57 protein-coding genes are annotated in these 53,848 nt (G+C 59.8%); 30 read left to right on the top strand and 27 right to left on the bottom strand.

The window, feature by feature from the left end; genetic code table 11:
* Positions 1-245: 245 nt before the first annotated feature.
* The gene (locus D8U61_RS02820; RefSeq protein WP_039763140.1) at positions 246-608 is read left to right on the top strand and encodes a DUF427 domain-containing protein; all 363 of its coding nucleotides are present in this window, start codon (positions 246-248) and stop codon (positions 606-608) included.
* A gap of 52 nt (positions 609-660) precedes the next feature.
* Here the strand turns inward: D8U61_RS02820 and D8U61_RS02815 are convergent, their stop codons facing one another.
* The gene (locus tag D8U61_RS02815) at positions 661-2,283 is read right to left on the bottom strand and encodes an MFS transporter (protein WP_130888777.1); all 1,623 of its coding nucleotides are present in this window, start codon (positions 2,281-2,283) and stop codon (positions 661-663) included.
* A gap of 132 nt (positions 2,284-2,415) precedes the next feature.
* On the bottom strand, positions 2,416-4,077 hold the full coding sequence (locus D8U61_RS02810; protein ID WP_130926385.1) for a GMC family oxidoreductase N-terminal domain-containing protein: 1,662 nt from the start codon (positions 4,075-4,077) through the stop codon (positions 2,416-2,418).
* Between the two features lie 133 nt (positions 4,078-4,210).
* On the opposite strand from D8U61_RS02810, the gene D8U61_RS02805 reads away from it, so the two are divergent.
* From D8U61_RS02805 to D8U61_RS02775, 6 genes are all read left to right on the top strand, one after another.
* A complete protein-coding gene (locus D8U61_RS02805; protein ID WP_041480826.1) occupies positions 4,211-5,095 on the top strand; it encodes a LysR family transcriptional regulator in 885 nt (294 codons plus the stop codon).
* Between the two features lie 198 nt (positions 5,096-5,293).
* Positions 5,294-5,641: a metalloregulator ArsR/SmtB family transcription factor gene (locus tag D8U61_RS02795; protein ID WP_130926383.1), complete on the top strand. Its 348-nt coding sequence runs from the start codon at positions 5,294-5,296 to the stop codon at positions 5,639-5,641.
* A 27-nt stretch (positions 5,642-5,668) separates the two neighbouring features.
* The gene (locus D8U61_RS02790) at positions 5,669-6,139 is read left to right on the top strand and encodes an arsenate reductase ArsC (RefSeq protein WP_130901909.1); all 471 of its coding nucleotides are present in this window, start codon (positions 5,669-5,671) and stop codon (positions 6,137-6,139) included.
* Positions 6,140-6,148: 9 nt separating this feature from the next.
* Positions 6,149-6,847, top strand: coding sequence for an arsenical resistance protein ArsH (gene arsH / locus D8U61_RS02785; protein ID WP_125918553.1), 699 nt, complete (start codon positions 6,149-6,151; stop codon positions 6,845-6,847).
* 148 nt (positions 6,848-6,995) lie between these two features.
* Positions 6,996-8,537 carry a DUF2235 domain-containing protein gene (locus D8U61_RS02780; protein WP_130926382.1) on the top strand — a complete coding sequence of 514 codons (1,542 nt, stop codon included), beginning with the start codon at positions 6,996-6,998 and terminating at the stop codon, positions 8,535-8,537.
* A complete protein-coding gene (locus D8U61_RS02775) occupies positions 8,537-9,193 on the top strand; it encodes a DUF2931 family protein (RefSeq protein ID WP_110601045.1) in 657 nt (218 codons plus the stop codon). Before D8U61_RS02780 ends, D8U61_RS02775 begins: the two co-directional genes overlap by 1 nt.
* Positions 9,194-9,299: 106 nt before the next feature.
* On the opposite strand, the gene D8U61_RS02770 is transcribed toward D8U61_RS02775, so the two are convergent.
* From D8U61_RS02770 to D8U61_RS02760, 3 genes are all read right to left on the bottom strand, one after another.
* Positions 9,300-10,403, bottom strand: a complete 1,104-nt coding sequence (locus D8U61_RS02770) for a DNA alkylation repair protein (RefSeq protein ID WP_130926381.1) — start codon at positions 10,401-10,403, stop codon at positions 9,300-9,302.
* A 2-nt stretch (positions 10,404-10,405) separates the two neighbouring features.
* A complete protein-coding gene (locus tag D8U61_RS02765) occupies positions 10,406-11,011 on the bottom strand; it encodes a glutathione S-transferase (RefSeq protein ID WP_130926380.1) in 606 nt (201 codons plus the stop codon).
* Positions 11,012-11,072: 61 nt separating this feature from the next.
* Complete coding sequence (locus tag D8U61_RS02760; RefSeq protein ID WP_130888770.1) at positions 11,073-11,981, bottom strand: MurR/RpiR family transcriptional regulator; 909 nt, start codon at positions 11,979-11,981, stop codon at positions 11,073-11,075.
* Positions 11,982-12,386: 405 nt separating this feature from the next.
* Between D8U61_RS02760 and D8U61_RS02755 the strand changes: the two genes are divergently transcribed.
* The 3 genes from D8U61_RS02755 to D8U61_RS02745 all read left to right on the top strand — a co-directional run bounded on the left by D8U61_RS02755 (position 12,387) and on the right by D8U61_RS02745 (position 14,937).
* Entirely contained in the window at positions 12,387-12,791 is a 405-nt protein-coding gene (locus tag D8U61_RS02755; protein WP_016775095.1) for a TraR/DksA family transcriptional regulator, read from the top strand.
* A gap of 228 nt (positions 12,792-13,019) precedes the next feature.
* Positions 13,020-14,624 carry a methyl-accepting chemotaxis protein gene (locus D8U61_RS02750; RefSeq protein ID WP_130926379.1) on the top strand — a complete coding sequence of 535 codons (1,605 nt, stop codon included), beginning with the start codon at positions 13,020-13,022 and terminating at the stop codon, positions 14,622-14,624.
* Positions 14,625-14,733: 109 nt separating this feature from the next.
* Entirely contained in the window at positions 14,734-14,937 is a 204-nt protein-coding gene (locus tag D8U61_RS02745; protein WP_016775093.1) for a hypothetical protein, read from the top strand.
* Between the two features lie 6 nt (positions 14,938-14,943).
* Here the strand turns inward: D8U61_RS02745 and D8U61_RS02740 are convergent, their stop codons facing one another.
* Both D8U61_RS02740 and D8U61_RS02735 read right to left on the bottom strand, forming a co-directional pair.
* Positions 14,944-15,183: a DUF2789 family protein gene (locus tag D8U61_RS02740; RefSeq protein WP_016775092.1), complete on the bottom strand. Its 240-nt coding sequence runs from the start codon at positions 15,181-15,183 to the stop codon at positions 14,944-14,946.
* 50 nt (positions 15,184-15,233) lie between these two features.
* The gene (locus tag D8U61_RS02735) at positions 15,234-15,506 is read right to left on the bottom strand and encodes a hypothetical protein (protein ID WP_125926954.1); all 273 of its coding nucleotides are present in this window, start codon (positions 15,504-15,506) and stop codon (positions 15,234-15,236) included.
* Positions 15,507-15,904: 398 nt separating this feature from the next.
* Here D8U61_RS02735 and D8U61_RS02730 point away from each other — a divergent pair, with 398 nt between their 5' ends.
* From D8U61_RS02730 to D8U61_RS02715, 4 genes are all read left to right on the top strand, one after another.
* Positions 15,905-16,375, top strand: coding sequence for a hypothetical protein (locus D8U61_RS02730; protein WP_125926955.1), 471 nt, complete (start codon positions 15,905-15,907; stop codon positions 16,373-16,375).
* Entirely contained in the window at positions 16,372-16,569 is a 198-nt protein-coding gene (locus D8U61_RS02725) for a hypothetical protein (protein WP_016775089.1), read from the top strand. Before D8U61_RS02730 ends, D8U61_RS02725 begins: the two co-directional genes overlap by 4 nt.
* 125 nt (positions 16,570-16,694) lie before the next feature.
* A complete protein-coding gene (locus D8U61_RS02720; protein WP_024013250.1) occupies positions 16,695-17,711 on the top strand; it encodes an ABC transporter substrate-binding protein in 1,017 nt (338 codons plus the stop codon).
* 92 nt (positions 17,712-17,803) lie between these two features.
* Positions 17,804-18,244, top strand: coding sequence for a DUF3995 domain-containing protein (locus tag D8U61_RS02715; RefSeq protein ID WP_122507960.1), 441 nt, complete (start codon positions 17,804-17,806; stop codon positions 18,242-18,244).
* A gap of 114 nt (positions 18,245-18,358) precedes the next feature.
* Here D8U61_RS02715 and D8U61_RS02710 read toward each other — a convergent pair whose 3' ends face one another.
* From D8U61_RS02710 to D8U61_RS02680, 7 genes are all read right to left on the bottom strand, one after another.
* Positions 18,359-18,721 (bottom strand): Na+/H+ antiporter subunit G, encoded by a 363-nt coding sequence (locus D8U61_RS02710; RefSeq protein ID WP_071172758.1) that lies wholly within the window; start codon positions 18,719-18,721, stop codon positions 18,359-18,361.
* Positions 18,718-18,996, bottom strand: a complete 279-nt coding sequence (locus D8U61_RS02705) for a K+/H+ antiporter subunit F (RefSeq protein ID WP_130926378.1) — start codon at positions 18,994-18,996, stop codon at positions 18,718-18,720. The genes D8U61_RS02710 and D8U61_RS02705 overlap by 4 nt, the downstream gene beginning before the upstream one ends.
* Entirely contained in the window at positions 18,993-19,481 is a 489-nt protein-coding gene (locus D8U61_RS02700) for a Na+/H+ antiporter subunit E (protein ID WP_130926377.1), read from the bottom strand. The genes D8U61_RS02705 and D8U61_RS02700 overlap by 4 nt, the downstream gene beginning before the upstream one ends.
* The gene (locus D8U61_RS02695) at positions 19,478-21,157 is read right to left on the bottom strand and encodes a monovalent cation/H+ antiporter subunit D (RefSeq protein WP_122612510.1); all 1,680 of its coding nucleotides are present in this window, start codon (positions 21,155-21,157) and stop codon (positions 19,478-19,480) included. Before D8U61_RS02695 ends, D8U61_RS02700 begins: the two co-directional genes overlap by 4 nt.
* Positions 21,154-21,498 carry a Na+/H+ antiporter subunit C gene (locus tag D8U61_RS02690; protein ID WP_016775082.1) on the bottom strand — a complete coding sequence of 115 codons (345 nt, stop codon included), beginning with the start codon at positions 21,496-21,498 and terminating at the stop codon, positions 21,154-21,156. The genes D8U61_RS02695 and D8U61_RS02690 overlap by 4 nt, the downstream gene beginning before the upstream one ends.
* Positions 21,498-24,416 carry a monovalent cation/H+ antiporter subunit A gene (locus D8U61_RS02685; protein WP_130926376.1) on the bottom strand — a complete coding sequence of 973 codons (2,919 nt, stop codon included), beginning with the start codon at positions 24,414-24,416 and terminating at the stop codon, positions 21,498-21,500. Before D8U61_RS02685 ends, D8U61_RS02690 begins: the two co-directional genes overlap by 1 nt.
* A gap of 170 nt (positions 24,417-24,586) precedes the next feature.
* Positions 24,587-25,522 carry a DMT family transporter gene (locus D8U61_RS02680; RefSeq protein WP_130926375.1) on the bottom strand — a complete coding sequence of 312 codons (936 nt, stop codon included), beginning with the start codon at positions 25,520-25,522 and terminating at the stop codon, positions 24,587-24,589.
* A gap of 85 nt (positions 25,523-25,607) precedes the next feature.
* On the opposite strand from D8U61_RS02680, the gene D8U61_RS02675 reads away from it, so the two are divergent.
* Together D8U61_RS02675 and D8U61_RS02670 are read left to right on the top strand one after the other, a co-directional pair.
* The gene (locus D8U61_RS02675; protein WP_024013243.1) at positions 25,608-26,171 is read left to right on the top strand and encodes an XRE family transcriptional regulator; all 564 of its coding nucleotides are present in this window, start codon (positions 25,608-25,610) and stop codon (positions 26,169-26,171) included.
* Complete coding sequence (locus tag D8U61_RS02670) at positions 26,172-27,575, top strand: FAD/NAD(P)-binding protein (RefSeq protein ID WP_130926374.1); 1,404 nt, start codon at positions 26,172-26,174, stop codon at positions 27,573-27,575.
* A gap of 200 nt (positions 27,576-27,775) precedes the next feature.
* Here D8U61_RS02670 and ppnN read toward each other — a convergent pair whose 3' ends face one another.
* Entirely contained in the window at positions 27,776-29,149 is a 1,374-nt protein-coding gene (gene ppnN, locus D8U61_RS02665) for a nucleotide 5'-monophosphate nucleosidase PpnN (protein WP_125918542.1), read from the bottom strand.
* A gap of 223 nt (positions 29,150-29,372) precedes the next feature.
* Here ppnN and D8U61_RS02660 point away from each other — a divergent pair, with 223 nt between their 5' ends.
* Entirely contained in the window at positions 29,373-29,900 is a 528-nt protein-coding gene (locus D8U61_RS02660; RefSeq protein WP_038860192.1) for a DUF3087 domain-containing protein, read from the top strand.
* On the opposite strand, the gene D8U61_RS02655 is transcribed toward D8U61_RS02660, so the two are convergent.
* Complete coding sequence (locus D8U61_RS02655) at positions 29,897-30,283, bottom strand: DUF2784 domain-containing protein (RefSeq protein WP_041480792.1); 387 nt, start codon at positions 30,281-30,283, stop codon at positions 29,897-29,899. The genes D8U61_RS02660 and D8U61_RS02655 overlap by 4 nt on opposite strands.
* Before the next feature lie 129 nt (positions 30,284-30,412).
* Here D8U61_RS02655 and D8U61_RS27740 point away from each other — a divergent pair, with 129 nt between their 5' ends.
* Positions 30,413-30,556: a hypothetical protein gene (locus tag D8U61_RS27740; RefSeq protein WP_164488351.1), complete on the top strand. Its 144-nt coding sequence runs from the start codon at positions 30,413-30,415 to the stop codon at positions 30,554-30,556.
* 44 nt (positions 30,557-30,600) lie between these two features.
* On the opposite strand, the gene D8U61_RS02650 is transcribed toward D8U61_RS27740, so the two are convergent.
* Positions 30,601-30,873 (bottom strand): hypothetical protein, encoded by a 273-nt coding sequence (locus D8U61_RS02650; protein WP_016775076.1) that lies wholly within the window; start codon positions 30,871-30,873, stop codon positions 30,601-30,603.
* Between the two features lie 263 nt (positions 30,874-31,136).
* Positions 31,137-31,817: an SOS response-associated peptidase family protein gene (locus D8U61_RS02645; protein WP_125918541.1), complete on the bottom strand. Its 681-nt coding sequence runs from the start codon at positions 31,815-31,817 to the stop codon at positions 31,137-31,139.
* 197 nt (positions 31,818-32,014) lie between these two features.
* Between D8U61_RS02645 and D8U61_RS02640 the strand changes: the two genes are divergently transcribed.
* A complete protein-coding gene (locus D8U61_RS02640) occupies positions 32,015-32,914 on the top strand; it encodes a polysaccharide deacetylase family protein (RefSeq protein ID WP_130926387.1) in 900 nt (299 codons plus the stop codon).
* Positions 32,915-33,019: 105 nt separating this feature from the next.
* Positions 33,020-33,262, top strand: coding sequence for a DUF1652 domain-containing protein (locus tag D8U61_RS02635; protein ID WP_016775073.1), 243 nt, complete (start codon positions 33,020-33,022; stop codon positions 33,260-33,262).
* Positions 33,263-33,265: 3 nt separating this feature from the next.
* Here the strand turns inward: D8U61_RS02635 and D8U61_RS02630 are convergent, their stop codons facing one another.
* Positions 33,266-33,628 (bottom strand): NUDIX hydrolase, encoded by a 363-nt coding sequence (locus D8U61_RS02630; protein WP_051600742.1) that lies wholly within the window; start codon positions 33,626-33,628, stop codon positions 33,266-33,268.
* A 218-nt stretch (positions 33,629-33,846) separates the two neighbouring features.
* Here D8U61_RS02630 and D8U61_RS02625 point away from each other — a divergent pair, with 218 nt between their 5' ends.
* Positions 33,847-34,044: a hypothetical protein gene (locus tag D8U61_RS02625; protein ID WP_016775071.1), complete on the top strand. Its 198-nt coding sequence runs from the start codon at positions 33,847-33,849 to the stop codon at positions 34,042-34,044.
* Positions 34,045-34,099: 55 nt separating this feature from the next.
* Here the strand turns inward: D8U61_RS02625 and D8U61_RS02620 are convergent, their stop codons facing one another.
* Positions 34,100-34,339, bottom strand: a complete 240-nt coding sequence (locus D8U61_RS02620; protein WP_130926373.1) for a hypothetical protein — start codon at positions 34,337-34,339, stop codon at positions 34,100-34,102.
* A 183-nt stretch (positions 34,340-34,522) separates the two neighbouring features.
* Here D8U61_RS02620 and D8U61_RS02615 point away from each other — a divergent pair, with 183 nt between their 5' ends.
* Together D8U61_RS02615 and D8U61_RS02610 are read left to right on the top strand one after the other, a co-directional pair.
* Complete coding sequence (locus tag D8U61_RS02615; RefSeq protein WP_024013232.1) at positions 34,523-34,858, top strand: hypothetical protein; 336 nt, start codon at positions 34,523-34,525, stop codon at positions 34,856-34,858.
* A 189-nt stretch (positions 34,859-35,047) separates the two neighbouring features.
* Entirely contained in the window at positions 35,048-35,653 is a 606-nt protein-coding gene (locus tag D8U61_RS02610; protein ID WP_130926372.1) for a DUF6338 family protein, read from the top strand.
* 140 nt (positions 35,654-35,793) lie between these two features.
* Here the strand turns inward: D8U61_RS02610 and D8U61_RS02605 are convergent, their stop codons facing one another.
* On the bottom strand, positions 35,794-36,693 hold the full coding sequence (locus D8U61_RS02605) for a LysR family transcriptional regulator (protein WP_130926371.1): 900 nt from the start codon (positions 36,691-36,693) through the stop codon (positions 35,794-35,796).
* Positions 36,694-36,812: 119 nt separating this feature from the next.
* On the opposite strand from D8U61_RS02605, the gene D8U61_RS02600 reads away from it, so the two are divergent.
* Entirely contained in the window at positions 36,813-38,180 is a 1,368-nt protein-coding gene (locus D8U61_RS02600) for an MFS transporter (RefSeq protein ID WP_130926370.1), read from the top strand.
* Positions 38,181-38,210: 30 nt separating this feature from the next.
* On the top strand, positions 38,211-39,485 hold the full coding sequence (locus D8U61_RS02595) for a glucarate dehydratase family protein (RefSeq protein WP_130926369.1): 1,275 nt from the start codon (positions 38,211-38,213) through the stop codon (positions 39,483-39,485).
* A gap of 102 nt (positions 39,486-39,587) precedes the next feature.
* Here D8U61_RS02595 and D8U61_RS02590 read toward each other — a convergent pair whose 3' ends face one another.
* A complete protein-coding gene (locus tag D8U61_RS02590; RefSeq protein ID WP_130926368.1) occupies positions 39,588-40,472 on the bottom strand; it encodes a LysR substrate-binding domain-containing protein in 885 nt (294 codons plus the stop codon).
* A 157-nt stretch (positions 40,473-40,629) separates the two neighbouring features.
* On the opposite strand from D8U61_RS02590, the gene D8U61_RS02585 reads away from it, so the two are divergent.
* Positions 40,630-43,656 (top strand): FAD-binding and (Fe-S)-binding domain-containing protein, encoded by a 3,027-nt coding sequence (locus D8U61_RS02585; protein ID WP_130926386.1) that lies wholly within the window; start codon positions 40,630-40,632, stop codon positions 43,654-43,656.
* On the opposite strand, the gene D8U61_RS02580 is transcribed toward D8U61_RS02585, so the two are convergent.
* Both D8U61_RS02580 and D8U61_RS02575 read right to left on the bottom strand, forming a co-directional pair.
* Entirely contained in the window at positions 43,589-44,275 is a 687-nt protein-coding gene (locus tag D8U61_RS02580; protein WP_130926367.1) for a paraquat-inducible protein A, read from the bottom strand. The two genes, D8U61_RS02585 and D8U61_RS02580, sit on opposite strands and share 68 nt — an antisense overlap.
* The gene (locus D8U61_RS02575; protein WP_016775060.1) at positions 44,272-44,868 is read right to left on the bottom strand and encodes a paraquat-inducible protein A; all 597 of its coding nucleotides are present in this window, start codon (positions 44,866-44,868) and stop codon (positions 44,272-44,274) included. The genes D8U61_RS02580 and D8U61_RS02575 overlap by 4 nt, the downstream gene beginning before the upstream one ends.
* 170 nt (positions 44,869-45,038) lie before the next feature.
* On the opposite strand from D8U61_RS02575, the gene D8U61_RS02570 reads away from it, so the two are divergent.
* Positions 45,039-46,208, top strand: coding sequence for a DUF1624 domain-containing protein (locus D8U61_RS02570; protein WP_130926366.1), 1,170 nt, complete (start codon positions 45,039-45,041; stop codon positions 46,206-46,208).
* Positions 46,209-46,369: 161 nt separating this feature from the next.
* On the opposite strand, the gene D8U61_RS02565 is transcribed toward D8U61_RS02570, so the two are convergent.
* Complete coding sequence (locus D8U61_RS02565) at positions 46,370-47,761, bottom strand: aldehyde dehydrogenase family protein (RefSeq protein ID WP_130901923.1); 1,392 nt, start codon at positions 47,759-47,761, stop codon at positions 46,370-46,372.
* Positions 47,762-47,864: 103 nt separating this feature from the next.
* On the opposite strand from D8U61_RS02565, the gene D8U61_RS02560 reads away from it, so the two are divergent.
* Entirely contained in the window at positions 47,865-48,743 is an 879-nt protein-coding gene (locus D8U61_RS02560) for a LysR family transcriptional regulator (RefSeq protein WP_038862196.1), read from the top strand.
* A 12-nt stretch (positions 48,744-48,755) separates the two neighbouring features.
* On the opposite strand, the gene D8U61_RS02555 is transcribed toward D8U61_RS02560, so the two are convergent.
* On the bottom strand, positions 48,756-49,379 hold the full coding sequence (locus tag D8U61_RS02555; protein WP_130887844.1) for a glutathione S-transferase: 624 nt from the start codon (positions 49,377-49,379) through the stop codon (positions 48,756-48,758).
* Between the two features lie 115 nt (positions 49,380-49,494).
* Positions 49,495-50,313, bottom strand: a complete 819-nt coding sequence (locus D8U61_RS02550; protein ID WP_024013222.1) for an alpha/beta hydrolase — start codon at positions 50,311-50,313, stop codon at positions 49,495-49,497.
* Positions 50,314-50,536: 223 nt separating this feature from the next.
* Here D8U61_RS02550 and D8U61_RS02545 point away from each other — a divergent pair, with 223 nt between their 5' ends.
* Together D8U61_RS02545 and D8U61_RS02540 are read left to right on the top strand one after the other, a co-directional pair.
* Positions 50,537-52,243 (top strand): ShlB/FhaC/HecB family hemolysin secretion/activation protein, encoded by a 1,707-nt coding sequence (locus D8U61_RS02545; protein WP_130926365.1) that lies wholly within the window; start codon positions 50,537-50,539, stop codon positions 52,241-52,243.
* A gap of 25 nt (positions 52,244-52,268) precedes the next feature.
* A partial coding sequence (locus D8U61_RS02540; protein WP_130926364.1) for a filamentous hemagglutinin N-terminal domain-containing protein occupies positions 52,269-53,848 on the top strand: 1,580 nt, incomplete at its 3' end.

Here is a 53,848-nt window from a genome sequence, read left to right as displayed (position 1 = left end):
CACGGCCGCAATGTCTTTGGCCTGGGAAGGTTTTTCACAGAGGTACAGCCGCATAGCTACCATCGCTGGTTGGTTTGTGGGAGCGCACAGGATGGCTGGAGTCTGCGACGCGAGCAACTTTTATCTGTATGGATATACAGATAAAAGCGTTGCAGGAGGTTTAGCCGTTCGGCCGTAATCCAGTCGAGCTGCGCAACCATCAGCTATACCTGAACCGGTCTCTTCGCCGTCTTCAGGAGAACCCCATGAAAAGCCCCAGCCCCGTGATCAGCGTTGAACAACTCAGCGGCTGCCTGCTGGTGAAATTCCACGGCATCCAGGTCGCCGCGTCCTCCCACGCGCTGATCCTCAATGAGGCCAACTATCCGCCGGTGTACTACATCCCGCGCGAAGACATCGACGAAAAATACTTCGCCCGCACCGACCACACCAGCTATTGCCCGTACAAGGGCGACGCCAACTATTTCAGCCTGCAAGTGCCCGGACATGAGGGTGCCAACGCGGTGTGGACGTACGAAAACCCGAAGGTCTCCGTCGCACCGATCCGCGACTACGTGGCGTTTTATCCGGACCAGGTGAAATTCGAAGTGATCAAGGCGGACGCCTGAGCAAAAAAATGGCGAGAGAATCGCTTCCCTCGCCATTGTGTCAGCGGGTTTTTCAGTTCTTGTCGAGATCGATATTCTTCGTCTCACGCAGACAGATCATCCCCACCACCAGGCTCACCCCGGTGATCAGCACCGGATACCACAGCCCGTAGAAAATATCCCCGGTGTACACCACCAGCGCGAACGACACCGTCGGCAGGAATCCGCCGAACCAGCCGTTGCCGATGTGGTAGGGCAGCGACATCGAGGTGTAGCGAATGCGCGTCGGGAACAGTTCGACCATCAACGCGGCCAGCGGGCCGTAGCACATGGCGGAGATGATGATCAGGGCGACGATCAGGGCGACGATCATCGGTTTGTTGATCTGCTGCATATCGGCTTGTTGCGGGTAGCCGGCGAGGGTGATCGCGCCGCGCAGTGCCGCCTCATCAAAACCATCCAGCTTCACGTCACCGACACTCACTTGCACGGCGCTGCCCGCAGGTGCTGCGACGCTGGAGTAGGGCAGGCCTTGTTTGACCAGGAAGGTCTTGACCTTGTCGCAGGGGCTGTCGAATTTGGCCTTGCCCACCGGATCGAACTGGAAGGTGCAAGTGGCGGGGTCGGCGAGGACGGTGATCGGCGCCTGACGGCTGGCCTGATCGATTGCCGGGTTGGCGTAATGGGCCAGGGATTTGAAGATCGGGAAGTACAGCGCGGTGGCCAGCAGCAGGCCGAGCATCAGCACGGGTTTGCGTCCGACCTTGTCCGACAGCCAGCCGAAAAAGATAAAGAACGGCGCGCCGATCACCACGCTGATGATCAGCAGACTGTTGGCCACCGCCGGGTCCATTTTCAGGAACTGGGTGAGGAAGAACAGCACATAGAACTGCGCAGCGTAAAAGGTCACCGCTTGCCCGGCGTTGATGCTGAACAGCGCGATCAGCACTACTTTGAGGTTTTCCCATTTGCCGAATGATTCGCGGATCGGTGCCTTCGAGGTTTTGCCTTCTTCCTTCATTTTCAGATAGGCCGGCGACTCGTGCAGGCTCAGGCGAATCCAGGTGGAAATACCCAGCAGCACGATCGACAGCAGGAACGGAATGCGCCAGCCCCACACCTCAAACTGGTCGCCGGTGAAGTAGCGGCAACCGAGCACTACCAGCAGCGAGAGCAGCAGGCCGAGGGTCGCGGTCGATTGAATCCAACTGGTGTGGAAGCCGCGTTTGCCGATGGGCGCGTGCTCGGCCACGTAGGTCGCCGCACCACCGTATTCGCCACCGAGCGCCAGGCCCTGAAGCATGCGCAGCACCACCAGAATGATCGGCGCGGCGATGCCGATGCTGGCGTAGGTCGGCAGCAGGCCGACGCAGAACGTCGCCACGCCCATCAGAATGATCGTCGCCAGAAAGGTGTATTTGCGTCCGATCATGTCACCCAGACGGCCGAATACCAGCGCACCGAACGGCCGAACGATGAAGCCGGCGGCGAATGCCATCAGCGCGAAGATGAACGCGGTGGTGTCATTGACCCCGGCAAAAAACTGCTTGCTGATCACTGCTGCTAGGGCGCCGTAGAGGAAGAAGTCATACCACTCGAACACCGTCCCGAGTGACGAGGCGAAGATGACTTTCTGCGTGGCGTTGCTGGTCTCGGCGCTGCCCGCAGCGTCCAGCGGCTGAACTTGTTCTGACATATCGGTATCCCTCACAGTGATTGTTTTTGTTGTTCCACTGGTGTTGCGTGTCCGGTAATGCGCGATGCCTGAGTCTGGTGGTAATTCCTGTGGGAGCGAGCCTGCTCGCGAAAGCTTTTTGCCAGTCAACTCCTAGGCTGAGTGAGCTACCGCATTCGCGAGCAGGCTCGCTCCCACAGGGGAAATATCTACAGGTCTGGACAAAATCAGTTGTGCCGCCTTCTCGGCAATCATCAGCGTAGGCGAACAGGTATTGCCCGAGGTAATTCTCGGCATGATCGACGCATCGGCAACGCGCAGACCCGGCACGCCATGCACGCGCAATTGCGCATCGACCACTGCGTCACCGTCGTTGCCCATGCGGCAGGTGCCGACCGGATGGAAAATCGTCGTGCCGATTTTCGCCGCCGCTTCATGCAATTGTTCTTCGCTTTGCAAGCTGTCGCCGGGCAGGTATTCGACCGGTTTGAACGCTTGCAGGGCAGGGGCGCTGACGATGCGCCGAGTCAGGCGAATCGCATCGGCGGCGACGCGCAGATCTTCTGGATGGCTGAGGTAATTGGGCTGGATCAGCGGCGCCGCTTGCGGATCGGCGGAGCGAATCTCGATGCGGCCCCGGCTCTGCGGGCGCAGGTCACACACCGAGGCGGTGAACGCCGGGAAGCTGTGCAGCGGCTCGCCAAAGCGCTCCAGCGACAGCGGTTGCACGTGATATTGCAGGTTCGCCGAGGTTTGCTCGGGGCCGGAGCGGGCGAATGCGCCCAACTGACTCGGCGCCATCGACAGCGGCCCGCTGCGGTCGTACAGATAACGCAGGCCCATGCCCATCTTGCCCCACACGCTGCCGGCGATCTGGTTCAGGGTACGGGCGTTTTCCAGCTTGTAGATCAGGCGCAGTTGCAGGTGATCCTGCAGGTTGCCGCCGACCCCCGGCAGCTCATGAATCACGCCTATCCCTAAGCGTTCGAGCAGCGGCCGCGGACCGATCCCGGAGCGCTGCAGAATGCTCGGCGAGCCGACTGAGCCGGCGCACAAGACAATCTCCTTGCGCGCCTTGAACTGTCTGGTCTGGCCTTCATGCTGCGCGCTGACTTTCGCCGCGCGGCCGTCCTCCAGCAACACACGATCAACCTCGACGCCGGTCAGCACGGTCAGGTTCGCCCGGCTGCGCAGCGGTTTCAAAAAGGCCTTGGCCGCGTTCCAGCGCACCCCGGCTTTCTGGTTGACCTGAAAGTAGCCGCAGCCCTCGTTGTCGCCCTGGTTGAAGTCATTGATGCTGGCGATGCCGCTTTGCTCGGCAGCGCTGCGAAAGGCATCCAGAATCGGCCACGACAGGCGCTGCTGCTCGACCCGCCATTCACCCTGATCGCCATGAAATTCAGCGCCGCCGGCAAAGTGGTTTTCGCTCTGTTTGAACAGCGGCAGCACGTCTTTCCAGGCCCAGCCCGGATTGCCCGCCGCCGCCCAGCCGTCATAGTCGCCGGCCTGGCCGCGCATGTAGATCATGCCGTTGATCGACGAACAGCCGCCCAGCACCTTGCCGCGCGGATAACTCAGCGCGCGGCCATTGAGGCCCGGTTGTTGTTCGGTTTTAAAGCACCAGTCGGTGCGCGGGTTTCCGATGCAGAACAGGTAACCCACAGGAATGTGAATCCAGGCGTAGTTGTCGCGTCCGCCGGCTTCGAGCAGCAACACCCGTTGCTGTGGATCCGCTGAGAGCCGGTTGGCCAGCAAGCACCCGGCGGGGCCGGCGCCGACCACGATGTAGTCGAATTCATCCAGGGACGTCTGCATGCCCTGACCTCGCTTTTTGTTTTTATTGTCGGACACTCTAGTTGTTAGCTTTCGTTAAAAGAATGTTAGTTTTTGCGCAGCCGCTGTGCGTTTTCAAACAGCCCGAAGTGACGATAGCTGACAAGGACCTGCCATGTTCGACTGGAACGACCTGCGCTTTTTTCTCGAGCTGCAACGCAGCGGCCGCCTGCTCACCGCCGCGCGCCGGCTCAACACCACCCACGCGACGGTGGCGCGGCATATTGAATCGATCGAGAAAAGCCTCGGCACGGCGCTGTTCGTCCAGCACGCCCAAGGCTATGAAATGACCCCGGCGGGAGAGGCCCTGCTCAAGCACGCCGAGGCGATGGAAAACGTCGCGCTGCTGGCGCAGGAAGAAATCACCCAGTCCACCGCGCCGCTGGGCAAGATCCGTGTCGGCGTCACCGAAGGACTTGGCATCAAATTCCTCGCCAGTCGCATGATCGGCTTGTTCGAGCGCTATCCCGGGCTGGAAGTGGAACTGGTTGCCGTACCGCGCTTTGTCAGCATCCTCAACCGCGAAGCGGAAATCAGCATCCACCTCGAACGGCCATCCGCCGACATGCTGGTCACGCGCAAGCTGACTGACTATCGACTCGCGTTGTATGCCAGCCAAACCTACCTCGACAAGGCACCGCCGCTGCACAGCCGTGAAGACCTGGGCCGGCATGCGTGGATCGGTTACGTTGACGACCTGCTGTTCAGTCAGGAACTGATGTTCCTCAACAGCTTCTGCCGCAGCCCGCGCGTGGTGTTTCACAGCACCAGCGTCATTGCCCAACAGGAAGCGGCGCGCTCGGGGTTGGGCATCGCCGTGCTGCCGTGTTACATGGCCGCGTCCGACCCGGATCTGGTGGCACTGTTGCCGGATGAAAGCATCGAGCGCAGCTACTGGATCAGCACCCGCCGGGAGCTGCACAAATCCGTGCGGCTGCGGGTGGTCTGGGATTATGTGGTGGGGTTGTGTGAGGCCGAGCAGGGGCTTTTACGCGGTTAAACCTGGCGCATCCAAATCCCCCTGTGGGAGCGAGCCTGCTCGCGAAAGCGGTGTATCTGATACGCAAACCTCGCCTGACCCACCGCCTTCGCGAGCAGGCTCGCTCCCACAGGGTTATTCGCCGTGGCTGCTTTCGCGGGTTGATAAATATATGGATATCCGTATATTCGATTTCCCGCATATGGCGAGCCGATCACCATGATCACCCCCACCGAAGTCTTCAAAAGCCTCGCCGACGAAACCCGCGTCCGCGCCATCCTGCTCATCGCCGAGCAAGGTGAACTCTGCGTTTGCGAGTTGATGTGTGCGCTCGACGACAGCCAGCCGAAAATCAGCCGTCATCTCGCGCAACTGCGCAGTAACGGTTTGCTGCTCGACCGCCGTCAGGGCCAGTGGGTGTATTACCGCCTCAATCCGAAACTGCCGGCATGGATCGGCGAAATCCTTCAGCTGACATCCAAGGCCAATGCCGATTGGCTCAAGGACAACGCCGCGCGCCTGCAAAACATGGATGGCCGACCCGTGCGCGAACGCGCCTGCTGCTGAATCTTCCACTTTCTACGGAGCGCATCGATGCGAGTCCTGTTCATGTGCACGGCCAATAGCTGCCGCAGCATTCTTTCCGAAGCCATGTTCAATCACCTGGCTCCCGCTGGTTTCCAAGCGGTGAGTGCCGGCAGTTTTCCCAAAGGCCAGGTCCTGCCGCGCAGCCTGTCGACGTTGCAAAAGCACGGTATCGCCATCGACGGGTTGCACAGTAAAGGCAACGATGCCTTCGCAAAAAAAACGCCAGCTATCGTCATCACTGTTTGCGACAAAGCCGCCGGCGAAACCTGCCCGGTGTATTTCGGTCCCGCACTGAAAACGCATTGGGGACTGGAAGATCCGTCCGAAGTGCAGGGCGACGAAGCGGCAATCGACGCTGCATTCCAAGCCACTCTGATGCGCATCGGTGAACGCTGCCAAGCCTTCTTCGATCTGCCGTTTCACTCGCTCAGTCGTGAGCAACTGAAAGCCGAACTCGATCGCATCGGCACGCTGTAAGGAGGCTTCATGACAAATCATTTGCCCAACCTCGACGCAAGCCTGATCGACGCTGTTAAGCCATCGAATGTCGGCGAACACAAACCGCGCATCCTTCTTCTCTACGGCTCGACCCGCGAGCGCTCGTTCAGCCGTTTGCTGGTCGAGGAGGCCGCGCGCCTGCTCGAACACTTTGGCGCCGAAACGCGGATCTTCAACCCATCCGGTTTGCCATTGCCCGACGACGTCCCGGTCGACCATCCCAAGGTGCAGGAATTGCGCGATCTGGTGTTGTGGTCGGAAGGCCAGGTCTGGTGCTCGCCAGAACGCCACGGCGCGATGTCCGCCGTGTTCAAAGCACAGATCGACTGGATCCCACTCGAACTCGGCGCTGTGCGCCCGACCCAAGGCAAAACCCTGGCGGTGATGCAAGTCTGCGGCGGCTCGCAGTCGTTCAACGTGGTCAACCAACTACGCGTCCTCGGCCGCTGGATGCGCATGTTCACCATCCCCAACCAATCCTCGGTGCCGAAGGCCTATATGGAGTTCGACGAAGCAGGGCGAATGAAACCCTCGCCGTTTTACGATCGTGTGGTGGATGTGATGGAAGAACTGGTCAAGTTCACCGTGCTGCTGCGTGGGCAGCAGGCGCACCTGGTGGACCGCTATTCCGAGCGCAAGGAAAGTGCTGAACAGTTGATGGCGCGGGTGAATCAGCGGTCGATTTGACCCGCCATCCCCAGCCAGGCTCATTCCTTTTTGGGAGTGAGCCTGCTCGCACTGACGCTCCATGGCTGGCACACCGCCACGGCTTGCACCGCCCCCTCCCGGCTGTCACCCTTCTGGCCGTTCTTCAAGGATCAGAAGGAATCAAGGATTGAGTGGCTACGTTCCAAACCCGCCGAAAAACTATCGCTACGAAGAAGCCAAACCCGTCGACATACACGCCCAGCATTGGGCCGAGTATGAGAAGCATGGGAAAGAGCCTGCGCGCGCGCCTGAGAAAATCGGAATTGCGTTGAGGATCGGGGTTTTCTTCGATGGCACGGGCAACAATGCGAACAACTCTACTGCGGGGTTGTTGTGTGGTGCTCAGCATCCAATTGCGCCTGAGGATATCGATGCCAGTTGCAAGCCCTATATGCGCAATCCAGATAGTAGCTATGCCAATGAAACAACCAACGTGTACAAACTGAGCGAACTGTACGTCGCACCTCAGAAAGCCGAAGGAGACGGCTCGCACAAGCGGGCGTTTCGCAGGGTGTACATAGAGGGGATTGGCACTCAATCGGGAGAAGAGGACAGTACATTCGGAGCGGGCACCGGCCGCGGAGACACGGGTATAGCGGGTCGTGTCCAACAATCATTTAGCGAGATCAAATCGCGTATTGAAGATGTAATTAACGAAAATCCAAACAGTGAAATTACTTCGCTGACTTTCGATACGTTCGGATTTAGTCGAGGCGCAGCTGCCGCGAGGCATTTTGCCAATGCAGTCGTCCGCGGAAAACAAGGGCCACTCGGAGATGTATTGCGCAACAATGCGAGCGACTTTAGTCGCACCTTCATCGATCAGTACCAAGGCAGCATCAACATGGGATTCATCGGGCTGTTCGACACTGTGCCGTCGGTTGCTGGCTGGTCGAATCTTGGCAACGTTAAAAGTCCTGTGGCCACGGGTATCAAGCTATACCTCGACCGGCGGTTTTTTACTGACGTCGTTCAGCTGTCGGCGCGGGACGAATATCGCGCTAATTTCGCATTGAGTCGCGTTAAAGCCGACCACTTGGAAGTCATTCTTCCAGGGGTGCATTCCGACATCGGCGGCGGTTACCGCGATGACATTGAAGAGTGTGTACTGGTCAGTCCAATGCAAACGCTTGAGGTCTCGAAGTTTACCGATGTATCTACTACGTCGATCTACCGCGATGCCATGGTCATTAAAAATGAGTGGATCTCAAGGGGGTGGCCCGAAGATCTGCTGGAAATTGTTACGCCGGACGCGCTTCTCCTGCCCGTGGATCAACAGGACCGGCTCAGTCCCCGTAGAAAGCGCGTTTATGCAGCTCTGCAACTCAAACGTCCCGTAAGCGGGTTGTTGTCGAGGGTATATCTTCGGGTGATGCATAGCTTGGCAAAAGAGAAGGGGGTTCGCTTCGATGATATTCCAGCCACGGCTGCTTTGGCGGTCCCGTCAGAGCTTCAGGCGTTGTGCGACCGATTTGTCGCAGGTGACTACACCACAACTCAGCAAGAGGAGAACCTGCTGAAGTTGAAATACATTCACATGTCCGCAAATTGGAATCACCCTCTTGGAAGAAGAGACGGCAGCGGAGTCCGCGCCGTCTATATCAATGCGCCCACCGCAGACGCGATTCGCGTGCAGCATCCTCACGTACCTGACTGGACTCTTTGGTAATGAAATTATTTGTCGCCCTGCTACTTGGCGTATGCATAACGGGTTGCCAGTCTTCTGATCTGCTCTCAGCCAAGAGCGATCCAAAGTCGAAATGGTGGGAGCTGGCTTTCACTGAGCCCGATTACATGAAGGTATGGGTGGAGGACAGTTCGGTGCAGGACATAACCGGCAAAGTTTTCTTTAGAACCGGTGGAGGGACTGCTGCGGGCGGAGAGCCTGAAAACGGTACTGACTCTGCTCGCGGCTGGACAGGGGTGGGGGGCAGCGGTAAAAGAGTGGTGGGGGCCGATCTACCCATTCGTATCTATGTTCGCTGGCAATCAATCGTTGAACAGAAAACGTGGCAAGCGTGGGTGGATATTCCAGAGAATGCCAGACAGATAATGGTGACTTCTACCAGTCAACGGTGCCCCGAGAGACCTGACAGGACAGCACGCTTCATGGCCTCTGTTTACTTGGGACTTGCTCCGGGCGGTGTTGTTCAGGTGTGGGTGAGAGACTCATGTCATCGACCGATAAAGGTTGCTCGAGCGCAAGGCGAGATTGAGCCGCTAGGGCCGGAGCTTGGAAAAAACGGTGGACGCTACGCCTATCCCGTCAGCGAAAAGTCCAAGCGCTATATCGAGAAATTCGGCATCCCGTACGGAAGTTGGTAAGCGCTGAAGCCGTGAGTCGTCCACTGTGCCGCCGCGCGCAATGTCGATTCACGGCTGCCAGTGCACTGATCCGCTACCGGCTCTTTTGGTGAATAAACAACTCACCTCAAATCAAAACCTCAAACGCCGCACTCCCCAGCACCTCTCCATTAACCATCACCTGCACCCCATGTCGCCCGGCAAAATGCTTGCGCGTCGTAAAATCCTTGATGACTTGATTCCGTCGCACTACCTCAGTCCCGAAACCCGCTAATCCCAGAGTCTTCAACTTGAAAACCTTCCTCGAAACCCCGCCATTCGCCTTCACATACTCAATCGCATAATCAATCACCAGCCTTTGCTCGTGCGCCACCATGGACTTCACCGTAAACGACAAAGTAATCGCTTCCCCCAACCTCACCACCGCCGGCTCGACCCGCACATCCAACAACTCAACCTCAGCCTTCGCCCCTGCGCCAATCACCGTCAGCGCGCGCACGTCGCCCTGTTTGATCAAACTGCGCAGCGCATGCTTGGCAATCCAGGCCGTATGCTTGTTGTCCAGCGACCAACCTTCAATCGTGTCCAGCACCCACTCCGGATGCACCTTCGTCACGTCATTCAAATGATTCGCCACCGACTTGCGGACGTACAAGCTCTCGTCCGCCTTCAACCGATCCAGTATCCCGGCGGCCAGCCGCGGATCAGCCTGCACCGCTTCCAGGCGAAATGACCATGGCAGGCGAGGGCGGCTGCCTTCGCTGGCTAGGCGTCGAACGTGGTGGTTTTCGTCTCGGGTCCAGTCGTGCATTCGTTCCAGCGAGCGCTCGAGGTCGCTGCGCAAAAAGTAGCGGATGGCGAATTCGGAGGAGCCGAAGGTGGTGAAGTACTTCAGCGCGTCCATTGAGGTGTCGAACGCATGGGCGCCATAGCTCGCGACGTAGTGTGGGAGGCACATGCTGACGAATCCGCTGTTCAGCCGTGGCGCGAGTTCGAACAGCACTTCGAGGGAATCTTCGTAGTCCAGCGGCAGCACGGCATGCAGGCTTTCGCTGACACGCGCCATGCGCTGCATCACTGATAGTTCAGCGAGTCCGTCCTGGGCATGTTTGAGAAACGTCCTGGCCTTGAACGCCGGGTACACCGCGCTCATTTCGTCAGCGATGTGCTGCAAGCGCTCGGCGTTGAAGATTTCCTTTAACGCCGGGGCGGCGGTGTCGGTGGAGCTCATGATCAGTTCATCGGTGTGTTGATGAACGCATCGGTGCCTTCTGCGTAGGCGGTGTACTCGGCGATACGCGCAAAGCGTGTTGCGTCGATCTGATCGGGTACGACGAGTTCGGTGAAGCTCCAGGCAACCGCCAGGCTGATGCCGGCCTGGGCGAGGGAGCCGTCGACAGGCAAGTCACTGTGTTCAAGTTCTTTTTCCAGCGCGGTAAATGCGGCGGCGAGCTGGCCTTCGACGCGTTCGACCCACGGCTGATATTGAATGTCGGCCGGGCGCAGGTTGCGTTCGTAGTAAAGCTGCACGGCTTTTTCGCAGGCGGCGAGGCTCAGGCCGATCAGGCGCAGGGCCTTAGCGCGTTGTTTGAGATCGCTTGGCAGCAGGCTTTTGCCGCAGCTGGCTTCGAGGTAATCGAGGATGAGGGTCGAGTCCATCAGGACCACGCCGTCGTCGAGGATCAATGTGGGCGCCTTGACCACAGGGTTGATCTGCTGGAATCGTTCGAAGTGGCGGAACACCGAGACCGACTCGTGTTCGAGGTCGATCCCCAAGCATTTGGCGGATACCGCTACGCGGCGCACGTAGGGGGAGTCGAGCATGCCGATCAGTTTCATGACGCGTTCCTTCAAGTCGAACCGGTGGGAACGCATAACCTAGCCGAGCGAGAGGCAATTGTCAGTCGTCGAATCCGGGTTGTTCGTGAATCTCATCGACATTCAGTTCCAGCCGATAGGCCACCGCCACAAACAGCGCCTGGCACAAACACAGCGTCGCACTCAGCGAACGAAAGGCCAGCGCACTGCCTTCATTGACCAGCAACACGCTGTTGGCAAGTTTTGCCAGTGGCGACAGAGGGCTGTCGGTGATGATCAGGGCATTGGCGTTCTGCTGCTGTGCGAAGCGCAGGCAGTGTTGGGTTTCCTTGGCGTAGGGCACAAAACTGATGGCGATGACCAGGTCGTTGGCGCGCACGCTGCGCATTTGTTCGCGATAGCTGCCGCCGATGCCGGAAACCAGATGAATGCGCTTCTGCGTGTGCTGCAGGTTGTAAACCAGATAATCGGCGACGGCGAACGAACGGCGGACCCCGACAACGTAAATGTCGTCGGCATTGACGATGAGATCGACGGCCGTATCGAACGTCACCTCGTCCAGTTCGCGGCCCAAGCGTTCGATGCCCGAGAGCGTTGCGTCGATGCATTCGCGGGCCAGGTCGCCGCTGTTGGCGGTCTGCGAGTTGTTGGCGATCAGGCTGCGGATGCGTTGCTGATAGTTTTGCGCTGGCGTGGTTTTGTGCGTCCAGGCCTTGCGGAACAGCGCCTGCATCTCGCTGAAGCCGCTGAACCCGAAACGTTGCGAGAAACGCACAATGGCTGACGGATGCACTTCGCACTCGCGGGCGATATCGCTGATGCGCTCGACCATGATTCGCTCGCTCTGCTGGCTGATGTAGCTGGCGACGCGTTTGAGCTGGCGCGGCAGGGCGTCGTACTCTTCGCTGATCATTTGCAGCAGGCGCTCGGCGTTGACCGGCGGGCTGGCGAAGGAAATTTCGTCTGTGGCCGGCAGAGCGGGGCGGGGCATGGGCAGCATCCTTCAGGCGAGTTGAGCACGCAGTGGGCCTGATAATAGAAGGGCTGCGTAAGCTCTGCCGGGCTGAAACGATGCACCTTGCGAGAATAATCCCGGCTGTCGCTGGCGGGTTGGTTAGCCGTTTGTCTTCTATATACAGCCGCTGGACTGAATTTCTTGCTATAAACGCACTCCGATGGCCGTGTGAAGCCTGTGTCAGAGCAGTTTCCAGGTCCTGTCGGACAAATTCCCTGTATTTACAGTTGCTGAGGTCTTGATCGGGCCTTAGACTGCCGCCCCTCGTAAATTGAGTGCCGGGTGGCGTTTGCAATAAAACGATGCCTTTTCGACGGCCGACACGGTTCGCCGAAACGCTCCCTTATTCGCCTTAATGCACGTTTTTTTATAGAGATATCAATGACAAAGGACAAGTTGCTGGCTATGCCGGCAGATGACTACATGAATGCAGAGCAACACGCTTTCTTCACTGAGCTGTTGCAGAACATGAAAGTCGAAACCCACGAGCGCATTGAGCAAAATCGTATCGCCATCGAAAGCCTGGATACCCCGGCTGACCCGGCGGACGCGGCTTCGGTTGAAGAAGAGCGCACTTGGCTGGTCAACGCGATCGATCGCGACCAGCGCATGCTGCCGCAACTGGAACAAGCCCTTGAGCGCATCAAGGACGACAGCTTTGGCTGGTGCGACGACAGCGGCGAGGCCATCGGCCTGAAGCGCCTGCTGATCAGCCCGACCACCAAGTACTGCATCGAAGCTCAAGAGCGTCACGAGCAGATCGACAAGCACCAGCGTCAGGCCTGATTCCATGGCGGCCCCTGAATAGGGGGGCGCCTGCAAGAGATCGCAGCCTTCGGCAGCTTCTACATGGAGTTGCGGGAGGCTGCGATCTTTGTTTTTGCTCGTCTGCGCTATTTCCCCCGTTGTTCCATTGACCTGCCACAGACCCCACGACTAACGGACCATGGATAATGGCTTTGTAGTGGCGTTTAATGCAGTCACAACAATGAGAACAAACGTGGGGTGATCAAGATGACGAGAGATGGATCTCTGGTTGCGGCGCTGCCTGCACCAGTGCTTTTGCCGAAAAACCGCTGGATCGCGCCGACCCTGCAAAGCATCGCCCTGATGCTGTTGCTGGCCGGCATGGCCATGGCCGAGTGGTCGCTCTACCTCGGCATGCCGCTGGCGGTGCTGATTGTCTGGCTGCCGCGCCTGCGTTCGCGCAACGTTCCAGCTGCTGTCCCGGTCGATAGTGCGAGCGCATTGTCCGCACTGACTCGCGATCTTTCCTACACCACCAGTCACAACGCACTGTCAGCCGCCGGCGTGGCGTTCTCGGTCAAGGCGCTGGCGAACAAACTCGAATCGCAACTCGACGCGGCGGCGCAGATCGTCAGCAACGCCGAGGTGATGATCGCCACCGAACAGGCGACTTCACAGCTCAGTCGCGACGCGCTGGATGCCGCCAGCCAAGCGCATCACAGCAGCGCGGCGGGGCGCAGCGAACTGCTCGACTCGATTTCGCGCATGCAGCAACTCAGTCAGCGCGCCAACGCCAGCCGCGAATTGATCGAGGCCCTGAGTGTGCGCAGCGACGACATTCAGCGGGTGACGCTGGTGATCCAGTCGATTGCCAGCCAGACCAACCTGTTGGCGTTGAACGCTGCGATTGAAGCAGCCCGGGCCGGTGAGCATGGTCGCGGTTTCGCTGTGGTCGCCGACGAGGTGCGCGGACTGGCCGCGCGTACGGCGGCGGCCACGGGTGAGGTCGGTGAGATGGTTGCAGACATTCAGCAACGCACCGCGCAAGTGGTGGCGCAGATTCGCGAGTTGTCGAGCAATCTGCACACCGGCGTCGAACAGGTCGAGCATACCGGTCAGCATCTGGAAAACATCGCGCGACTTGCCGCCGGAGTGGAAACCCAGGTCAGCGAAATCGCCCGGGGCGCGCAAACCAATCGCGAGCAGCTTGACGCGCTGTTCATCGCCATCGAGCAAATGCGCAGCGATCTGGCAATCAGCGATCAGCAGACCCGCCGCCTCGCCGAGGCCGCTGTGCAGATGGAAGGACAGGCGGAAACCATCAGCGAACGCCTGGCCGAGGTCGGCCTGGATGACTATCACCAGCGCATTTATGACTTGGCGCGCGAAGGTGCGAGCCAGATCGCGGCGCGCTTCGAGGCGGATGTCGAGCAGGGGCGGATCAGCCTGGATGACCTGTTCGATCGCAGCTACCAGCTGATTTCGGGCACCGAACCAGCCAAATTTCAAACCCGCTTTGATCGATACACCGATCAGGTCTTGCCGGCGATTCAAGAACCTTTATTGGCGCGTCATGAAGGGCTGATTTTTGCGATTGCATGCACGCAGCAGGGTTATGTACCGACGCACAACCAGGCATTCAGCCAGCCATTGACCGGCGATGTGCAGGTCGACACGGTAAATAATCGCACCAAACGCAAATTCGCTGACCGCACCGGTATCCGCTGCGGCAGCCATCAGCAACCGGTGCTGTTGCAGACTTACACGCGCGATACGGGTGAGCTGATGCATGATTTATCGGTGCCGATCATGATCAAGGGCCGACACTGGGGCGGGTTGCGTCTGGGCTATAAACCTGAGAATCCGCGCTGAGATTATTACCGGTGACGCAATGAATCTGTGCACGGCGGTTGCTGTTTCCTCTCGACGGAAAGCATTAATCTGACGACTTAGTTAGGTAGCTAATTATTTCGGAGGGCACATGCAGTGCAGGGTAGACGTGGCAGTGATGATCGGCAGCGGTGTTCCGGCCGGCTTACGTGCGATGGGGCGCAGTGTTTGCTGGGTAGTTTTGCTCAACGGGGAGCGACGCGGCACAGCCTTCGCCAGTCGCGATGAAGCGGAGGAGTGCAAGGCTGCCTGGCTCGAACAATTGAACATCGAGCCCGGCGACAGCCTGCACTGATCGTACTTACTTGCCGCGATGCAAACGTACGTTCAGCTCATCGACGATCGGCGCTTCTTCGCCATCGGCCCGCAGCCATTCCTTGAGTAATTGCGCCTGCTGGGGTGACCAGAAGTCGGCATCGATGAGTTTAGTGTCCGGATCCAGCGGATGTGCTTCGACAAAATCATTGATCGACGCCTCATCCGAGGGCAGGCCCAGCTGTTCGAAAAGGGTGGTCAGGTTAAGCTCGGTTGGCAGTTCCATCATCTACTCCTGGGTCGGTGCCGGTGCGGCTTGTTCGTTCACTCCCCTTATCAGAGGCAGGCGCTGGCGTGGAGTTCGATTTTTGATTCAAGCGAGCGGGCGAGAGCGCAGGCTTCGTTGTGATTGCCGCGGAAACCTCTGACACGTCCGGTAGATATCTCCTTGATGTGAAAGAACGCAATACCCGCCGGCACCACTTGAAAGTGCGGGGGTCGATGATTGTTAGAAGATGTCGGAAGGTTGTCGAGGTCGGCAACCTTCATCGTCAGAGGTGTGTTGATTCGCGCGTCGGCCGACGTGGCAAAATGAGTCAAAGTGCACATATGAAGTCCTTTTCATCAGTCGGCCGGGATTTAACGGCCGTTGCGGGTAGTCGTAAGGAGCATCGCTGCTCTAGAATCGCCAGTACCTGTTGACGACCGGGCTTATCTAAAGCAATTTTTCGCCAGCGATATGTCGGAAAAGTGCTTTTTTTCGTGAGAAATTTCCCTGAAGTTCGTAGTCAGATCTTGCTCTAGTCGCACTTGAGTCTTTTTCCTTCAAGCTTTGCCGATTTCGGAGCGGGTTCCGCTAATGACAATCCAGTAGTCTACGAACCTTGCGATCAAGAGCGCTTCGCTCGCTTCGGGTTTTTGAGTGATTTTGCAGTTTTCATCGGCATTGCCGTTTTTTGCCGTGCGTGTTTTCCGCTGCACGGTTTTTCAAATGTGGGGATGTTTCTTTGGCAGTCAGTAACCTCGATATGCATGCTTTGTTCGTGCTGGGTGATTTGCGTGCAAAGCTGGTCAAGCAATTCCAATCACGTTTTGTTTACATCACCGAGCAAAACGCCGAAGGCATTTACATTGCCGAAATCGACACCGAAAGTGCATTGGTGGTCGATGACAAACCGGGGCTCAAGCTCAAGGTCGGCGACCATTTCATCGCGTCAGTGTTGCCCAGCCGTGAAGGCGGCAAGATGGACATTCGTTTTCGCGACATCAAACTCACGGTTTACGGCTTGGGCGACTACGCATTTGTCAGTACGGCCGACGGTCACGCGATTCTGTTCAAGGAAGGTCATAGCGTCGTCACGGTGTTCGCCGCCAGTGAACAATTGCAGGAAGGCCTGACCAAAACCTTGAAAGCCGTCACCGCCAAGGCTGCCAAATGGCGCAAAGGTGAACTGATTTCCTTCAAGGCCAGCGAGTGAGCCGCGCGCACTTCCATTCGCAAAATCTCGACAGCGCACGCGAAGACGCTCAGCGCCTGTTCGCCCGCAAGGCCGAACTGCAAGGTGCCTGGCTGAGTTGGGTGGCGTCGCAGCTCTACGCATTGCAACCGGCGGCTTACGCCAGCATGGTCAGACGTGAGCTGCAAAGCCTGCAGGAAAAGTCTGAAACGTAACCTCGCGCACGGTAGACCCCGGAAAAAGCAGGAACCTCGGCTAAAGTCAGTTGACTGAGTCATTCAGAGGCTTGCGTTTCTGTCAGGCCAACTGCCATTGCTGTGAACAGCACGAGGTGTGATGCATGAACGGATTTCGACGGTTACTGGCCGCCAGCGTGGCCACCTTTGGTTTGCTGACGTCAGCGCAATCGCTGCAGGCGGCACAGGCGCCGATCCACTTTGCCGACCTGAACTGGGAAAGCGGCAGCCTGATCACCGAGGTGCTGCGGGTGATCGTCGAGAAAGGCTATGGCTTGCCGACCGATACCTTGCCGGGTACCACTATTACTCTTGAGACCGCGCTGGCCAACAATGACATCCAGGTGATTGGCGAGGAGTGGGCCGGGCGCAGTCCGGTCTGGGTCAAGGCCGAAGCCGAGGGCAAGGTCGTCGGTCTGGGCGATACGGTAAAGGGTGCCACTGAAGGCTGGTGGGTGCCGGAATACGTAATCAAGGGCGATCCGGCCAAAGGCATCAAGCCACTGGCGCCGGATCTGCGCAGTGTCACTGATCTGAAGAAATACAAGGACGTGTTCAAGGACCCGGAAAGCCCGGGCAAAGGGCGTTTCCTCAACAGCCCGATCGGCTGGACGTCGGAAGTGGTCAACAAGCAGAAGCTCACGGCGTATGGCTTGCAGGACGACTACACCAACTTCCGCAGCGGTTCCGGCGCTGCGCTGGATGCCGAGATCAGCTCTTCGATTCGTCGCGGCAAACCAGTGCTGTTCTATTACTGGTCGCCGACGCCACTGCTTGGCAAATTCAAACTGGTGCAACTGGAAGAGCCGCCGTTCGATGCCGAGGCGTGGAAGACGCTGACAGACGCCGATAATCCCAATCCGAAACCAACCCGCTCGCTGGCATCGAAACTGTCGATTGGCGTGTCTACGCCGTTTCAAAAGCAGAACCCGCAAATTGCCGAGTTCTTCAGCAAGGTCGATTTTCCCATCGAGCCGCTGAACAAGGCACTGGCGGATATGAGTGACAAGCACACCGCGCCTCGTGAGGCGGCGGTCGCGTTCATGAAGACGCATCCGGATGTGTGGCAGGCGTGGCTGCCCAAGGATGTGGCCGACAAGGTGACGGCTGATCTGAAATAACGCGGTCAATGCCGTGCACCGCCGACCGGTCGTGCACGGCCAAAAAATCCGACTACGATGGTTTGTTCAAATCCCTTTGAAGGATTTCAACCATGACCTTTGTGTTGGCTCAATGGCTGGTGACTGTGTTCGCGGCAATCGGCCTGATGCATGTGTATTGGGCGTTGGGTGGGCAATGGGCGGCTGCGGTGGTGGTGCCGCAGGTGCCGGTGTCGGGCTTCGTGGACACGGTACGCCCGGCCTTCAAGCCCTCAGGCTGGCTGACGCTGGCAGTGGCGGCTGTGCTGCTGATAATTGCAGCGCTGGTTTGTATGCGGGTCGGTTGGGGCGTGCCGGCGGTGCAGCACAAGGCACTGCAATGGGTGATCAGCGCGATCGCGTTGCTGATGTTCGCTCGGGCGATCGGTGATTCGAATCTGGTCGGGTTCTTCAAGGAGGTGAAGGATTCGCGATTTGCGCGGCTGGATACCTGGGTGTATTCGCCGTTGTGTGCGCTGCTGGGGGCGGGGTTGTTGGCAGTAGCGTGGGTTTGAGCCGATCCGGAATTGGCGACGCCCCGACTGGCCTCTTCGCGAGCAGGCTCGCTCCCACAATCGAGGGCGCGTTCCTACTGTAGCGATGGCGCCATCACCGGCGCCACAAAATCATCAGTTACCACTTTCAGTCTGACGACTGCTCACCTCGGCCGGCACATCATCCCCGGCCATACGTTTGCGGAACAACGCCGCCCGCGCCAGCAGCAGGGTGGTCACCGGCACGGTGATCGCCAACAGGACCGGAATCAACCAGGCATGCACCACTGGTGCGGATTTCAATGCCGAAAAGCAGATGATCGACGCCAGTGCCACACACCAGGCACCGAGTGTCGAGGCCAGCGCCGGAGGGTGCATGCGCTGGAAGTAATCCTTCATGCGCAGCAATCCGGTTGCGCCCAGCAGGGTAAACACGCCGCTGAGCACCAGCAGCACCGCCACCGGAATCTCGACCCATAAAGACAATTCGGCATTCATTCGATCACCTCGCCACGCAGCAGGAATTTCGCCAGGGCAAAGGAGCCGACGAAGCCGAACAGCGCGATCAGCAGCGCCGCTTCGAAGTAGGTATCACTGGCGTAACGAATGCCCAGGGTCAGCATCATCAGCATGGCGACGATATACAGGTAATCCAGCGCCAGTACCCGATCCTGAGCTGACGGGCCTTTGAACAGGCGCACCAGGGTCATCGCCATCGCCACGCAGTACAGAAACAGCGTCAGCAGAATCGCATTCGACAGCAATGGGCTCATTCGAAAATCTCCATCAACGGTCGCTCGTAGGTGCTTTTGAAGTGCTCGATAAACTGCGCCTCGTCGTGCAGGTCCCAGACGTGCAGCAACAGAACGCTGCGGTCCAGCGCCAGCTCCGACCATACCGTCCCGGGCACCACGGTGCAGATCATCGCCAGTGCCGCCAGACCATGAGCATCGCGCAGATCCAGCGGCACCTTGATAAAGCATGAGTTGGGCGGACGACGTCCGGCGTTGACTACGCCCCAGGCGACGATCAGGTTGGACATGATGACGTCGCGGCCGACCAGGAGGAACAGACGCAGGATGGCGATGGGATTGCGGATGCGCGCACGTTTCGGCCGCAATTTGCGCATCATCAGCGGCGCAGCGAAACCCAGCGCGGCACCGAGCAGCAGATTGCCCGGGCTGACGGACAGGTTCAGGGTCAGCCACAGAATCCACAGGGCCAGCGATAACCACGGAGCCGGGAACAGTCGATTCATGGCTGCACCTCGAGCATGTCGGCTCTGGCTTGCGGGCTCGGCACCGCCCGAGTGCCTAGAACTGCGAACACATATTGCTGCGGATTGTTCAGCGCATCGGCCGTGGCCTGGGTGTAGCGCAGCAGCGGTTCAGCCTTGAACGTAAGGGCAATGCTCAGCCCGAGCAGCAGGAAAATCGGCGCGCATTCGAGTTTGCGCAGCAATGGTGACGGGCGCTCTTCCGGCGTCCAGAAGCGCTGGATACCCAGGCGAGAGAAGGCCATGAGGGAAGCCAGACCGGTCAGGATCAACAGGGCCAGCAATCCCCATGCGCCGGGAGACAGCGGCGCCGCAGTGCCAAGTCCCAACGGGTTGAGCAATGCCCCGATCAGGCTGAGCTTGCCGATGAACCCGGACAGCGGTGGCATGCCGATGATCAACAGCGCGCAGGCAATGAAGCTCAAACCAAGAAAGGCCATGGTCCACGGGATGACTTGGCCGACCACGGCTTTCTGCTCGTCGTCGAGGTTGATGCCCTTGGGCGGTTGCAGGGATTCCTGTGGACGCGGCAGCAGTTCGCTTTCGTCCTCGAGGGGAATCTCGTTGGCCGAGCGCGAGCGCTCGATCAGTTCGGCAAGCATGAACAATGCGCTCAGCGCCAGGGTCGAGCTGACCAGATAGAACAGCGCAGCGCCGATCAGGTTCGGCTGGGCGAAACCGATCGCCGAGAGCAGGATCCCCGCCGACACCAGAATGCTCAGGCTGGCCATGCGCTCCAGGCGTTGCGCGGCGATAATCGCCAGCCCTGCGCAAGCCATGGTCGCCATGCCGCCGTAAATCAGCCAGTCGCCGCCGAAGAATGCCGAGGCGCCGGCCTGGCCGGAAAACAACAGGGTCCACAAGCGCAGCAGGGTGTAGACGCCGACCTTGGTCATGATCGCAAACATCGCCGCCACCGGCGCGCTGGCCGAGGAATAGGCCGGCACCAGCCAGAAATTCAGCGGCCACATGCCAGCCTTGGCCAGAAACGCTACCGCTAGAATCCCTGCCCCAGCGTGCAGCAAGCCACGGTCGGCTTCCGGCACCAGCGGGATCTTCATCGCCAGATCGGCCATGTTCAGCGTGCCGGTCACCCCGTAGATCAACGCAGCGCCGATCAAAAACAGTGACGATGCCAGCAGGTTGATCGAAATGTAATGCAACCCCGACGATACCCGCGCCCGGCCAGAGCCGTGCAGCAATAAACCGTAGGACGCGGCGAGCAACACTTCGAAGAACACGAACAGGTTGAACAGATCCGCGGTCAGGAACGCGCCATACAGGCCCATCAGCTGGATCTGAAACAGAGCGTGAAAGCTTGAGCCGGCGCCGTCCCAGCGGGCCATGGCAAACAGCAACGCGCTGACGCCGATAACGCCGGTCAGCACCAGCATCAGTGCCGACAGGCGATCAACCACCAGAACGATGCCGAACGGTGCCTGCCAGTTGCCCGGCAGGTACACGCCGATGGAACCGGGCACCCCGGTGGTCTGCGTCCATTGCAGCAGCATCACTGAAATGAACAGGCCGAGGAGGCTGGAGAACAGATTGATTTTCGCCTTCAGCGGCCGATGCTTTTCGCCGAGCATCAGCATGATCGCCGCGGTCAGCAGCGGCAGCAGGATCGGTGCGGCGATCAGGTGAGTCATCGCCATCATTCTTTAGGCTCCCGGCCGTCGACGTGGTCGGTGCCGGTCAGGCCGCGCGAGGCGAGCAATACGACGAGGAACAGTGCGGTCATGGCGAAGCTGATGACGATCGCCGTCAGTACCAGCGCCTGGGGCAGCGGGTCGGTGTAATGCAGCAAGTCCTGGGTCACGCCGTCCTTGATCACCGGTTCCTTGCCGATGAACAAGCTGCCCATGCTGAAAATGAACAGGTTCACTGCATACGACAACAGACACAGGCCCATGACCACCTGAAAGGTTCGCGGGCGCAGGATCAGCCAGACCCCGGACGCGGCAAGAATGCCGATGGCGATTGCGATGACTTCTTCCATCAGACGGCTCCTTTGCTGGCGACGGACTTGGGCAGCGAGGCCGTCTTGTGGCCGCGCACCGATTGGTGGGCGAGGGCGGTGAGGATCAACAACGTCGATCCGACCACCACGGCGTACACGCCGACGTCGAAGAACAGCGCACTGGCAATATGGATATCACCGAGCAACGGCACGCTGATGTGCCAAGTGTGAGTGGTCAGGAACGGATAACCGGCGACTAGCGCACCGAGACCGGTGGCAGTGGCGAACAGCAGCCCGGTGCCCATCCAGCGCAATGGCCGCAGGCTCATTTGTGCTTCGACCCACTGCGTGCCGGCAACCATGTATTGCAGGATAAAGGCCACCGACATCACCAGCCCGGCGACAAAACCGCCGCCCGGCTGATTGTGCCCGCGCATGAACAGATAAAACGAGACCACCAGGGCGACAGGCAGCAGCAGGCGCACCAGTACCGCCGGCACCATCATGAAGCCGAGCGCGGTGTCGCTGGCCGAACGCGGGTTGACCAGATCGGTGACCACGTCCGGTGCCAGCAGACGTTGCTGGGCCGGCAACTGCAAGCTTTCCTTCGGCGGACGGAAGCGCCGCAGCAGGGCGAACACGGTGAGCGCCACGGCGGCCAGCACGGTGATTTCGCCGAGGGTATCGAAACCTCGGAAGTCCACCAGCATCACGTTGACCACGTTGCTGCCGCCGCCTTCGGGCAGGGCGCGACTGAGGTAGAACGAGGAAATATGGTTCGGCGTCTGCCGGGTGAGCATGGCGTAGGACAGCAGGGCCATGCCGGCGCCGACGGCAATCGACAGCAGTAAATCGCGCAGACGACGAATACGCGCCTTGCGCAGGCTGCTCGGCAATGGTGAGACTTCTTCGATGCGTCGCGGCAACCAGCGCAGGCCAAGCAGGATCAACACCGTGGTCACCACTTCGACTGCCAGTTGCGTCAGCGCCAGATCCGGCGCCGAGAACCAGACGAAGGTCACGCAGGTCATCAAGCCACAGACGCTGACCATGGTCAGCGCGGCGAGACGGTGATATTTCGCCTGCCATGCGGCGCCAAGCGCACAGGCAATCGCCAGCAGCCACAGGGTCACGAAGACAATGGATCCGGGGATTTTCGGCCGGTCGCCCCAAGTCAGCGTGCTGTGCAGCATCGGGATCAGACCGGCGAGCACGGCGGCCGAAACCATCAGGAACAACTGCATCTGCAAACGCTTGGTGCCCAGGCGCCGCTCGACGCGCCGGGCAATGCGCATCATTACGACCAGACTGCGTTCGAACAAACGCTTGCCGTTGAAGCGGCCCACCAACGGCGGGTACTTGAAACGGCCCAGCTTGAACTGCTTGCGCAGCAGCAGATAGAGGAGGATGCCGCCGGACATGGCGATCAGGCTCATGATCATCGGCGCGTTCAAGCCGTGCCAGATGGCCAGGCTGTATTCCGGCAACTCCCCGCCAACTACAGGCAGCGCTGCAGCGGCGAGCAGTGGCCCGACGATTTGCGCCGGGAAAATCCCCACCAGCAGGCAAGTGAAGACCAGCAACTCGACGGGTGCGCGCATCCAGCGTGGCGGCTCGTGCGGCGTGTGCGGCAGGTCAGTGGCGGTGGGGCCGAAGAACACGTCGACGGTGAAACGCAGGGAGTAGGCCACGCTGAACATGCCGGCGATGGTCGCGACGATCGGCAGAGTGGTTTCGACCCACGCGGTGGCGTTGATGAACACGGTTTCGGCGAAGAACATTTCTTTCGACAGGAAACCGTTGAGCAACGGCACGCCGGCCATTGAGGCGCTGGCGACCATGGCCAGTGTTGCCGTATAGGGAATCAGCTTGATCAGACCGCTGAGTTTGCGAATGTCACGGGTACCGCTTTCGTGGTCAATGATGCCGGCGGCCATGAACAGCGAAGCTTTGAACGTCGCGTGATTGAGAATGTGAAAAACCGCTGCGACCGCGGCCAGTGAACTGTTCAGGCCCAAAAGCAGAGTGATCAGGCCAAGATGGCTGATGGTCGAGTAGGCCAGCAAACCTTTGAGATCGTTCTGGAACATCGCGCAGTACGCGCCAAGCAACAGCGTACAGGCGCCGGCTCCGCTGACGATGTAGAACCATTCCTCACTGCCGGACAGCGACGGCCACAGACGTGCCAAAAGGAAAACCCCGGCCTTGACCATGGTCGCCGAGTGCAGATAGGCCGAGACGGGCGTCGGTGCCGCCATCGCGTGGGGCAGCCAGAAGTGAAACGGGAATTGCGCGCTTTTGCTCAGCGCGCCGATCAGGATGAGTGGCAGAAGAGCGGGGTAGAGGGCATGTGCGCGAATCAGATCGCCGGCGGCCAGGACCTTGTCGAGGTCATAGCTGCCGACGACATGGCCGAGAATCATGACCCCGGCCAGCAGACATAACCCGCCAGCACCGGTGACCATCAGCGCCATATAAGCACCGCGCCGCGCATCGGCGCGGTGGTGCCAGTAGCCGATCAGCAGAAACGAGAAGAGGCTGGTCAATTCCCAGAAGAACACGATCTGAATCAGGTTGCCGGAGATCACCAGCCCGAGCATGGCGCCCATGAACGCCAGGAAAAATGCGAAAAAGCGCGGCACCGGGTCGTCCGGCGACATGTAATAACGGGCATATAAAGAGACAAGTGTACCGATGCCGAGCACCAGCATCGAGAACAGCCAGGCGAAGCCGTCCATGCGCAGAATGAAGTTCAGCCCCAGACTCGGCAACCACATGAATTCTTCGCGGATCACGCCGCCGTGAGCGATCTGCGGGTACAGCAACGCGACCTGAACGGTGCCGACCAAAGCGACCAGGCCCGCCAGCAGGGATTCGGCATTACGCGCATTGTGCGGCAGTACCGCTGCCAGACAGCTGCCAATGAACGGCAGAAGCAGTAGAACTATCAGGGACATAGGCTTCTAATCTGCGGAAGTTTGTGAAGCATCATACGTGCCAGCTCCCTGATCACCAAACGCGAGGATGTCTCAGAATCCTACAAAGTAGTCTGGAAATTTGTGTTTGGCGCTGTTTCAGGGGCAACGATGGTGCGGCGCTTTCGCGAGCAGCCAGAAGAGATTGCGGGTCACCCCTGCGTTTCCCGCTCCAGCTCAGCTCCTGCCTCGGTAGACCTTCCCTTGGTCTTCAGCTCACTGATAATCACCGCCGCAACAATCAACCCGGCCCCAACCAGCGCAATTGCCGGCAAGCGCTCCCCGGCAATCCGTCCGACAATCCCGGCCCACACCGGTTCACCGGCATAGATCAACGTCGCCCGAGTCGGCGAAACACTCTTCTGTGCCCAGTTCATCGCTACCTGAATCGCCGCACTCGCCGCGCCCAGGCCCAAAGCCGTCGCCAGCAACAACCAGGAAAACTCCGGAATCACTTCACCGGTCGGCACCACCAGCAAGAATGACAACACCGCCGTCACCGCCAGTTGCACCACCGTCACTCGCCGCACATCCACCTGCCCGGCGAAAGTGCTGATCAAAATGATTTCAGCAGCAATCGCAACGGCGCTGATCAATGTCGCAATTTCTCCGGGACTGAAATTCAGCGCCGCCCCTGAGGGACCCGACAACAACATCAAACCGGTAAACGCCAGCATGATCCCGATACTTGGCATCAACCCCGGACGCCGTCCCAGCACCAGCCATTGCAGCAGCGGCACAAACGGCACGTACAGCGCGGTAATGAACGCCGACTGACTGCTCGGAATGCTTTGCAGCCCGACCGTCTGCAAGCCATAACCAAGCATGATCGCTACACCGATGAACGACCCTGCCTTGACTTCGAACAAGGTCAACTCGCGCAAGTGCCGCCAGGAAAACATCGCCACGATGGCCGCCGCTGCGGCGAAGCGCAGGCCGACGAAAAACATCGGGCCGCTGACCGTCATGGCATGTTGCACAATCAGAAACGTACCGCCCCAGATCATGGTAATCAGCACCAGCACGCACTCGGCTTTGCTGAAGCGGGAGAAGCGGGTTCGGGACGCAGAATTGTTTGGCGACATCATGACCTTGCGCACATTAAAAGGGAGGCCGCACAATGCCGCCAATGTTGCGCAGTATACTGCCCAACCTCACCGAGTGAGCAATATAGTGCACAAAGATTTGACTCAGCGAGCCTCCGTTCTGCAACACGTCAGCCAGAACGTTCGACGCTTGCGCCATGCTGCGGATATGAGCCAGACCGCACTGGCGGAAAAATCCGGGGTGAGCCGACGGATGCTGGTAGCAATCGAGGCAGGCGAAAAGAATGTCAGCCTGACCACGCTTGATCGCGTTGCCGAAGCGCTCGACGTTGCCTTCAGTGATCTGATCCAAGCGCACGATGCGCGCGACCCGAGCCGGATCAATGAGGTTGCCTGGGCGGGCACGATTCCCGGCAGCAGAGCCGTGCTACTGTCCAAAGCCACCGCGAGCCGCGAAGTCGAACAATGGGAATGGTGTCTGCAACCGGGCGAGGTCTACCCGTCGCAACCGGACGCCGATGGCTGGAGCGAGCAGATTTACGTATTTGAAGGATGCCTGACACTGATGCTCGGCGATCAGGCGCAGCACATCAATAAAGGAGAGTTTTTCATGTTCGCCAGCAATCAACCGCATGCCTACCGCAACGATGGCGATGTGGCTGCGCGGTTCGTGCGTAATGTGGTGATCTGAATGGAGCAGCCTGCGGACATCCTGATCATCGGCGGCGGCCTCAGTGGCACCATGCTGGCGGTGCAATTGTTACGCCTGCCTGGGCAACGAAGAATTGCGATTATCGAGCCGCGTGCTGAACTGGGACGTGGTGAGGCTTACAGCGCAGTCGAGTTGGGACATACGCTGAACGGCAACGCGGCGCGGATGAGCGTCGACCCGGATAATCCTGATGATCTGACGCAGTGGCTGACCGCGCATATTGCCGGCGGCGGCTGGCCGGAATCGGCTGAGCAGGACGTGCCGGTCAGTGAGCTGTTTCCGCCGCGTGGCCTGTTCGGGGTCTATGTGCAACAGCGTCTGGCCGAAGCCAGGGCAGCGGGTAACCTGCAAGGCTCGACCGTTGAACATTTCTGTGCCGAGGTCGTCGACCTGCATGTTGATGCTGGTTCAGTGCAGCTCACCTTGAGCGATGGCCAGATTTTGCGTGGATCGCAGGCAGTGCTGGCCACCGGCATGTATCCTGCCGCTCGCACGCCGCAGACGCAATCCAGTGGCCTTAACGCCGCCGCGCTCGATCCTTGGGATGTGGCGGCCATGCGTGAACTCGACCCGCAGTCCACCGTGCTGATCATCGGCTCCGGTCTGACCATGGTTGATGCCGTGGTGTCGCTCGAGCAGGCCGGGCATCGCGGGCCGATCGAGGTGTTCTCCCGGCATGGCCTGCTGCCGCACGTGCGCCGTCAACCGCCGGCCTGGGTGGATTTTCTGGCAGCAGATCACAGCATCCGTACGCCCCGCCAGTTGTTGCGCGAATTGCGCCGACATTGTCGCGACGCAATCGCCCAAGGCATCGACTGGCAGGCGCCGCTGGATACGGTTCGCGCGCATATCGCGCGGTTGTGGAGTCAGGCGACTGACGTGCAGCGTCGACAATTCGTACGGCATGTACGGCCATGGTGGGAGAGTCATCACCATCGTTCGCCGCCACTGAGTGCCGAGTTGATCGAACGGCTGCACCAGGAAGGGCGCTTGCGCATTCATGCAGCGTCTTTCAAGGGCATTGAGCCCGGCGCGGGCGATGCTGTGACCATTCGCATCCGTCCGCGGGGTGAGACTGAAACATCTACAGTGAGCGGTGCGGCGCTGATCAACTCCAGCGGTATCGAATACGACTGGCGGCGAGTCGCACGACCGTTGCCGCAGCAATTGCTGGCGCGGGGACTGGTGCAGCCGGGGCCGCTGGCGCTGGGGATCACAGCAAAGGACGGCGCAGTGGTGGATGCCGAAGGGCAGGTGAGCGCTCGGTTGTTCGCCATGGGCCCGCCGTTGCGCGGGATGTGGTGGGAGAGTACGGCGGTGACGGACGTCGCTGCGCAGGCCAAAGCGTTGGCTCGGCGGTTGGTGGATAGCCCGAAAGATTGATGTGTTTTTTCGGGCTTCTTCGCGAGCAGGCTCGCTCCCACAGGGGGAATTTAGGTTGTGACTACAATTTGCGCCACACCATAAATCCTGTGGGAGCGAGCTTGCTCGCGAAAGCGTCATCTGATTCAACGTCTCTGTGAATGAAAGACCGCTATCGCTGGCAAGCCAGCTCCCACATTGGGTTTTGTGACGGCTTGAGACTATGCGACGACCTGGTAGCAAGGCACATACGCCGCGCCGCCCGGCAACTTCATCCGGTGCTGGGCGACGAAGGCTTTGAGCAGCGCATCAAGCGGCTGCATGATCGCCGCATCACCGCGGATCTGATATGGCCCGTGTTCTTCGATCAGGCGAATGCCCTTGTCCTTGACGTTACCAGCGACAATTCCGGAAAACGCCCGACGCAGGTTGGCGGCCAATTCGTGGGCCGGCTGGTCGCGATGCAGTTTCAGGTTGGCCATGTTTTCGTGGGTCGGATCGAACGGGCGCTGGAAGCCCTCGTCGATCTTCAGCAGCCAGTTGAAGTGGAACGCGTCGTTACGCTCGCGGCGGAACTGCTTCACCGCTTTCAAGCCTTGAGTCATCTGCCGCGCCACTTCGGCCGGGTCGTCGATGATGATCTCGTAATGCTGCTTCGCCGCTTCGCCAAGGGTTGCAATGACGAACGCATCCAGCTGTTCGAGATACGGCGCAGCGTTCTTCGGCCCGGTGAGGATCACCGGGAACGGCAGACCTTCATTGCCCGGGTGCATCAGGATGCCGAGCAGGTACAGGAACTCTTCGGCCGTACCGGCGCCGCCCGGGAAAATGATGATGCCGTGGCCTACACGGACGAAGGCTTCCAGACGCTTTTCGATGTCCGGCAGGATCACCAGCTCATTGACGATCGGGTTAGGCGCTTCGGCGGCGATGATGCCTGGCTCGGTCAGGCCGAGGTAGCGACCGCCGTGAATGCGCTGCTTGGCATGGGCGATGGTTGCGCCCTTCATTGGGCCTTTCATCACGCCCGGACCGCAACCGGTGCAGATGTCGAGGCTGCGCAAGCCCAGTTCATGGCCGACTTTCTTGGTGTATTTGTATTCTTCGGTGTTGATCGAGTGGCCGCCCCAGCACACCACGATCTTCGGTTCGACGCCCGGGCGCAGGGTGCGCGCGTTGCGCAGCAGGTGGAACACGTAGTCGCTGATGCCCTGGGAATTGCTCAGGTCGATGCGCTGGCTGTCGAGTTCGTTTTCGGTGTAGACGATGTCGCGCAGGGCGCTGAAGAGCATTTCGCGGGTGCTGGCGATCATCTCGCCATCGACGAACGCGTCGGCCGGAGCGTTCAGCAGCTCCAGGCGCACACCGCGATCCTGTTGGTGAATGCGGATCTCGAAGTCCTTGTAGGCTTCGAGGATGGTCTTGGCATTGTCGACATGTGCGCCAGTGTTGAGGATGGCCAGGGCGCACTGGCGGAAGAGGGTATAGGTGCTGCCGGATCCGGCTTCGCTCAGTTGCTGAACTTCACGTTGAGAAAGGGTTTCCAGGCTGCCTTTCGGGCTGACCGAGGCATTGATTACGTGTCGTTGGGTCATGCAGTGATCCTTAAAACGATGTCATCCACAACGCAGCGGATGGCATCCGAATAGTGTGTATCCATGAATGAAGATGGCACGATCTGCGCTGTACCGCCATGTCCCCGTTGGACGCTGAAAAGATGAAAAGGAGCCCCAGCATAGCTAAAACCCGGTGCGATGCGATAATGCGCCGGCGAGTTTTTTCCGTTGCGCCTTTTGTCACTCAGGGAAGTCATTTTCGATGTTCGAGATTCAGCCGATGGACCCCGCTACCTTTCGTCAGCAGACCCGCCGCAGCACGATCATCATCGCCGTGCTGTTTCTGCTGCTGGCCATGCTGTTTTCGTCGGTTGCGGTGGCAGTGTTCGGTGAACCCGACGGGGATAACCTGCGTTTCAATGTCGGCGGCGTATTCGTGGCGTTTCTGCTGACGGCGGCGCTGTTGCGCGGGCGTTTCTGGCATCAGACCTGGATGGCCCCGGCGGTGTACAGCTGGCGCCTCAAGCGCAATCTGATGAGCATCACCAATGTCATGCATCAGGTGACAGCCGCGGTGCAGAACAACGATCCGACGGCGATGAAGGTGTTGCGTTTCTATCACCTCGGATTGCTGCAAATGCATGAGCTGGACGGCAACTCCAGCGATCATGGACAACTGCGTGACGAAGTCGAACAGCACAAGGCGCGGATGCAGGCGCAGGGACTTGATTCTGACCAGCCACGCTTCGATCCGCAGTGGCTGGAAACGTTGAAACCGGCCTCGCGTTAAAACGGAATGCGCCGGGCCCGGCGCAGTTTCCACGAGCGCAGCAGTCGTGCGTACACCAACAGGTTGACCGCCAGTACCACGCTGCCGAGGGCCAGTTGAATCTGCGGCGTCAGACCGGCCGGGTAGATGATCGGCCAGATGTAATGCTCAATGAAGCCGCCGGCGTATTCGGTCTGCCCGGCCGCGTGGCGCATGAGGTTTTCCCAGTAGGTCAATGGACAGGTCAGGTGCAATACCTCGACCGCCACGCCCCATGCGGCCGCCGGCAAGTGCAGCCACATCAAACGTGGCCAGCGCAGCACCAGCAGCCCGCCGAACAGCACGAACAAGATGAAACACAAGTGAAACAGCACCAGCCCGTCGGCGGCGATTCGGTAGAGCATGGCGTCTTCCTGACGTAAGGGTGGATGGCGCTATGGTACGCCGCGCGGGATAAAATTCCTTGGTGAATTCGGGCGCGCAAAAGTGTTCTACCCTTTAACGATCATCAACTGTTCTGAGGTGAGGTGCACATGGCAACTGAGCAAACGCGTGCGGAAGATGATGAGCCAACAGAAGAAGAAATCGAGCAGCAGAAGAGGCAGGAAAAAACCTGGAAGCACGATGACAGCCGCGAGCTGTCGGACCGCGATCAGGAGCGTCCGCTGAAACCTTGAACAACGCATACGAAGAGCCCCGCAGCAGCGGGGCTCTTCGCGTTTCAGAGGTCTGCCAACTGCGTGAAATCCGGGTAGGTCGCGCGATACCCCAACGTTCGATCGATCCACGCATTGAGCTCATTGACCATCACCGGCGGATGGCCGGGATAACCCTCGAGGGTGCTGCGCAGGGTGCGTTCGATATCGGGCACGCTGTGCAGGTTTCGGGTCTTGATGTAATGGCCGATAAAACAGTCGAGTTCCAGGCGTTCTGTCTTGGACAGATGGACACACTTCAGGCCGCTGACCTGTTTGATTGCAAAATCGTCGCTCACTTATTTCTCTGCAAGGCTTGAAAGTTGTTGATGGATTCCTGATTTCTTTGACTCTTTGGTCAACTGGTATACCAATCGGAAAGGCGGCGCGCATGCTATCCGCAGCGCGGGAAAATGTATGTATGACTGTCGAAATGTCTGACAGGCGGTTGATTCGCTCAAACGGCTGTTTTACGGGCGTTGTATCGCGGTTGAAACACTTTTTGTAACGCAGGGGACTCAGTGGCGGCGTTGCTTGATTAACGCAAGGATGGACGGATTATTTAGTCGACTCGTTCTATCAATTGCGCACCTTGATTACGCGTATTGCCGACCGCTTTGCCGACTTTGTACCATTCGAAGGCGTCACTGGGCTCGCCTTCAAACAGCAGCATCTGCTCGGCGCGCTCCACTGGCGTAGCCGGATCAAGCCATTCCCGAGCTCGCGCCGAATCGAAGACCACCGGGCGGCGGTCGTGAATATCGAGCAGGCCGCCCAGGCTGTCAGCGGTGATGATGACGAACCCGTCGTCCTCCCTCGGCGCAACCCCCGGTGCCGGAAATTGGCCGATACCGGCACAGAAGACCGGAGCCTGATCCGCCCGACGAATCAACCAGGGCTGTCGGGATTTTTCCCCGCTATCAACCCATTCAAACCAATTGTCGACCGGTACGATCAGCCGCTGCCGCCAGATCGCCCGGAAGAACGCGCCGTGGGCGACTTTCTCCACCCGAGCGTTGATAGGTGGGGCGCGATCCTTGGCCCAATGGGGGCGCCAGCCCCAGCGCAGATTGTCGGCATGAATGGCCTGCTCGTGCTGATGCAGAACCGCCAGCGCAGTGGTGGGCGCTGCGTTGTAGCGATCCAGTGGCGCGTCGCCGACGTGATTGATCAACGCATCGGGGATGCTCAGCACTGCGACGAAATCGTGAATCCCACGGTACTGCGTGAGTCTTCCGCACATGGCTGAAATCTCCTTGAGGAAATTTGAGTCTAGTCGGACCTGCCAATGTGCCGGCCGATGACGCACTGAAAGCAGCACCGGAACCAAACCCTGTGTACCTTATCCAACCTGCGCTCGCGGATAGCCGCGCAGGGATGGACAAAGGCGATGGAGGTTTGCCATTCGACAACACGACGGCCGCGGCCTCAGGGCAAGACATGACATCCGGATGCAAACTTCTTTGTGCTGCGCTCATCGCGCTCGGTCTGGCCGGCTGCATCGCCGCGCCGATTGAAATGACCACGCAAACCGAAACGCGCCTGATGGCCCAGGCCCCCGTACGTTTTCTCCTGACGTCCGACGATGGCCCCAGCGCTTCAGGGTTGTGGAATCCCACGGCGACGGTGCTCGACAGCCTCAAAAGCAATCCGCTGCAGGCAAATATCAAAGCCGTGTTTTTCGTGCAGACCCGAGCACCCAGGGCAGGCAACAGCGAGATCGGTCGCAGCCTGATGCGGCGTGAACACGGCGAGGGACATATTCTCGCTTTCCACACCGCGACTCATTGGCACACCAACCATCGCTCGCTCGATCCGCAGGAACTGGAGCAGTCGCTGACCGATGGCAGCGCTGACATCGCCGCTATCACCGGGGCGCAGCCCAAGCTGTTGCGCCCACCGTTCTGGAACTACGACAAGCGCACATTTGCGGCCTATCAAAAACACGGCTTGCATATCTTGCTCACGGACATGAGTGCCAACGACGGCAAGATCTGGGGCTTCAACGCCAGCCCTCGGCGTCGGGCGAATATGCTGCGGCAGTTATCGGAAGTGCGCGAGCGCATCGCCGTTGGTCAATTGCCGACCGTGGATGGCGTGATCCCGGTCGTGGTGACGTTCCATGACCTCAATCGCTACACCGCGCGCCACACTCGCGAATATCTGCAGATTCTGCTCGATAGCGCGGCGGCGACCGGGGTCAGACTGGCGGACAAGCCGTTCTACGACAATCAGGCCGCACTGGAAAAAGCTGCGTTGGCGCGTACGGTTCAGCAAAGCGCTGAGCCGGTGAATCTGCCCGGTATGTGGAACTGGATCTGGGATCACGACGCGCATTGAATGGCATGAGTGAGTTGTGATCGGCTTGGCATTCTCTAGCGGGCAATAAACACACCGTGGGTCTATGCTCGATGGATCGATTCTTCGCCTGCGAGGCGCCCGTCCATGCTTGCCATTGCCGATATCTGCCGGATCGTCGAGTCAGGCTTCCCCACGTTCAAGTGTGATTGCACACCGACCGGACAAGGTCTGTTGCGGATCAAGGTGTATGAGCCGGGCAGTGGGCGTGTCGAGTTGTTGCTTGACGGCGTTTCTCCCGAGCATCTGGTGACGATTCGCGATATTTCCAATTTCATCGGTGAGTTGCGAACGGAAATCAGCGCCGGTCGCCGGGCGTTCGCCGGCTGATTGTCATAAACGGCGCTGAAAGGCCTGCACGATGCGCCGTGTCGCGTCATTGGTTTCAAGATTGTGCACGGCATCGAGCGGGTACCAGATGCAATCGACGATTTCGTTCTGCGGGCGCACATCGTCGAGGTTGACCACCGAAGCCTCGTACACATGATGCCGCGTACTGCCCGCCTGAAAATCCATCAGGTACAGGACGTCCTCCGCATTGAGCCCGGTTTCCTCCTGCAACTCGCGCACGGCTGCCGCCGCACGGGTTTCCCCGGGTTCGACTTTGCCCCCGGGTAATGACCAGTGATGGCGGGGTTTGCGTACCAGGAGGATATGGCGATCCTGTTCGCAAATGACGGTGGCGCGTACTTTCATGATTGCCCTGTTGATGCGTGTCATAAATCTGTAATCAATCTGCAATATTCGAGCCGCAAGCGGATTTGAAGGTTCCCTCTTGATTCGGAGCCATTTGCGTAGCAAAAAGTGCCAGTGAATTGACATGTGCCAGGGCGAATCCGGTTTACACCGCAGCGGGGAGCGGGTGTAAGGTAAGCCCGTACACCGAAAACACCGTTGACGAAATGGAGGTGCTCATGAGCATTCCAATGCTGAACAAGCTGCACATGAACGGTTATGACGTGCTCAGCGTGAACAACGGCCCATGGCGGGTTTGCACTCAGGGCGACCGGTTGGCGTCATTCACCAGCAGGGAGGAAGCGATGGCCTATGCGGCGGCGCTTCCTGGTTACAAGCAACGCGCCAAGCGGGTGCAAAGCCAGAACGTGAATTGACGCGTTATAACGAAAGAGCCCCGGTTCGACCGGGGCTTCTTGTTTGGATCAGGAGTCAGTGCACCTTGATTCGGCTGATGGTCCGGGCTTTTACCTCCTTGGCATAGATCTGCAATCTCTCCTCGTCGTGTTGCAGGATTGTGCAAGACCGCAACACAGTCTGGGCGTCTGCCTCGTTACCTGATTTGCGCAATTGTTCGGCAATGCGCTTGAGGTCGACCGCCGACCATCTCAGGTCCGACGCCACGCTTTGCAAATCCCGTTGAAGTTCGTGTTCGTATTCATTGAGCCGCATGATCACCTCCAGAACATTCTCGGTAGAAAAGAGTAGTCGCATTTTTCCACCTGGGGCCAGGCCATCTGACGCCCGGCTGAACCGATGTAAAAAATTGTCCAAACCCCGGTAACGGCGGGGTGCCACGATGGATGTGCACGCCGTTAAACGGTACATTCACGTTTTTCGGAACAGGTAAACAGCATGCGCGTATGGATCGGCACTTTGGCACTGGCCCTGTTGACGGGTTGCTCGTTACCAGCATCGCTGGTGCCGGGCGAGCCAAACCTGAGCAAGACCAGTGACAAACCTCCCAAGGAATATGCCGCGTGCTTGTTACCGTTGTGGCAGAAGGACGTGGCCAAGACTTCGCAGACGTCGATTTCCAACGGCTACCGGATTACCGCGCCGAGCATTATCACGGCGGATGAGATTCTCGATATCGTCAAATACAAGGACGGCAGCAAAGTGTCGCTCTATCAGGGGCCGCCTTGGGCCAAGTCCGGATCGCTGCGCCAATCGGTGCGTGACTGCCTGTAACCGGGCGCCCGGATCTCAAAAAAGGCAGACACCGAAGTTCGGTGTCTGCCTTTTTTCATTGGATGGAGACTCCAGCCAAACGCTCGCAATGAGCTGTGACAGTTGCCCGCGAGGCGCAGCAGGATCCTTGACTAGGCTTTGAATGTCGGCCCGTGACGGGATCGGCATGACTGAAAGGAGTCTCGGATCATGGATGATCTGGTCAAGGACATCATTCCGCTGTTGCAGTACCTCATCCCGGGTTTTCTATCGACCTGGATCTTCTATTCACTTACGGCATTCAAGCGACCGGATACGTTCGGCCAGATCGTGCAGGCGCTGATATTCACATTTGTGATTCAGGGCGCGGTGTTGGCGGTGGGCAACCTCTGTTTGTGGATTGGCTCGAAGGGTTTTTCATTAGGAGACTGGGATGATCGGGCGCAAACGCTCTGGGCATTTATGTTTTCGCTGATGCTGGGATTGTTTGCCTGTTACCTGGCTACGAGTGACAAATTGCACGGCTGGTTACGTAAGCGAAACGTCACGAAACAATCTTCTTTCCCCAGTGAATGGTTCTGCGCTTTCGCCCAGTTCGACCGGTTCATAACCCTGCATTTACATGACGAGAGGCGCGTGTTTGGCTGGCCTGTCGAGTGGCCGTCCGAATCCAGTTGTGGGCAATTCGTGATGCAGAATCCACGTTGGGTTAATGACGATGGCAAGTCGACGCCTTTTGGTGCCGAAATTTTGCTGATAGATTCCGCGCAAGTTAAGTGGGTTGAATTCAGCCCGGTATCAGAGGGTTCATCATGACGACTGCAAGAGCACCGCGACCAATGCCAAAGCAATACGAACGCCTGTTCACTGGGCCTGACGGCAAGCCGCTGGAGGAGCCGTTGATCAAAGCCCCGAGCGCTCCGCCTCCGCTCAAATACAGGTTGCCACAATAATTTTCAGCCCCAACCCTGCACCACCGCCCGGCGAATCGCCTCCAGCAGCATCGCGAACGCCGGGTTGTCATTGTTCTCACGCCAGATCAGATGCAGCTCGCTCTGCACCCCTTCGCCCAGATCGATCTCGCGAAACACCACATTCCTGAACACCACGCTGGTCGCGCAACGCGGTACCAGCGCCAGACCCATGCCAGCGTTGACCAGCGCCAGAATCGTCAGCGACGAGCCCAGCCACTGCACGTAATCCGGCGCCACCCGCGCTGAGCGCAGCGTGCCGGTCAACAGTTCGTTGAACGGCGGATAGGCTTCATGGGAGTACATCAGGAACGGTTGTTTATCCAGATCAGCCACTGATACCTCAGATGCATTGGCCAACCGATGCCCGCTCGGCACTGCCAGCACAAATGGTTCGCGCACCAGGCATTCGGTGGCATAGCCCGGTTCCTGCAATGGCGCCCGGGCGATGCCCAGGTCGATACGACGAGCGCGCAAGGCCTCGTGCTGCTGATAGGTATTCATCTCTGCCAGATCGATTTTCACCTGAGGCTGTTTGAGTCGCGCTTCGGCGATCACCTTGGGCAGAAATTCATATACCGCGCTGCCGACGAACGCGATGTTCACCGAGCCAATGTCGCCCTCGGCAAACCGGCGTGCGGTGATCGCCGCTTGCTGGGCGCGCTCCAGAAGATTCTGCGCCTCAACGAAAAAAGCCCGGCCCGCCGCCGTCAGCGCGACGCTTCGGGTGCTGCGGGTAAACAATTCGACGCCAAGGTGATGCTCCAGCAGCTGAATCTGCCGACTCAGTGGCGGCTGGGTCATGTTCAGGCGCTCGGCGGCGCGGCGAAAGTTGAGTTCGGTGGCGACCGTAGTAAAGCAGCGCAGCTGGGTAAGTTCGAACATTGATCTAATCCGGGTATCAATCGAATGCCTGTTTAGATTAGACGGGATCAATGCGCGACGTCCATGATCGGCTCATCGCTTCAAGTCATCCCTAAAAAAACAAGATCGGGAGTCGCCCCTTGAAAACCCTCCAGAGTCCGACGGACATCACGGTGCTCGCCCGCGCCGCCGCCAAGGTCAAACGCCACGTGCTGCCGCTGTTCGTGGTGATGTTCATCGTCAACTACATCGACCGAGTGAACATCGGTTTCGTGCGCAGCCATCTGGAAACCGATCTGGGTATCGGCGCAGCGGCTTATGGACTGGGCGCCGGGCTGTTTTTCATCGGTTACGCACTGTTCGAAGTGCCGTCCAACATGCTGTTGCAGCGCTACGGCGCGCGGGTCTGGCTGACGCGGATCATGTTCACCTGGGGCGCCGCAGCCATGGCCATGGCGTTTGTTCAAGGTGAAACCAGTTTCTACGTGCTGCGCTTTATTCTCGGTGCGGCCGAGGCCGGGTTTTTCCCGGGGATCATTTATTACTTCACCCAATGGCTGCCGGCGTCCGAGCGCGGCAAAACCATGGCGGTGTTTCTCAGCGGCTCAGCGATTGCCTCGGTGATTTCCGGCCCGGTATCCGGTGCGCTGTTGCATATCAGCGGACTGGGCATGCACGGCTGGCAGTGGATGTTTCTCATCGAAGGCGCAGCGTCGGTGGTGCTGTGTGCTTTCGTCTGGTTCTGGCTGCAATCGCATCCGCGTCAAGCCAAGTGGCTGAGCGAGGAAGAGCGAGACGCACTGGTCGCGGCGATTGCCGAGGAGCAGCGCGCTCGCGAAGCGGTACAAGTCGCCAAGCCGTCGATGTTCAAGCTGTTGGCTGACCGACAGATCGCGCTGTTCTGCTTCATCTATTTTTCCATTGCCCTGACCATTTACGGCGCGACGTTCTGGTTGCCGAGCATGATCAAGAAGATGGGTAACCTCGGAGATTTCCAGGTCGGGCTGCTCAATTCGATTCCGTGGATCATTTCGATTGTCGCCATGTATGGCTTCGCAGCGATGGCCGGCAAATGGAAATTCCAGCAGGCCTGGGTCGCGCTGACCTTGGTGATCGCGGCGGTCGGTATGTTCATGTCGACCACTGGCGGGCCGGTGTTTGCCTTCGTCGCCATCTGCTTCGCCGCTATCGGTTTCAAAGCAGCGTCGGCGCTGTTCTGGCCGATTCCGCAAAGCTATCTGGACGCGCGCATCGCTGCGGCGGTGATCGCGCTGATCAATTCCATCGGCAACCTGGGCGGCTTCGTCGCGCCGACCGCGTTCGGCATTCTTGAACAAACCACCGGCTCCATCGAGGGCGGCCTGTATGGCCTGGCGGCGACTTCTCTGATCGCCGCCGTGGTGATCTTCTTCGCCCGCACGGCGCCTGGCGCCAAAGGTAAAACCCCGGCAAAGCCAAGTGACGAAGCCGCCGTTGTGGCGCCGGCTCGTCCGGCTGCGAGCCACTGAATCGATTGTTGATCTGTCAGGAGCGTTATCTTGAAAATCACCCGTGTCAGCGTCACCCCGATTGCCTTTCGTGATCCGCCACTGCTCAACGCCAGTGGCATCCACGAACCCTTTGCCCTGCGCTCGATCATCGAGATTGAAAGTGACAACGGCTACATCGGCCTCGGCGAAAGCTACGGCGATGCCCCGGCGCTGGCGATCCAGCAACAATTGCAGAGCCAGTTGATCGGCCTCGACCCGTTCAACCTCAATCAATTGCGCGCGATCGTGCAGGCCACCGTGGCGGCAAATAAACCGGCGAGCATTGCTGGCGCCGAACTGGCCCCCGGTTCCCACGCCAGCAAAGCGGTGAGCAATGCCTACTCGGCATTCGAAGTAGCGTTTCTTGATTTGCAGGCGCACTACCTGAACGTGCCGCTGGTGGACCTGCTCGGCGGCGCGATCCGCGATGAAGTGCCGTTCAGCGCTTACCTGTTTTTCAAATACGCCGAACATATCGACTCGCCCTACAAGCCGGACAACTGGGGCGAGGCGCTGAGCGAGCAGCAGATTGTCGCGCAGGCAGCGCGGATGATCGAAGCGTACGGATTCAAGAGCATCAAGCTCAAGGCCGGCACCTTGCCGCCGGAGCATGAAGTGGCTTGCATCAAGGCACTGAAAAAAGCCTTTCCGGGATTGCCGCTGCGCATCGATCCGAACGGCAACTGGTCGCTGGAGACGGCGATTCGCATGGCCGAACTGCTCGGCGATGATCTGCAGTATTACGAAGACCCGACCCCGGGCCTTGATGGCATGGCTGAACTGCACAAGCGCACCGGTCTGCCCTTGGCGACCAATATGGTCGTCACTGATTTCGACGAGTTCCGCCGCAGCGTTGCGCAGAACAGCGTGCAAATCGTCCTCGCCGACCACCATTACTGGGGTGGCCTGCGGGATACGCAGACACTGGCGAAAATGTGCGACGTGTTCGGCCTCGGCGTGTCGATGCATTCCAATTCGCACTTGGGCATCAGCCTGATGGCCATGGCGCACGTTGCGGCGGCAGTGCCGAATCTGGATTACGCCTGCGACACCCACTACCCGTGGCAGGAGCCGGACGAGGAAGTGATCAAGGGCGGCAAGCTGCCGATTGTCGATGGCTGCGTGAAGATCACCCGTGCGCCGGGGCTGGGTTTGGAACTGGATTACGAGCAACTGGCCAAGCTGCATGATCAGTACCTGACGTGCGGGATTCGCCAGAGGGATGATGTGCGGCAGATGCAGCGGTACAAGGCGGATTGGCGGGCGGTCAAACCGAGGTTTTAAGGTCGTTGCGACTGGTTTCTTCGCGAGCAGGCTCGCTCCCACAGTTGGCATACATTTCCCTGTGGGAGCGAGCCTGCTCGCGAATGGCCGCGACGCGATCCTTCAGAGCGTATGAACCAGCCAATCCCTGAACGCCTTCAACGAAGGCAGATTCTCATTGCGCGGCGGATACACCAGGTAATAGCTGCGTCGGCTGGTAATCGGCTCGCCCAGTTGCAGCAATTCGCCCTTGAGCAATTCCTCCTCGACCAGAATACGCGGCACCAGGCCGACGCCGATATTGGCGCGTACTGCCTGAATCAAGTGCGAGGTCATTTCGAAGCTTGGCCCGATCCGCATGCTGCGATGCGGCAGTTGATGATGGCTGAACCATTCCGCCCATGCCTGGGCATTGCTGCTGACGTTGAGCAGCAACTGCCCGGCCATGTGTCGCTCGGCCTCGTCGCGTTCAGTCGCCGACAGCTGCGCGCCGGCAATCGCCACCAGTTCTTCGGTGTGCAGGGGCAGGGCGGTCAGGCCTGGCCACTCACCGCCGCCGACACAGATGGCCGCGTCGATTTCGCTGGTGTCGAAGTCGATGGTTTCGATCCGCGAATGCAGGTGCACGGTCATGCCCGGGTGCGCCGTGTAGAAATCCTTCAACCGTGGCAGCAGCCATTTCGAACCGAAGGTCGGCAGCGTCGCCAGGCGCAGGCTATGGATGCCCGAACCAAATGCCATCGCCTGCAAGGTTGCGCTGCGAATCTGTCCGAGGGCTTCGCTGAGCTCGCGCTGATACATGCGCCCGACATCCGTCAGCACCACCTGCCGGCCTTCGCGGCTGAACAGGCGCATGCCGAGCATCTTCTCGAGAATCTGAACCTGGCGGCTGACCGCGCTCTGCGTCAGTGACAGCTCATGGGCGGCGCGGGTGTAGCTCTCGTGGCGAGCGGCGGCCTCGAAAGCCAGCAGCAGCGACATGGACGGTGTGAGGGTGCGCGGATTCATTCGTAAAACTCATCGATAGCGGGTCGAAATTACGCTTGTTCCATGGCTAACCAGCAATGAACATGGGCGCAATCAGATGGCGGAGCCTGACGCAATCATTCGTTGCGCACAACTGTTCACCGCCACACAGCCCGATTTGACCGAGATGACCCGACCGATGATTGCCCAGCTGTCGCCCGCCAAAGCCTTGACCGGCGATTACCAACAATTCCTCGCCGCCCTGAAAGACAGCGGCTTTCGCGGGGAAATCAGCGCTGATTACGCCAGCCGCGTGGTGCTTGCGACCGACAACTCGATCTATCAGCGCTTGCCGCAAGCGGCGGTGTTTCCGCTGGATGCGGACGATGTGGCACGGGTGGCGCGGCTGATTGCCGAACCGGCGTACGAGAAAGTGGTGATCACCCCGCGAGGCGGTGGCACCGGCACCAACGGTCAATCGCTGACGGACGGCATCGTCGTCGACCTGTCGCGGCACATGAATCGCATTCTGGAAATCAATGTTGAACAACGCTGGGTGCGCGTGCAGGCCGGGGTGGTCAAGGACCAGCTCAACGCCGCGCTGAAATCCGCCGGGCTGTTTTTTGCTCCGGAACTGTCGACCTCCAATCGCGCCACGGTCGGCGGCATGATCAACACCGACGCCAGCGGCCAGGGCAGTTGCACCTACGGCAAGACCCGCGACCATGTGCTGGAACTTGAAATGATCCTGCGCGGCGGCGAGCGTTTGCGCGGTCTGCCGCTGGCCGAGGATGAGCTTGCAGCGCAGTGCGCCCGCGATGATCGCGTCGGCGAAGTCTATCGTTGTGCGCGGCAGATCATTGATGAACAGGGCGAGCTGATCAAGGCACGCTTTCCCGATCTCAACCGCTGCCTGACCGGTTATGACCTGGCGCATCTGCGCGAGGCCGATCAGCGTTTCAACCTCAACAGCGTGCTCTGCGGCGCTGAGGGCTCGCTGGGCTTCGTCGTCGAAGCGCGGCTCAACGTACTGCCGATTCCCAAGCACACGATGCTGGTGAATATCCGCTACGCCGGGTTCATGGATGCCTTGCGTGATGCGCGGGCGTTGATGGCGCTCAAGCCGTTGTCGATTGAAACCGTCGACTCCAAAGTCTTGCTGTTGGCGATGCAGGACATCGTCTGGCACGGCGTTGCCGAATATTTTCCGGAAAACGCTGAGCGGCCGACTCTGGGCATCAACCTGGTCGAGTTCTGCGGTGACGATCCCGAAGATCTGCAACGCCGCGTCGAAGCGTTCCTCGAACATCTGCAAAACGACCGCACCGTGGAGCGCCTGGGCCATACGCTGGCGGTTGGTCAGGCAGCGGTGAACAAGGTCTATGGCATGCGCAAACGGGCGGTGGGCCTGCTCGGCAACGTCGCCGGTGAAGCCCGCCCACAGCCGTTCGTTGAAGACACCGCCGTGCCGCCGCAGCATTTGGCCGAATACATCGCCGAACTGCGCGACCTGCTCGACAGCCACGGCTTGCAGTACGGCATGTTCGGCCATGTCGACGCCGGCGTACTGCACGTGCGGCCGATCCTCGACATGAAAGACCCGCAGCAAGCGGCCCTGGTACGCCCGGTGTCCGATGGCGTAGCGGCGCTGACCCAGCGCTACGGCGGCCTGCTCTGGGGCGAGCATGGCAAGGGCCTGCGTTCGGAATACGCGCCGGCATTCTTCGGCGAGTTGTACCCGGCGCTGCAAGCCTTGAAAGCCGCGTTCGACCCATTCAACCAGTTCAACCCGGGCAAAATCGCTACGCCGGCCAACAGCGGCGCAGCACTGCTGAAGATCGACGAAGTGACCCTGCGCGGCGAGCTGGATCGGCAGATCGACGAAAAAGTCTGGCAAAGCTACGGCGCGGCCATGCACTGCAATGGCAACGGCGCCTGCTACAACTTCGATCCCGATGACGCCATGTGCCCGTCGTGGAAAGCCACCCGCGAACGCGCGCAATCGCCCAAGGGCCGCGCTTCGCTGATTCGCGAATGGCTGCGGTTGCAGGGCGAGGCGGGCGTCGATGTGCTCTCGGACGCAATCCGAAAACCGGCGTTTTTCAGCACGCTGTGGCAGCGCTGGCGCAACAGTCGCGATCCATCGGCGGATTTTTCCCATGAGGTGTACGACGCCATGGCCGGTTGCCTGGCCTGCAAATCCTGCGCGGGGCAGTGCCCGGTGAAGGTCAACGTGCCGGAATTTCGCTCGCGTTTTCTCGAGCTGTATCACAGTCGTTATCTGCGTCCGGCGCGGGACTATCTGATTGCCTCGCTGGAATACACCATTCCATACATGGCGAGGGTACCGGAGCTTTATAACGGTCTGATGGGTGCTGGCTGGGTGCGTGGCGCGCTGGCGCGGATCGGTGGCATGGTCGATGTGCCGCTGCTCAGCCGTTTCGATTTCCACGCGGCGATGCGCCGTTGGCAGGTGCAGCCAGCAACGGTTGCAACGCTGTCGGCGCTAACCCCAGGGCAGCGCGAACGCAGCGTGGTGATCGTGCAGGACGCCTTCACCCGCTACTTCGAAGCGCCGCTGCTGGCTGATCTGGTCGAGCTGATTTCGCGCCTGGGTTATCAGGTCTATCTCGCGCCGTTCAGCGCCAACGGTAAACCGCTGCATGTGCAGGGCTTTCTCTCGGCGTTCAATCGGGCGGCGTTGCGTAACGCTGAGCAGTTGCAGGCGCTGGCGCAGACCGGCGTGCCGCTGCTGGGGCTGGATCCGGCGATGACTCTGGTCTATCGCCAGGAATACCTGAAAGTACCGGGCCTGAATGAGTGCCCAGAAGTAGCGCTGGTGCAGGAATGGTTACTCAAGGTCATGCCGGAGCAGACGCCTGAGGCTCAGCCCAAAGCATTCCGTCTGCTCGCCCATTGCACGGAGAAAACCAACGCGCCGGCCGCGACCCGCCAGTGGGAACAGGTCTTCGAACGTGCCGGTCTGAAGCTGGCCACGCAGGCTACCGGTTGCTGCGGCATGTCCGGTACCTACGGCCACGAAGCACGTAATCGCCAGACCTCAGCCGTCATTTACGAGCAGTCGTGGGCGCGCCAGATGCAGGCTCCGGCGGAGCAGGGCGAGGCGTTGGCGACCGGCTACTCCTGCCGCAGCCAGGTCAAGCGCCAGTCGGATCAGGCGCTGCGCCATCCGTTGCAGGTGCTGCTGGAGACGCTGCGTCGCTGACCGTGTCGCTGGTGTCCTTGTCCCAGATCAGGCGCGGGTCGAAACTCATCGCCGCGAGCATGGTTAACACCACGACCAGGCCGAAGAACAGGATGCCCGGTCGTGGCTCGATATCGCCCAGCGCCTGGAACTTCACCAGCGCCGCGACCAGCGCGACCACCAGCACATCGAGCATCGACCAGTAGCCGATCAGTTCGACGAATCGGTACAGCTTCGAACGCTCCCTGCGCGCCCAATCGCTGTTGCGCTGCACGGTGACCAGCAGCAAAGTCAGGGCGACGAACTTGACCCCCGGCACCGCGATGCTGGCGATGAAAATGATCAGGGCGATGTCCCACGCTCCGGCCTCCCAGAACTCCAGCACGCCACTCATGATCGTGCTGTCGGCGCCGTTGCCGAGCATCACCGTATTCATCACCGGCAGCAGATTGGCGGGAACATAAAACGCCAGCGCGGCGATCATGTACGCCCAGGTGCGCGTCAGCGAATTGGTCTTGCGCCGATGCAACGGCGCATCACAGCGCGGGCATTCGTGGGGCTCGTCGGTCATGTCACAGGCCAAACCACAGCTGTGGCACAGGCACAGGTTGAGTTCGCTGGCGGTCGGTGGACGCTTCATAAAATGTCCCAGAGTTCACGGATGTCACGGCCGGCAATGCGGATCATCATCAGGCTCAGCACCGCCAGGGCGAACAGGCCGATCCCCGGCAGCACATCGAGCAAGCCGGCGAGTTTGAACACCGCGACCATCGCCCCCAGCAGACACACCTCGAGCATGCTCCACGGGCGCAGGGTTTCCAGCCAGCGCATGCACAGATTGAACCCCGGTGCGCGACGCAGGCCGAGGGCAAAACTCAACACCCAGACCAGCAACACCAACTGAAATGCCGGGGCGATGATGATTGCGATCGCCGCGACCATGGCGATAAAGGTGATCGGCCCCTGGCTCAGCGCGAGCACCGAATCCCATAGGGTTGCGCTGTTTTTCATGCCCTTGAGGCTGATGCTCATCACCGGATAGAAATTGGCGAACAGCCACAGCATCGCGGCCGTGAACGTCAGGGCCAGACGCTGCTCGATGGTCAGGCCGTTGAAGCGCTGCAGCACGCCACCGCAGCGCACGCACAGGGTTTTCTGGTGTTTGGCGAGCACGACTTTCTCATACACGCAATCACAGTGCTCGCAGATGATCAGGTGTTCGGTATTGACCATGGACAGCGCTCAAGGGCAGGGCGGACCTGTTCACTATAGAAGGCTGGCGCTGATGGGCAACTTTGATGGTGCATGTTTGGGTTTTGTTTTTCTGGTGTTATAAGGTAACGCGAAATTTGCGGGCGGCGTTGTGGCTGTCCGGTGTTATTCCTCTCGATTGCGAAAGACCCATGCCCCCTGTACTTCCCCGTTCTGCCCCATTGACGACTGGCCGGCTGCTGTCCATTGATGCGCTCCGAGGCCTGGTGATCCTGTTCATGCTGCTCGATCACGTGCGCGAAACCTTCCTGTTGCACCGACAGGTCTCCGATCCGATGGACATTGCCAGCACCGAACCGGCGCTGTTTTTCAGCCGCACATTGGCGCATTTGTGTGCGCCGGTGTTCGTCTTGCTGACCGGATTGTCGGCATGGCTCTACGGCGAAAAATACGCCGGCAAAGCCGATGTCAGCGCGTTTCTGTTCAAGCGCGGATTGTTCCTGGTGGCGCTGGAATTCACTTTGGTCAACTTCGCCTGGACCTTCCAGTTGCCGCCGAGCGTGATCTACCTGCAAGTGATCTGGGCGATCGGCCTGAGCATGATCGCGCTGGCGCTGCTGGTCTGGTTGCCGCGTGCGCTGCTGCTGACGCTGAGCGTGGCGATCATCGCCGGGCACAACCTGCTCGACGCGGTGCATTTCCCGGTTGAGTCGGCGATGCATGTGCCTTGGGCGATTCTGCATGATCGAGGTTGGATCGAGATCAGCGAAACCCTGCGCCTGCGCACCTCGTACCCGCTGCTGCCGTGGATTGGTGTAATCGGCCTGGGCTATGCGCTGGGGCCGTGGTTTGCTCGCGGCATGGACGCGGCGGAGCGTCAGCGTCGTTTGCTGATTGCCGGGGCCGCTGGATTGCTGGGCTTTGTGGCGCTGCGCTTGATCAATGGCTACGGCGAAAAGCCGTGGGCGATCAGCGATTCGCTGGTGCAGACACTGATGAGCTTTTTCAATATCACCAAATACCCGCCATCGCTGCTGTTCATCGCGCTGACTGTGAGCGTGGGGCTGTTGCTGTTGCTCGCCTTTGAGCGCGTGCAGAGTCGCCGCTGGATTGGCTGGCTGACCGTGTTCGGCTCGGCGCCGATGTTTTTCTATCTGCTGCACTTGTATGTGTTGAAGGTGTTGTACCTGATTGGCGTGGCGCTGTTCGGCCTGAATCAGGGCAGCTATTTCGGCTTTTCGACGGTGACGGCGGTGTGGCTGGCGGCGGTGGTTCTTGCCGTGGTGCTGTTCCCGGCGGTGCGCTGGTTTTCGGCACTGAAAGCGCGGCGCCGGGACATCAGTTGGTTGAAGTATCTGTAAATCGAAGCAGAGCATGTGGGAGTCGTGCCCCAAATCATCTGCGCAACCGTGCCCCTGTGGGAGCGAGCCTGCTCGCGAAGAGGTGTGTCAGTCGATGCAGCAGTGACTGACAGGACGCTTTCGCGAGCAGGCTCGCTCCCACAGGTTTTACAGCACCCGGCTTATTTACGATCCAGCCACACGGTTTGCGCGTTGCAGAATTCCCGTACGCCAAAGTGCGACAGCTCACGACCGAAGCCGCTCTTCTTCACGCCGCCGAAGGTCACACGAGGATCGCTCGCCGAGTAGCCGTTGATGAACACGCCGCCGGTTTCCAGTTCGCTGGTCAGTTGCTCGGCCAGCGCGACGTTGGCGGTGTAGATCGTGGCGGTCAGGCCGAAATCGCTGTCGTTGGCCAAGGCCACGGCGTGTGCGCAATCGCGGGCGGTGATAATCGAAGCGACCGGGCCAAACAGCTCTTGCTTGAACGAAGTCATGCGGTCGGTGACATCGGCCAGTACCGTCGGCTCATAGTAGTTGCCCGAACCCTCAACCTTGCTGCCGCCGAGCAGCAGCGTCGCGCCTTCCTCCAACGTGTCACGCACTTGCTGATCCAATTCATCACGCAGATCGAAGCGCGCCATCGGCCCGATATAGGTGTCCGCATTCAGCGGATCGCCCATCTTCAACTGGCGTGTCGCTTCAACGAACTTGCGGGTGAATTCCTCGACCACGCCTTGTTCGATGATCAGACGCTTGGCAGCCGCGCAAACCTGGCCGGAGTTCTGATAACGACCGACCACCGCCGCGTGCACCGCCTCATCCAGATCAGCATCGTTGAGCACGATGAACGGATCGGAGCCGCCGAGTTCCAGCACGCATTTCTTCAATGCCGCACCGGCCTGAGCGCCGATGGCCATGCCGGCGCGGACGCTGCCAGTCAGGGTCACAGCGGCGATGCGCGAATCGGCGATGGCGCTGGAAACGCCTTCCGGGGTGACGTTGATCACTTCAAACACGCCCTCGGGGAAACCGGCGCGAACAAACGCATCGCGCAGCAGGTAAGCGCTGCCCATCACGTTTGGCGCATGCTTGAGCACGTAAGTGTTGCCAGCGATCAACGTCGGCACCGCGCCGCGCAGCACTTGCCAGATCGGGAAATTCCACGGCATCACCGCCAGAATCGGCCCCAGCGGACGGTATTCGATACGCGCCTTGCCGCCTTCAACCTGAGTGGCTTCGGCGTCGAGCATGGCCGGGCCATGTTCGGCGTACCACTCGCAGAGCTTGGCGCATTTCTCGATTTCGCCACGGGCCTGGGCGATCGGCTTGCCCATTTCCCGGGTGATCATGGTTGCCATCGCTTCTGAGGTTTCACGCAGCGCGCCGGCGAGTGCGGTCAAAAGACGCGAACGATCCTGCAGCGGCTTGCGCTTCCACTTGCCAAAAGCAAAGGCAGCGCGAGTCAGCGCCGCATCAAGGGCAGCGGCGGATTCAAACGCGTAATGCCCGATCTGCTCGCCGGTGGCTGGGTTGATCGAGATGGCGTGGGTCTGGCTGGAAATCTGGCTCATGACGTTGTCCTGTAGGTTCGTCGGATGGGCCTAGAGTAGGGTGGCGTTAGTTTTCTGGAAACTGAATAATAGAGATCGTTTCTTTCACGATCGGAGAATGACTGTGGATCTGGTGCAACTGGAAATCTTCAAGGCCGTGGCCGAGCACGGCAGCATCAGCGCTGCCGCCACGCAGATTCATCGCGTGCCGTCGAACCTGACCACACGGATCAAACAGCTGGAGCAGGACCTCGGTGTCGACCTGTTTATCCGCGAGAAAAGCCGTCTGCGCCTGTCGCCGGCCGGGTGGAGTTTTCTCGAATACACGCGGCGTATTCTCGATCTGGTGCAGGAAGCCCGCGCTACGGTCGCAGGCGAAGAACCCCAGGGCGCGTTCCCCTTGGGCTCGCTGGAAAGTACCGCAGCGGTGCGCATTCCCGAACTGCTGGCGGCGTACAACCAGCAGCACCCGAAGGTCGACCTCGATCTTTCAACCGGGCCATCGGGGACGATGATCGACGGCGTGCTGTCCGGGCGTCTGGCTGCGGCATTCGTCGACGGCCCGGTGCTGCATCCGGCCCTGGAAGGTGTGCCGGCGTTCGAGGAGGAAATGGTCATCATCGCGCCGCTCAATCATTCACCGGTCGAACGTGCGGCGGACGTGAATGGCGAGAATATCTACGCCTTCCGTTCCAACTGTTCCTACCGGCATCATTTCGAAAAATGGTTCAGCACTGACGCTGCCGTACCCGGCAAGATCTTCGAAATGGAGTCCTATCACGGCATGCTCGCCTGCGTCAGCGCCGGTGCCGGCCTGGCACTGATGCCGCGAAAAATGCTGCAGAGCATGCCCGGCAGCGCGACGGTCAGCGTCTGGCCGCTGACCGCGGACTTCCGCTATCTGACTACGTGGCTGGTGTGGCGCCGGGGCACGGTGTCGCGCAGTCTGAGCATGTTCGTGCGTTTGCTTGAAGAGCGGGGCGTGGTGCGTGAGCAAGCCTGATCGAGCGCATCTTTATGGCGTGCCATTGCGCCCGTACAAACGATAACCGTCGCGCTGATTCAAGCGATCGTAATAGGCGCGCACCGCAGCCAGATTCCCGTGATCGAGCGGCGTTTCGAACCAGCGATTCACTGACAGCCCGATCGGAATGTCCGCCAGGGAAAACTGCTCGCCACTGACGTAAGCGCCAGTCTTCTCCAGTTGGCGGTCGAGGATTTGCATGTTGCGCATCCAGTCCCGGCAGCCGGCGGCCAGGGCATCGCCGTCCTGATAATCCGGCGACTTGCGCACCAGCGCCATCAGCGGGTACGACCAAGAGCGATTCAGCTCCGAGGCCTGCCAATCGATCCACTGATCGACCCGCGCGCGGGCGATGGGCTCAACCGGATATAAATGCGCACCGCCGTAACGCGTCGCCAGATAACGAATGATGGTGTTGGATTCCCAGAGAGTGAAATCGCCGTCCTGGATCACCGGCACCATGGCGCAGGGATTGAGCGCGAGAAACTCCTGTGTGTTTGGCGACTGGAAGCCCGAACCCCAGTCTTCGCGCTCGAACGGGATGTCCAGTTCGGCACAGGTCCACAGCACTTTGCGAACGTTGATCGATGAGGCTTTGCCGAGTATTCGCAGCATTGGATTTCCTTCTCCGGGTAGTGGACGCAGAAAAATACCATAGCGCAAAACACAAGGCCCGCATCGCGCGGGCCTTGGTTCATCAGCATCTGACTACGGCTTTTGCCGGGCGGAATTACCGATTGAGGAACGCCAGCAGATCCTCATTCAACGCCTGCGCGTGGGTCACGGCGAACCCGTGCGGCGCGCCGGCGTAGACCTTCAACTCGGCGCCTTTGATTTGCGCGGCGGCCTGCTTGCCGGTGGTTTCGAACGGCACGATCTGGTCGCCGTCGCCATGGATCACCAGAGTCGGCACATCGATCTTGGCCATGTCCGGGCGGAAGTCGGTTTCCGAGAACGCGGTCACGCAGTCGACGGTGCCCTTGAGCGATGCCAGCAGCGCGATGTTCAGGGTTTGCGTGAGCACGCCGTCAGAGACTTTCTGGCCCTGATTGGTGCCGTAGAACGGCGCGTTGAAATCAGCGATAAATTGCGCACGATCCTTCAGCAGGCCGGCCTTGATGCCGTCGAACACTGATTTGTCGACGCCGTCGGCGAAGTCGGCTTTCTTGCCGAACAGCGGCGTGACCGCACCGAGCAATACCAGGCCGGCAACGCGCTCGCTGCCGTGGCGGGCGATGTAGCGGCTGACGTCGCCGCCACCCATGGAGAAGCCGACCAGGGTCACGTCGCGCAGGTCCAGATGGTTGATCAGGCCGGCGATGTCATCGGCGAAAGTGTCGTAGTCGTAGCCGGTCCATGGTTGATCGGAGCGACCGAAACCACGGCGGTCGAAGGCGATGGTGCGATAGCCGCGACTGCTCAGGTATTCCATCTGGTATTCCCACATGTCGGCATCCAGCGGCCAGCCGTGGCTGAACAGCACGGGCTTGCCGCTGCCCCAGTCCTTGTAATAGATCTCGGTGCCGTCTTGGGTTTTGAAGGTGCTCATGCAAACTCCTTGTGATCGTGTGTGGCAAGAATAGATGCCGAATGGGCAACGGCCACTATCCGCGCAAAACGCGCCCGCCACTTGTACGCAGGTGCTGGTTTCACCCGTATGAAGGTGCGGCAAACGCCGATGAACGGCGCAAACATAAGTTTGACGTCAAAATGATGGCCCTCTAATATCGCGCCACTATTTTGATGTCACTTTTTATGTCGAGGGATCGAACATGTTTTCACCCGCCTTCACGGCGCGGTTGTGCCTGGCGCTGCTCTGCCTTTCTCCGCTTGAATCTGCCTGGGCCGCGCCCACTCCCGGTGAAACCGACCTGATCCGCGAACGTCAGAACCGTTTGCTCGAAGAGCAGCAGCGGCGCCTCGAAGAACTCAAGGATCTGCCCGGCAAAGACGCCAAACCCGTACAGCCGACAACCCCCGTCGACACTCGCTGCTTCACCATCAAGGACATCGAGCTCAAGGGCGCCGACAGCCTCTCGGAGCGTGAAAAGGCGCGTCTGCTCAAGCCTTATATCGGCGAATGCCTCGGCGTGCCGCAGCTCAACGAGCTGCTCAAAGTCATCACCGACCATTACATCGAAAAAGGTCTGGTCACCAGCCGCGCTTATCTGCCGCAACAGGATCTGTCCGCCGGGCACCTGAAAGTGCTCGTGGTCGAAGGCAAGCTCGAAGGCATGAAGGGCGCGGAAAACAGCCGGCTCTCGGATCGCGAACTGGCCATGGCCTTTCCCGGCAAAAGCGGTGAACTGGTCAACCTGCGCGAGATCGAGCAGATGGTCGACCAGCTCAATCGCCTGCCGTCCAACCAGGCCAAAATGGAGCTGGCGCCGGGGCAGAATGTCGGCGGCAGCGAGGTGCGCGTGACCAACACGCCGCAGAAGCCATGGCGCGCCGGCCTGTCGCGCAGCAACGACGGTCAGCGCAGCACCGGCGAGCAGCAGTGGGGTACATCGTTCGACTGGGATAGCCCGCTGGGTCTGGCCGACCAGCTGAGCCTGCGCGGCGGTCACGATGCGATGACCGATCACCAGCACACTTCCAACAACGCCATGCTCAATTACAGCCTGCCGTGGGGCTGGTGGACGTTCAGTTACACCTACAGCCAGAGCGAGTACCGCTCGCAGATCGCCGCCAACGGCTACAACTTCAAGCAGACCGGCGACAGCGAAAACCATCAACTGCGCGCCGAGCGCGTGATCCATCGCGACGCGGTCAGCAAGACCTCCCTCAGTGCGGGACTTTCGTACCTGCGCAGCAACAACTTCATCGAAGACAGCAAACTCAAACTGAGCAGCAATCGCATCAGCGAAGCGCAATTCGGCTTCAACCACGGCCGTCGTGTCGGCAGCGCGTTCGTCAACTTCGATGCTGGCGTGCAGGAGGGCATTGGTGCTTTCGATGCGCAGGGCAGTCACGATCCCGGCCCCGGCGAACCGGACGCACGCTACCGCAAATACACCGCAACCCTGAGCTATTTGCAGCCGTTCAAATTGCTCGGTGAATCCTTCAGCTTCAGCAGCCTGATGACCGGCCAGCGCAGCGAAGATGTGCTGTTCAGCCCACAGCGCACCAGCCTCGGCGGCTCGGCGTCGATCCGCGGCTACAAGGATCAATCGCTGTCCGGCGACAGTGGTGGCTACTGGCGCAACGACCTGCGCTGGAGCCGCCCGGTGACGGCCGAATGGCTGCAACCGGTGTTCGCCGAATACGGCACCAGCCTCGGTTACGACCAGGGCGTAATTCGCGGCGATCGCTACAACGGCGATCAGCACGGACGCATGTCGAGCAACTCGCTGGAGTTGTTCGCCCGTGGTCAGCATGTGGCCGCCAGCGTGACATTCGCGCATTCCCTGGAACGACCGGACGCGCTGACCGAGCGCGAAGCGCCGATTTATTTCCGCCTGGATTTCTTCATTTAATTTTTGCCCGCTTCGAGATTCTGATATGGACATTCGCCACCTGGCTTTGCTGGCCAGCCAACCTTCTGCGGCCGTAAAAAAGCGCGAGCAATTCTGCGGCATGCCCAAGCGTGGTCTCGCCTTTTTGCTGGCGAACGTCATGTTCTGGCAACCGGTGTGGGCGCAGGCGGACGGCATCGTTGTCAGTGCACCCGGCACCAGTCTGGATCGCGCCGGCAATGGCGTGCCAATCGTCAACATCGCAGCGCCCAATGGCAGTGGCCTGTCGCATAACCAGTTCCACGACTACAACGTCGGTGCGCAAGGCGTCATCCTCAACAACGCCACCGACCGCATGCAACAGACGCAACTGGGCGGGATCATTCTCGGCAACCCGAACCTGCGTGGCGCAGCGGCACAAACCATCCTCAACGAAGTCAATGGCGGCAGCCCGAGCCAGTTGCGCGGCTACACCGAAGTCGCAGGGCAATCGGCACGGGTGATCGTTTCCAATCCTTACGGCATCAGTTGCAACGGTTGCGGTTTCATCAACACGCCACGTGTCACGCTGACCACCGGTAAACCGGTGCTCGACAACGGTCGCCTGGAGCGCTTTCAGGTCGATCAGGGAAGCGTTTCGATTGACGGCGTCGGTCTTGATGCGAGCAACGTCGACAGTTTCGAAATCATTACCCGCAGTGCGCAGATCAATGCACAGATCCACGCAAAAAACCTGAACATCACCACCGGCCGCAACGACGTCAACGCCGACACGCTCAGCGCCACCGCCCGTGCCGATGACGGCAGCGCCAGACCACAACTGGCCATCGACTCCTCGGCGCTCGGCGGCATGTATGCCGGTGCAATCAAACTGGTCGGCACCGAGCAGGGCGTTGGCGTGAAGCTGGCAGGGGATCTTGCCGCCAGCGCAGGTGACATCCGGATCGACGCCAATGGCCAACTGACCCTGGCCAAAGTCACGGCGGGTAATGCCGTCGATGTAAAGGCCAAAAGTCTCGATGCCCAGGGCGCGGTTTATGCCGGTACGCAGGTCACCGTACAAACCGCCGAAGACCTGATCAATCGCCAAAGCCTCGCTGCCCGTGACAGCGTCAGCCTGAGCAGTGGCGGCAGGCTGACCAATACCGGTGTGATTGAAGCCGGGGTAAGCGCAGACAACAGCCGCAACGCCAATGGTGATCTGTCGATCAACAGTGCTTCGGTGAGCAACAGTGGCAGCGTGTTGGCCAGCCGAACCCTGACCGCCAGCGCAGCCGCAACGTTCGAGAACCAGAACGGTACCGTGCAGGCTCAAGACCTCACTCTGAACGCGGCGCGCCTGGTCAACCAAGGTGTGAATGCGCGTGTTTATGGTGAAACCCGTCTGGTCGTGAGCGCGCCGGCCATCGTCAACCTCAGCGGCCTGATTCGCTTCGCCGATGGGCAAGCGGCAACACTGGTGGTCGACAGTATCGACAACCGTCAGGGCCGTATCGAAATCGCCGGCGGCAGCCTCAAGCTCAATGCTCAGGAGGTAAAAAACACCGGCGGCAAAGTGATCGCCGGTCGCCTCGACGTGGACGCCCGTCAACTGGACAACAGCGGCGGCCTGATCGGCGCCAGCGA

Origin of the sequence: Pseudomonas sp. Sample_14, from assembly GCF_004307515.1 — a bacterium.
GTDB classification, from domain to species: domain Bacteria; phylum Pseudomonadota; class Gammaproteobacteria; order Pseudomonadales; family Pseudomonadaceae; genus Aquipseudomonas; species Aquipseudomonas atacamensis.
This window is presented reverse-complemented; position numbering and strand designations above follow the sequence as displayed.

Coding starts and splice junctions, on each gene's coding strand:
- D8U61_RS02770 (WP_130926381.1), bottom strand. CDS start 10,403: ATGAGCTCCACCGACACCGCCGCCCCGGCGTTAAAGGAAATCTTCAAC.
- D8U61_RS02720 (WP_024013250.1), top strand. CDS start 16,695: ATGAACGGATTTCGACGGTTACTGGCCGCCAGCGTGGCCACCTTTGGT.
- D8U61_RS02755 (WP_016775095.1), top strand. CDS start 12,387: ATGACAAAGGACAAGTTGCTGGCTATGCCGGCAGATGACTACATGAAT.
- D8U61_RS02700 (WP_130926377.1), bottom strand. CDS start 19,481: ATGAATCGACTGTTCCCGGCTCCGTGGTTATCGCTGGCCCTGTGGATT.
- D8U61_RS02620 (WP_130926373.1), bottom strand. CDS start 34,339: ATGCGGCTCAATGAATACGAACACGAACTTCAACGGGATTTGCAAAGC.
- D8U61_RS02660 (WP_038860192.1), top strand. CDS start 29,373: ATGTTCGAGATTCAGCCGATGGACCCCGCTACCTTTCGTCAGCAGACC.
- D8U61_RS02760 (WP_130888770.1), bottom strand. CDS start 11,981: ATGCCCCGCCCCGCTCTGCCGGCCACAGACGAAATTTCCTTCGCCAGC.
- D8U61_RS02735 (WP_125926954.1), bottom strand. CDS start 15,506: ATGTGCACTTTGACTCATTTTGCCACGTCGGCCGACGCGCGAATCAAC.
- D8U61_RS27740 (WP_164488351.1), top strand. CDS start 30,413: ATGGCAACTGAGCAAACGCGTGCGGAAGATGATGAGCCAACAGAAGAA.
- arsH (WP_125918553.1), top strand. CDS start 6,149: ATGACAAATCATTTGCCCAACCTCGACGCAAGCCTGATCGACGCTGTT.
- D8U61_RS02775 (WP_110601045.1), top strand. CDS start 8,537: ATGAAATTATTTGTCGCCCTGCTACTTGGCGTATGCATAACGGGTTGC.
- D8U61_RS02585 (WP_130926386.1), top strand. CDS start 40,630: ATGATTGCCCAGCTGTCGCCCGCCAAAGCCTTGACCGGCGATTACCAA.
- D8U61_RS02550 (WP_024013222.1), bottom strand. CDS start 50,313: ATGAGCACCTTCAAAACCCAAGACGGCACCGAGATCTATTACAAGGAC.
- D8U61_RS02580 (WP_130926367.1), bottom strand. CDS start 44,275: ATGAAGCGTCCACCGACCGCCAGCGAACTCAACCTGTGCCTGTGCCAC.
- D8U61_RS02740 (WP_016775092.1), bottom strand. CDS start 15,183: ATGGAACTGCCAACCGAGCTTAACCTGACCACCCTTTTCGAACAGCTG.
- D8U61_RS02695 (WP_122612510.1), bottom strand. CDS start 21,157: ATGATGGCGATGACTCACCTGATCGCCGCACCGATCCTGCTGCCGCTG.
- D8U61_RS02745 (WP_016775093.1), top strand. CDS start 14,734: ATGCAGTGCAGGGTAGACGTGGCAGTGATGATCGGCAGCGGTGTTCCG.
- D8U61_RS02545 (WP_130926365.1), top strand. CDS start 50,537: ATGTTTTCACCCGCCTTCACGGCGCGGTTGTGCCTGGCGCTGCTCTGC.
- D8U61_RS02750 (WP_130926379.1), top strand. CDS start 13,020: ATGACGAGAGATGGATCTCTGGTTGCGGCGCTGCCTGCACCAGTGCTT.
- D8U61_RS02790 (WP_130901909.1), top strand. CDS start 5,669: ATGCGAGTCCTGTTCATGTGCACGGCCAATAGCTGCCGCAGCATTCTT.
- D8U61_RS02565 (WP_130901923.1), bottom strand. CDS start 47,761: ATGAGCCAGATTTCCAGCCAGACCCACGCCATCTCGATCAACCCAGCC.
- D8U61_RS02715 (WP_122507960.1), top strand. CDS start 17,804: ATGACCTTTGTGTTGGCTCAATGGCTGGTGACTGTGTTCGCGGCAATC.
- D8U61_RS02820 (WP_039763140.1), top strand. CDS start 246: ATGAAAAGCCCCAGCCCCGTGATCAGCGTTGAACAACTCAGCGGCTGC.
- ppnN (WP_125918542.1), bottom strand. CDS start 29,149: ATGACCCAACGACACGTAATCAATGCCTCGGTCAGCCCGAAAGGCAGC.
- D8U61_RS02645 (WP_125918541.1), bottom strand. CDS start 31,817: ATGTGCGGAAGACTCACGCAGTACCGTGGGATTCACGATTTCGTCGCA.
- D8U61_RS02690 (WP_016775082.1), bottom strand. CDS start 21,498: ATGGAAGAAGTCATCGCAATCGCCATCGGCATTCTTGCCGCGTCCGGG.
- D8U61_RS02605 (WP_130926371.1), bottom strand. CDS start 36,693: ATGTTCGAACTTACCCAGCTGCGCTGCTTTACTACGGTCGCCACCGAA.
- D8U61_RS02810 (WP_130926385.1), bottom strand. CDS start 4,077: ATGCAGACGTCCCTGGATGAATTCGACTACATCGTGGTCGGCGCCGGC.
- D8U61_RS02630 (WP_051600742.1), bottom strand. CDS start 33,628: ATGAAAGTACGCGCCACCGTCATTTGCGAACAGGATCGCCATATCCTC.
- D8U61_RS02635 (WP_016775073.1), top strand. CDS start 33,020: ATGCTTGCCATTGCCGATATCTGCCGGATCGTCGAGTCAGGCTTCCCC.
- D8U61_RS02805 (WP_041480826.1), top strand. CDS start 4,211: ATGTTCGACTGGAACGACCTGCGCTTTTTTCTCGAGCTGCAACGCAGC.
- D8U61_RS02670 (WP_130926374.1), top strand. CDS start 26,172: ATGGAGCAGCCTGCGGACATCCTGATCATCGGCGGCGGCCTCAGTGGC.
- D8U61_RS02615 (WP_024013232.1), top strand. CDS start 34,523: ATGCGCGTATGGATCGGCACTTTGGCACTGGCCCTGTTGACGGGTTGC.
- D8U61_RS02710 (WP_071172758.1), bottom strand. CDS start 18,721: ATGAATGCCGAATTGTCTTTATGGGTCGAGATTCCGGTGGCGGTGCTG.
- D8U61_RS02815 (WP_130888777.1), bottom strand. CDS start 2,283: ATGTCAGAACAAGTTCAGCCGCTGGACGCTGCGGGCAGCGCCGAGACC.
- D8U61_RS02795 (WP_130926383.1), top strand. CDS start 5,294: ATGATCACCCCCACCGAAGTCTTCAAAAGCCTCGCCGACGAAACCCGC.
- D8U61_RS02625 (WP_016775071.1), top strand. CDS start 33,847: ATGAGCATTCCAATGCTGAACAAGCTGCACATGAACGGTTATGACGTG.
- D8U61_RS02590 (WP_130926368.1), bottom strand. CDS start 40,472: ATGAATCCGCGCACCCTCACACCGTCCATGTCGCTGCTGCTGGCTTTC.
- D8U61_RS02640 (WP_130926387.1), top strand. CDS start 32,015: ATGACATCCGGATGCAAACTTCTTTGTGCTGCGCTCATCGCGCTCGGT.
- D8U61_RS02655 (WP_041480792.1), bottom strand. CDS start 30,283: ATGCTCTACCGAATCGCCGCCGACGGGCTGGTGCTGTTTCACTTGTGT.
- D8U61_RS02610 (WP_130926372.1), top strand. CDS start 35,048: ATGGATGATCTGGTCAAGGACATCATTCCGCTGTTGCAGTACCTCATC.
- D8U61_RS02765 (WP_130926380.1), bottom strand. CDS start 11,011: ATGAAACTGATCGGCATGCTCGACTCCCCCTACGTGCGCCGCGTAGCG.
- D8U61_RS02555 (WP_130887844.1), bottom strand. CDS start 49,379: ATGCTGCGAATACTCGGCAAAGCCTCATCGATCAACGTTCGCAAAGTG.
- D8U61_RS02570 (WP_130926366.1), top strand. CDS start 45,039: ATGCCCCCTGTACTTCCCCGTTCTGCCCCATTGACGACTGGCCGGCTG.
- D8U61_RS02705 (WP_130926378.1), bottom strand. CDS start 18,996: ATGAGCCCATTGCTGTCGAATGCGATTCTGCTGACGCTGTTTCTGTAC.
- D8U61_RS02680 (WP_130926375.1), bottom strand. CDS start 25,522: ATGATGTCGCCAAACAATTCTGCGTCCCGAACCCGCTTCTCCCGCTTC.
- D8U61_RS02685 (WP_130926376.1), bottom strand. CDS start 24,416: ATGTCCCTGATAGTTCTACTGCTTCTGCCGTTCATTGGCAGCTGTCTG.
- D8U61_RS02575 (WP_016775060.1), bottom strand. CDS start 44,868: ATGGTCAATACCGAACACCTGATCATCTGCGAGCACTGTGATTGCGTG.